At 65.8% G+C, this 55,863-nt stretch carries 56 protein-coding genes, 3 tRNA genes and 1 pseudogene (1 of these 60 cut by a window edge); 19 read left to right on the top strand and 41 right to left on the bottom strand.

What is annotated here, in order from left to right; all coding sequences use genetic code 11:
- Positions 1 to 144: 144 nt before the first annotated feature.
- Positions 145 to 2,670 carry an ATP-dependent Clp protease ATP-binding subunit gene (locus PKE84_RS04445; RefSeq protein ID WP_271176008.1) on the bottom strand — a complete coding sequence of 842 codons (2,526 nt, stop codon included), beginning with the start codon at positions 2,668 to 2,670 and terminating at the stop codon, positions 145 to 147.
- Between the two features lie 117 nt (positions 2,671 to 2,787).
- A complete protein-coding gene (locus PKE84_RS04450) occupies positions 2,788 to 3,237 on the bottom strand; it encodes a hypothetical protein (RefSeq protein ID WP_271176009.1) in 450 nt (149 codons plus the stop codon).
- Positions 3,238 to 3,295: 58 nt separating this feature from the next.
- Between PKE84_RS04450 and PKE84_RS04455 the strand changes: the two genes are divergently transcribed.
- On the top strand, positions 3,296 to 4,276 hold the full coding sequence (locus PKE84_RS04455) for a pirin family protein (RefSeq protein ID WP_271176010.1): 981 nt from the start codon (positions 3,296 to 3,298) through the stop codon (positions 4,274 to 4,276).
- 27 nt (positions 4,277 to 4,303) lie between these two features.
- Here PKE84_RS04455 and cls read toward each other — a convergent pair whose 3' ends face one another.
- Both cls and PKE84_RS04465 read right to left on the bottom strand, forming a co-directional pair.
- Positions 4,304 to 5,767: a cardiolipin synthase gene (cls, locus tag PKE84_RS04460; protein WP_271176011.1), complete on the bottom strand. Its 1,464-nt coding sequence runs from the start codon at positions 5,765 to 5,767 to the stop codon at positions 4,304 to 4,306.
- Between the two features lie 102 nt (positions 5,768 to 5,869).
- Positions 5,870 to 6,043, bottom strand: coding sequence for a hypothetical protein (locus tag PKE84_RS04465; RefSeq protein ID WP_271176012.1), 174 nt, complete (start codon positions 6,041 to 6,043; stop codon positions 5,870 to 5,872).
- A 109-nt stretch (positions 6,044 to 6,152) separates the two neighbouring features.
- On the opposite strand from PKE84_RS04465, the gene PKE84_RS04470 reads away from it, so the two are divergent.
- A complete protein-coding gene (locus PKE84_RS04470; protein ID WP_271176013.1) occupies positions 6,153 to 6,968 on the top strand; it encodes a cytochrome c oxidase assembly protein in 816 nt (271 codons plus the stop codon).
- A gap of 48 nt (positions 6,969 to 7,016) precedes the next feature.
- On the opposite strand, the gene lysS is transcribed toward PKE84_RS04470, so the two are convergent.
- From lysS to tilS, 13 genes are all read right to left on the bottom strand, one after another.
- Entirely contained in the window at positions 7,017 to 8,531 is a 1,515-nt protein-coding gene (lysS, locus tag PKE84_RS04475) for a lysine--tRNA ligase (RefSeq protein ID WP_271176014.1), read from the bottom strand.
- Positions 8,532 to 8,564: 33 nt separating this feature from the next.
- Positions 8,565 to 9,440 carry a pantoate--beta-alanine ligase gene (gene panC, locus PKE84_RS04480; RefSeq protein ID WP_271176015.1) on the bottom strand — a complete coding sequence of 292 codons (876 nt, stop codon included), beginning with the start codon at positions 9,438 to 9,440 and terminating at the stop codon, positions 8,565 to 8,567.
- A 61-nt stretch (positions 9,441 to 9,501) separates the two neighbouring features.
- Positions 9,502 to 10,356: a DUF2520 domain-containing protein gene (locus PKE84_RS04485; protein ID WP_271176016.1), complete on the bottom strand. Its 855-nt coding sequence runs from the start codon at positions 10,354 to 10,356 to the stop codon at positions 9,502 to 9,504.
- On the bottom strand, positions 10,356 to 12,143 hold the full coding sequence (locus PKE84_RS04490) for a PH domain-containing protein (protein ID WP_271176017.1): 1,788 nt from the start codon (positions 12,141 to 12,143) through the stop codon (positions 10,356 to 10,358). Before PKE84_RS04490 ends, PKE84_RS04485 begins: the two co-directional genes overlap by 1 nt.
- Entirely contained in the window at positions 12,140 to 12,625 is a 486-nt protein-coding gene (locus PKE84_RS04495; protein WP_271176018.1) for a PH domain-containing protein, read from the bottom strand. The genes PKE84_RS04490 and PKE84_RS04495 overlap by 4 nt, the downstream gene beginning before the upstream one ends.
- Positions 12,609 to 13,088: a DUF3180 domain-containing protein gene (locus PKE84_RS04500; RefSeq protein ID WP_271176019.1), complete on the bottom strand. Its 480-nt coding sequence runs from the start codon at positions 13,086 to 13,088 to the stop codon at positions 12,609 to 12,611. Before PKE84_RS04500 ends, PKE84_RS04495 begins: the two co-directional genes overlap by 17 nt.
- Positions 13,085 to 13,633 (bottom strand): 2-amino-4-hydroxy-6-hydroxymethyldihydropteridine diphosphokinase, encoded by a 549-nt coding sequence (folK, locus tag PKE84_RS04505; protein WP_271176020.1) that lies wholly within the window; start codon positions 13,631 to 13,633, stop codon positions 13,085 to 13,087. The genes PKE84_RS04500 and folK overlap by 4 nt, the downstream gene beginning before the upstream one ends.
- Entirely contained in the window at positions 13,630 to 14,016 is a 387-nt protein-coding gene (gene folB / locus PKE84_RS04510) for a dihydroneopterin aldolase (protein ID WP_271176021.1), read from the bottom strand. The genes folK and folB overlap by 4 nt, the downstream gene beginning before the upstream one ends.
- Positions 14,009 to 14,812 (bottom strand): dihydropteroate synthase, encoded by an 804-nt coding sequence (folP, locus tag PKE84_RS04515; RefSeq protein WP_271176022.1) that lies wholly within the window; start codon positions 14,810 to 14,812, stop codon positions 14,009 to 14,011. Before folP ends, folB begins: the two co-directional genes overlap by 8 nt.
- On the bottom strand, positions 14,809 to 15,384 hold the full coding sequence (gene folE, locus PKE84_RS04520; protein WP_271176023.1) for a GTP cyclohydrolase I FolE: 576 nt from the start codon (positions 15,382 to 15,384) through the stop codon (positions 14,809 to 14,811). The genes folP and folE overlap by 4 nt, the downstream gene beginning before the upstream one ends.
- A gap of 13 nt (positions 15,385 to 15,397) precedes the next feature.
- Positions 15,398 to 17,404: an ATP-dependent zinc metalloprotease FtsH gene (ftsH, locus tag PKE84_RS04525; RefSeq protein ID WP_271176024.1), complete on the bottom strand. Its 2,007-nt coding sequence runs from the start codon at positions 17,402 to 17,404 to the stop codon at positions 15,398 to 15,400.
- A 108-nt stretch (positions 17,405 to 17,512) separates the two neighbouring features.
- On the bottom strand, positions 17,513 to 18,064 hold the full coding sequence (gene hpt / locus PKE84_RS04530) for a hypoxanthine phosphoribosyltransferase (protein WP_271176025.1): 552 nt from the start codon (positions 18,062 to 18,064) through the stop codon (positions 17,513 to 17,515).
- A 16-nt stretch (positions 18,065 to 18,080) separates the two neighbouring features.
- Positions 18,081 to 19,157, bottom strand: coding sequence for a tRNA lysidine(34) synthetase TilS (gene tilS / locus PKE84_RS04535; protein ID WP_271176026.1), 1,077 nt, complete (start codon positions 19,155 to 19,157; stop codon positions 18,081 to 18,083).
- A 105-nt stretch (positions 19,158 to 19,262) separates the two neighbouring features.
- Here tilS and ppa point away from each other — a divergent pair, with 105 nt between their 5' ends.
- Positions 19,263 to 19,754 carry an inorganic diphosphatase gene (gene ppa, locus PKE84_RS04540; RefSeq protein WP_271176027.1) on the top strand — a complete coding sequence of 164 codons (492 nt, stop codon included), beginning with the start codon at positions 19,263 to 19,265 and terminating at the stop codon, positions 19,752 to 19,754.
- 76 nt (positions 19,755 to 19,830) lie between these two features.
- On the opposite strand, the gene PKE84_RS04545 is transcribed toward ppa, so the two are convergent.
- Genes PKE84_RS04545 through PKE84_RS04555 form a run of 3 tightly spaced genes read right to left on the bottom strand, consistent with a single transcriptional unit; the run spans position 19,831 to position 22,462 of the window.
- A complete protein-coding gene (locus PKE84_RS04545; protein WP_271176028.1) occupies positions 19,831 to 21,186 on the bottom strand; it encodes a C40 family peptidase in 1,356 nt (451 codons plus the stop codon).
- Positions 21,179 to 22,204, bottom strand: coding sequence for a M23 family metallopeptidase (locus PKE84_RS04550; protein WP_271176029.1), 1,026 nt, complete (start codon positions 22,202 to 22,204; stop codon positions 21,179 to 21,181). The genes PKE84_RS04545 and PKE84_RS04550 overlap by 8 nt, the downstream gene beginning before the upstream one ends.
- A 60-nt stretch (positions 22,205 to 22,264) precedes the next feature.
- On the bottom strand, positions 22,265 to 22,462 hold the full coding sequence (locus PKE84_RS04555) for a hypothetical protein (RefSeq protein WP_271176030.1): 198 nt from the start codon (positions 22,460 to 22,462) through the stop codon (positions 22,265 to 22,267).
- Between the two features lie 372 nt (positions 22,463 to 22,834).
- Between PKE84_RS04555 and PKE84_RS04560 the strand changes: the two genes are divergently transcribed.
- The 3 genes from PKE84_RS04560 to PKE84_RS04570 all read left to right on the top strand — a co-directional run bounded on the left by PKE84_RS04560 (position 22,835) and on the right by PKE84_RS04570 (position 23,184).
- Positions 22,835 to 22,907, top strand: a tRNA-Glu gene (locus PKE84_RS04560).
- A 35-nt stretch (positions 22,908 to 22,942) separates the two neighbouring features.
- Positions 22,943 to 23,019: transfer RNA gene (locus PKE84_RS04565), tRNA-Asp, on the top strand.
- A gap of 92 nt (positions 23,020 to 23,111) precedes the next feature.
- Positions 23,112 to 23,184: transfer RNA gene (locus tag PKE84_RS04570), tRNA-Phe, on the top strand.
- A 78-nt stretch (positions 23,185 to 23,262) separates the two neighbouring features.
- Here the strand turns inward: PKE84_RS04570 and PKE84_RS04575 are convergent.
- The 8 genes from PKE84_RS04575 to PKE84_RS04610 all read right to left on the bottom strand — a co-directional run bounded on the left by PKE84_RS04575 (position 23,263) and on the right by PKE84_RS04610 (position 34,368).
- A complete protein-coding gene (locus PKE84_RS04575) occupies positions 23,263 to 24,216 on the bottom strand; it encodes an IS481 family transposase (protein WP_271176031.1) in 954 nt (317 codons plus the stop codon).
- 490 nt (positions 24,217 to 24,706) lie between these two features.
- Positions 24,707 to 27,079, bottom strand: coding sequence for a hypothetical protein (locus PKE84_RS04580; protein WP_271176032.1), 2,373 nt, complete (start codon positions 27,077 to 27,079; stop codon positions 24,707 to 24,709).
- Positions 27,076 to 27,561 (bottom strand): hypothetical protein, encoded by a 486-nt coding sequence (locus PKE84_RS04585; protein WP_271176033.1) that lies wholly within the window; start codon positions 27,559 to 27,561, stop codon positions 27,076 to 27,078. The genes PKE84_RS04580 and PKE84_RS04585 overlap by 4 nt, the downstream gene beginning before the upstream one ends.
- On the bottom strand, positions 27,561 to 28,193 hold the full coding sequence (locus PKE84_RS04590; protein WP_271176034.1) for a hypothetical protein: 633 nt from the start codon (positions 28,191 to 28,193) through the stop codon (positions 27,561 to 27,563). Before PKE84_RS04590 ends, PKE84_RS04585 begins: the two co-directional genes overlap by 1 nt.
- 600 nt (positions 28,194 to 28,793) lie before the next feature.
- A complete protein-coding gene (locus PKE84_RS04595) occupies positions 28,794 to 31,931 on the bottom strand; it encodes a cutinase family protein (RefSeq protein ID WP_271176035.1) in 3,138 nt (1,045 codons plus the stop codon).
- 124 nt (positions 31,932 to 32,055) lie between these two features.
- Positions 32,056 to 32,541 carry a hypothetical protein gene (locus PKE84_RS04600; RefSeq protein WP_271176036.1) on the bottom strand — a complete coding sequence of 162 codons (486 nt, stop codon included), beginning with the start codon at positions 32,539 to 32,541 and terminating at the stop codon, positions 32,056 to 32,058.
- 400 nt (positions 32,542 to 32,941) lie between these two features.
- Complete coding sequence (locus PKE84_RS04605) at positions 32,942 to 34,057, bottom strand: tyrosine-type recombinase/integrase (RefSeq protein WP_271176037.1); 1,116 nt, start codon at positions 34,055 to 34,057, stop codon at positions 32,942 to 32,944.
- A gap of 113 nt (positions 34,058 to 34,170) precedes the next feature.
- Entirely contained in the window at positions 34,171 to 34,368 is a 198-nt protein-coding gene (locus PKE84_RS04610; RefSeq protein ID WP_231429994.1) for a hypothetical protein, read from the bottom strand.
- A 139-nt stretch (positions 34,369 to 34,507) separates the two neighbouring features.
- On the opposite strand from PKE84_RS04610, the gene PKE84_RS04615 reads away from it, so the two are divergent.
- Positions 34,508 to 35,197, top strand: coding sequence for a hypothetical protein (locus PKE84_RS04615; RefSeq protein WP_271176038.1), 690 nt, complete (start codon positions 34,508 to 34,510; stop codon positions 35,195 to 35,197).
- Positions 35,198 to 35,527: 330 nt separating this feature from the next.
- On the opposite strand, the gene PKE84_RS04620 is transcribed toward PKE84_RS04615, so the two are convergent.
- Positions 35,528 to 35,896, bottom strand: coding sequence for a hypothetical protein (locus tag PKE84_RS04620; RefSeq protein ID WP_271176039.1), 369 nt, complete (start codon positions 35,894 to 35,896; stop codon positions 35,528 to 35,530).
- A gap of 461 nt (positions 35,897 to 36,357) precedes the next feature.
- A complete protein-coding gene (locus PKE84_RS04625; RefSeq protein ID WP_271176040.1) occupies positions 36,358 to 37,167 on the bottom strand; it encodes a hypothetical protein in 810 nt (269 codons plus the stop codon).
- Positions 37,168 to 37,657: 490 nt separating this feature from the next.
- On the opposite strand from PKE84_RS04625, the gene PKE84_RS04630 reads away from it, so the two are divergent.
- From PKE84_RS04630 to PKE84_RS04640, 3 genes and pseudogenes are all read left to right on the top strand, one after another.
- On the top strand, positions 37,658 to 38,671 hold the full coding sequence (locus PKE84_RS04630; protein WP_271176041.1) for a DUF6615 family protein: 1,014 nt from the start codon (positions 37,658 to 37,660) through the stop codon (positions 38,669 to 38,671).
- A 324-nt stretch (positions 38,672 to 38,995) separates the two neighbouring features.
- Positions 38,996 to 41,371 (top strand): annotated as a pseudogene (mobF, locus tag PKE84_RS04635) (MobF family relaxase).
- 408 nt (positions 41,372 to 41,779) lie between these two features.
- Positions 41,780 to 42,370, top strand: a complete 591-nt coding sequence (locus PKE84_RS04640) for a hypothetical protein (protein WP_271176042.1) — start codon at positions 41,780 to 41,782, stop codon at positions 42,368 to 42,370.
- Between the two features lie 56 nt (positions 42,371 to 42,426).
- On the opposite strand, the gene PKE84_RS04645 is transcribed toward PKE84_RS04640, so the two are convergent.
- Complete coding sequence (locus PKE84_RS04645; protein WP_271176043.1) at positions 42,427 to 42,768, bottom strand: hypothetical protein; 342 nt, start codon at positions 42,766 to 42,768, stop codon at positions 42,427 to 42,429.
- 120 nt (positions 42,769 to 42,888) lie between these two features.
- On the opposite strand from PKE84_RS04645, the gene PKE84_RS04650 reads away from it, so the two are divergent.
- The 3 genes from PKE84_RS04650 to PKE84_RS04660 all read left to right on the top strand — a co-directional run bounded on the left by PKE84_RS04650 (position 42,889) and on the right by PKE84_RS04660 (position 45,465).
- A complete protein-coding gene (locus tag PKE84_RS04650; protein WP_271176044.1) occupies positions 42,889 to 43,614 on the top strand; it encodes a hypothetical protein in 726 nt (241 codons plus the stop codon).
- Positions 43,615 to 44,491: 877 nt separating this feature from the next.
- Positions 44,492 to 45,016 (top strand): hypothetical protein, encoded by a 525-nt coding sequence (locus PKE84_RS04655; RefSeq protein ID WP_271176045.1) that lies wholly within the window; start codon positions 44,492 to 44,494, stop codon positions 45,014 to 45,016.
- Positions 45,017 to 45,102: 86 nt separating this feature from the next.
- A complete protein-coding gene (locus PKE84_RS04660) occupies positions 45,103 to 45,465 on the top strand; it encodes a cupin domain-containing protein (protein ID WP_271176046.1) in 363 nt (120 codons plus the stop codon).
- A 55-nt stretch (positions 45,466 to 45,520) separates the two neighbouring features.
- Here the strand turns inward: PKE84_RS04660 and PKE84_RS04665 are convergent, their stop codons facing one another.
- The 3 genes from PKE84_RS04665 to PKE84_RS04675 form a co-directional block, all read right to left on the bottom strand.
- On the bottom strand, positions 45,521 to 45,964 hold the full coding sequence (locus tag PKE84_RS04665; RefSeq protein ID WP_271176047.1) for a YdeI/OmpD-associated family protein: 444 nt from the start codon (positions 45,962 to 45,964) through the stop codon (positions 45,521 to 45,523).
- A gap of 26 nt (positions 45,965 to 45,990) precedes the next feature.
- A complete protein-coding gene (locus tag PKE84_RS04670; protein WP_271176048.1) occupies positions 45,991 to 46,236 on the bottom strand; it encodes a hypothetical protein in 246 nt (81 codons plus the stop codon).
- Between the two features lie 107 nt (positions 46,237 to 46,343).
- Positions 46,344 to 46,808, bottom strand: coding sequence for a carboxymuconolactone decarboxylase family protein (locus PKE84_RS04675; protein WP_271176049.1), 465 nt, complete (start codon positions 46,806 to 46,808; stop codon positions 46,344 to 46,346).
- Between the two features lie 140 nt (positions 46,809 to 46,948).
- Between PKE84_RS04675 and PKE84_RS04680 the strand changes: the two genes are divergently transcribed.
- Positions 46,949 to 47,881, top strand: coding sequence for a LysR family transcriptional regulator (locus tag PKE84_RS04680; protein WP_271176050.1), 933 nt, complete (start codon positions 46,949 to 46,951; stop codon positions 47,879 to 47,881).
- Between the two features lie 92 nt (positions 47,882 to 47,973).
- Here PKE84_RS04680 and PKE84_RS04685 read toward each other — a convergent pair whose 3' ends face one another.
- The 4 genes from PKE84_RS04685 to PKE84_RS04700 all read right to left on the bottom strand — a co-directional run bounded on the left by PKE84_RS04685 (position 47,974) and on the right by PKE84_RS04700 (position 50,104).
- A complete protein-coding gene (locus PKE84_RS04685; protein ID WP_271176051.1) occupies positions 47,974 to 48,315 on the bottom strand; it encodes a hypothetical protein in 342 nt (113 codons plus the stop codon).
- A 128-nt stretch (positions 48,316 to 48,443) separates the two neighbouring features.
- Positions 48,444 to 48,755 carry a putative quinol monooxygenase gene (locus PKE84_RS04690; RefSeq protein ID WP_271176052.1) on the bottom strand — a complete coding sequence of 104 codons (312 nt, stop codon included), beginning with the start codon at positions 48,753 to 48,755 and terminating at the stop codon, positions 48,444 to 48,446.
- A gap of 132 nt (positions 48,756 to 48,887) precedes the next feature.
- Positions 48,888 to 49,553 carry a TMEM175 family protein gene (locus tag PKE84_RS04695; RefSeq protein ID WP_271176053.1) on the bottom strand — a complete coding sequence of 222 codons (666 nt, stop codon included), beginning with the start codon at positions 49,551 to 49,553 and terminating at the stop codon, positions 48,888 to 48,890.
- A 62-nt stretch (positions 49,554 to 49,615) separates the two neighbouring features.
- Positions 49,616 to 50,104 carry a hypothetical protein gene (locus tag PKE84_RS04700; RefSeq protein ID WP_271176054.1) on the bottom strand — a complete coding sequence of 163 codons (489 nt, stop codon included), beginning with the start codon at positions 50,102 to 50,104 and terminating at the stop codon, positions 49,616 to 49,618.
- A 251-nt stretch (positions 50,105 to 50,355) separates the two neighbouring features.
- On the opposite strand from PKE84_RS04700, the gene PKE84_RS04705 reads away from it, so the two are divergent.
- Positions 50,356 to 51,087 (top strand): alpha/beta hydrolase, encoded by a 732-nt coding sequence (locus PKE84_RS04705; protein ID WP_271176055.1) that lies wholly within the window; start codon positions 50,356 to 50,358, stop codon positions 51,085 to 51,087.
- A gap of 26 nt (positions 51,088 to 51,113) precedes the next feature.
- Here the strand turns inward: PKE84_RS04705 and PKE84_RS04710 are convergent, their stop codons facing one another.
- Complete coding sequence (locus PKE84_RS04710) at positions 51,114 to 51,530, bottom strand: GNAT family N-acetyltransferase (RefSeq protein WP_271176056.1); 417 nt, start codon at positions 51,528 to 51,530, stop codon at positions 51,114 to 51,116.
- A 334-nt stretch (positions 51,531 to 51,864) separates the two neighbouring features.
- Here PKE84_RS04710 and PKE84_RS04715 point away from each other — a divergent pair, with 334 nt between their 5' ends.
- The 3 genes from PKE84_RS04715 to PKE84_RS04725 all read left to right on the top strand — a co-directional run bounded on the left by PKE84_RS04715 (position 51,865) and on the right by PKE84_RS04725 (position 53,938).
- Positions 51,865 to 52,557 carry a hypothetical protein gene (locus tag PKE84_RS04715; protein ID WP_271176057.1) on the top strand — a complete coding sequence of 231 codons (693 nt, stop codon included), beginning with the start codon at positions 51,865 to 51,867 and terminating at the stop codon, positions 52,555 to 52,557.
- A gap of 101 nt (positions 52,558 to 52,658) precedes the next feature.
- On the top strand, positions 52,659 to 53,309 hold the full coding sequence (locus tag PKE84_RS04720; RefSeq protein WP_271176058.1) for a VOC family protein: 651 nt from the start codon (positions 52,659 to 52,661) through the stop codon (positions 53,307 to 53,309).
- The gene (locus tag PKE84_RS04725; protein ID WP_271176059.1) at positions 53,306 to 53,938 is read left to right on the top strand and encodes an alpha/beta fold hydrolase; all 633 of its coding nucleotides are present in this window, start codon (positions 53,306 to 53,308) and stop codon (positions 53,936 to 53,938) included. Before PKE84_RS04720 ends, PKE84_RS04725 begins: the two co-directional genes overlap by 4 nt.
- Here PKE84_RS04725 and PKE84_RS04730 read toward each other — a convergent pair.
- Positions 53,925 to 54,380, bottom strand: coding sequence for a VOC family protein (locus PKE84_RS04730; RefSeq protein ID WP_271176060.1), 456 nt, complete (start codon positions 54,378 to 54,380; stop codon positions 53,925 to 53,927). The two genes, PKE84_RS04725 and PKE84_RS04730, sit on opposite strands and share 14 nt — an antisense overlap.
- A gap of 58 nt (positions 54,381 to 54,438) precedes the next feature.
- Positions 54,439 to 54,834, bottom strand: coding sequence for a nuclear transport factor 2 family protein (locus PKE84_RS04735; RefSeq protein WP_271176061.1), 396 nt, complete (start codon positions 54,832 to 54,834; stop codon positions 54,439 to 54,441).
- A gap of 318 nt (positions 54,835 to 55,152) precedes the next feature.
- On the opposite strand from PKE84_RS04735, the gene PKE84_RS04740 reads away from it, so the two are divergent.
- Positions 55,153 to 55,863 carry the 5' portion of an acyltransferase family protein gene (locus PKE84_RS04740; protein ID WP_271176062.1) on the top strand. 363 nt of this gene lie beyond the right edge of the window, so 711 of the gene's 1,074 nt are visible here — the first part of the coding sequence; it begins with the start codon at positions 55,153 to 55,155; its stop codon lies beyond the right edge, outside the window.

The raw sequence follows: 55,863 nt of genomic DNA on the forward strand, positions 1-55,863 counted from the left end.
CGCCGCGTAGGCGCGGGCCGCGCGGCGCGCGGCGGGAGCGGCGCGCGGCGGGAGCGGCGCGCCCCGCGAGCATGCCCCGCGGCACGCGAAAGCGGGGCCGCCTCCGAAGAGGCGGCCCCGCTCGTCGTACGACTCGAGCGCCGGTTAGTCGCTCGAGGCGGCCAGGTCGGGCGTCGCTGGGCCGGTGCCGAGGGCGGCCGTGGCGTTGATGCCCGCGCCGACCGGCTCCTTGCGCGATTCGGTGGTGAACACGAACTCGCCGTCCTTGAAGTCGACGTGCACGTGGTCGCCCGCGTTCAGCTCGCCGTGCAGGATGCGCTCGCTCAGGCGGTCCTCGATCTCGTGCTGCACCGCGCGGCGCAGCGGACGAGCTCCGAGCGTCGGGTCGAACCCGACCTCGATGAGGCGCTCCTTGGCGGCCTGCTCCAGCGTGATGGTCATGTCACGGTCGAGCAGTCGAGCCGACAGGCGCTTGATGAACAGGTCGACGATCTGCAGCAGCTCGGGCTTCGACAGCTGCGGGAAGACGATGATCTCGTCGACACGGTTGAGGAACTCCGGCTTGAAGTTCTTCTTCAGCTCTTCGTAGACCTTGCCGCGCATCCGGTCGTAACCGGTCTGCGGGTCGCCCTCGATCTGGAAGCCGACCGGGCCGCCGGAGATGTCCTTCGTACCGAGGTTGGTGGTCATGATGATCACGGTGTTCTTGAAGTCGACCACGCGACCCTGGCCATCCGTCAGGCGTCCCTCCTCCAGAATCTGAAGCAGCGAGTTGAAGATGTCCGGGTGCGCCTTCTCGATCTCGTCGAACAGCACCACGCTGAACGGCTTGCGGCGCACCTTCTCGGTGAGCTGGCCGCCCTCTTCGAAGCCGACGAATCCGGGAGGGGCACCGAACAGTCGCGAGACCGTGTGCTTCTCGCCGTACTCCGACATGTCGAGGGAGATCATGGCCGACTCGTCGTCGAACAGGAACTCGGCGAGCGCCTTGGCCAGCTCGGTCTTACCGACGCCGGTGGGGCCGGCGAAGATGAACGAACCGGAGGGGCGCTTCGGGTCCTTCAGACCGGCACGCGTGCGGCGGATGGTCTTGGAGAGCGCCGAGATGGCCTCCTCCTGACCGATGACGCGCTGGTGCAGTGCCTTCTCCATGAAGACGAGTCGAGCCGACTCCTCCTCGGTGAGCTTGAACACCGGGATGCCCGTGGCCTGAGCCAGCACCTCGGCGATGAGACCCTCATCGACCTCGGCCGTGGTCTTCACGTCACCGGAACGCCACTGCTTCTCGAGGCGCAGGCGCTCTCCGAGGAGGTTCTTCTCCTCGTCGCGCAGCGATGCGGCCTTCTCGAAGTCCTGGTCTTCGATCGCGGCTTCTTTCTGCGAACGAACGGCGGCGATCTTGTCGTCGAACTCGCGCAGCTCCGGCGGAGCCGACAGGATCGACAGACGCAGGCGGGCGCCGGCCTCGTCGATCAGGTCGATGGCCTTGTCGGGCAGGAAGCGGTCCTGGATGTACCGGTCGGCGAGGTTGGCCGCCGAGACGATGGCGCCGTCGGTGATGGACACCTTGTGGTGCGCCTCGTAACGGTCGCGCAGCCCCTTGAGGATGTTGATCGTGTGCGGCAGCGACGGCTCGTTCACCTGGATCGGCTGGAAGCGGCGCTCGAGAGCGGCATCCTTCTCGAAGTGCTTGCGGTACTCGTCGAGCGTGGTCGCGCCGATGGTCTGCAGCTCACCACGGGCGAGCAGCGGCTTCAGGATGCTCGCCGCGTCGATCGCGCCCTCAGCGGCACCAGCACCCACCAGGGTGTGGATCTCGTCGATGAACGTGATGATGTCGCCGCGGGTGCGGATCTCCTTGGTGACCTTCTTCAGGCGCTCCTCGAAGTCACCGCGGTAGCGGGAGCCGGCGATCAGCGAACCGAGGTCGAGAGTGTAGAGCTGCTTGTCCTTCAGCGTCTCCGGAACGTCGCCGCGCACGATCGCCTGGGCGAGGCCTTCGACGACGGCGGTCTTGCCGACGCCGGGCTCGCCGATCAGCACGGGGTTGTTCTTGGAGCGTCGGGACAGGATCTGCATGACCCGCTCGATCTCCTTCTCGCGCCCGATCACGGGGTCGAGCTTGTTGTCCCGCGCCGCCTGCGTGAGGTTGCGGCCGAACTGGTCGAGGATCTGGCTGCCTGCCTGCGCGGTGGCCTGATCGTTGCCTCCGACCTGGACCTGCTCCTTGCCCTGGTATCCGCTCAGGAGCTGGATGACCTGCTGGCGCACGCGGTTGAGGTCGGCGCCGAGCTTCACGAGCACCTGGGCGGCGACGCCCTCGCCCTCGCGGATCAGGCCGAGCAGGATGTGCTCCGTGCCGATGTAGTTGTGGCCGAGCTGCAGGGCCTCGCGAAGCGAAAGCTCCAGCACCTTCTTGGCGCGCGGCGTGAAGGGGATGTGGCCGGTCGGCTGCTGCTGACCCTGGCCGATGATGTCTTGAACCTGCTCGCGCACGGCATCGAGGGAGATGCCGAGCGACTCGAGCGCCTTGGCCGCGACACCCTCACCCTCGTGAATCAGCCCGAGCAGGATGTGCTCAGTGCCGATGTAGTTGTGGTTGAGCATCTTGGCTTCTTCTTGTGCCAAGACGACGACGCGGCGGGCTCTATCGGTGAATCTCTCGAACATGTCTACTCCTCCGGTGCCGTTGCAGGGTTGGCATCGATACAAAGAGAGTAACCACCGATGCGCGCCGATACTGCCCCTGTTCGCCGTGGGCGTGACGAGATCAGCGGATGCGCAGGATCAGCCGGGCAGGCCGGGCAACGTCAGCGTGGAGTCCGGCAGCTTCACCGTCACATCCGAGGTGGTGGTGATGCCGCTCGGGGTGCGGAACACGGTCGTGTAGGGGACGTAGTCGCGGGTGCACACACCGCCCGGCGCCGGAGCGAGGGTCGCCTTCAGCTGGTTGCTCGCGACGGTCGACACCGACGCGATCTTCGGCGGGCAGCTCGAGCTGCCGTAGAGCGTGATGGCGAACTGCTGGCCGTTCTTCATCCACACGGCGTAGGCGGCGCCTCCCGCACTGCTGGCCGGCGCCTCGACGCCTTTCGGCTCCCCCGCGTACTGGTCGATCGGCTTGTTCGACGCGGTCGAGCATCCGGCCAGCGCGAGCGAGACGAGCAGCACTCCCGCGGCCGCGAACGGCAGACGGACCCGGGCGGCGGAACGGGCGGGGGCGGGAGTCGAGATCACGGGACCCATTCTAGAAAGCCAGGCCACCGGGTGCCTGAGTGCGACTTAGGATGCTCGTGTGAGCAACCTGGAGCGCGACCCGGCGGAACTGCTCGTCGACGGCGGAACGCTGACGACCGAGTCGCCTGTGGAGATCCTCGAACCGCGCGATGTGCCGCTCGGCGGCCCCCGCGCCATGAACGTTCGCCGCACGCTCCCCCAGCGACGGCGCTCGCTGATCGGCGGCTGGTGCTTCATCGATCACTACGGCCCCGACGACGTGTCGGCGACCGGCGGGATGCGCGTCCCACCGCATCCGCACACCGGGCTGCAGACGGTGAGCTGGCTCTTCGAGGGCGAGATCGAGCACCGCGACAGCGTGGGAACGCACGAACTCGTGCGACCGGGCGAGCTCAACCTGATGACGGCCGGCCGCGGCATCAGCCACTCGGAGGTGTCGACGCCGGGCACCGCGCGGCTGCACGGCGTGCAGCTGTGGGTGGCGCTCCCGGCGGCGACGCGCGATGTCGCTCCGTTCTTCGAGCATCATGTGCCGCTGGCGACGCGACTCGGCGCGGCCGAGGTGCGCGCCTTCGTCGGCGCGCTCGCCGGCAGCGGGACGGATGCGTCGATGTTCAGCCCGCTGCTGGGTGCGCAACTGACGGTCCCGGCCGGATCGACGGTGGAGGTGCCCCTCGACGGATCGTTCGAGCACGGCATCCTGGTCGATGCCGGCGCCGTGACGGTCGCGGGTGTCGACGTGCCTGTCAACCACCTCGCCTACCTGTGCCCCGGCCGGTCGTCGGTCGAGCTGACCGCCGGCGACACGGATGCCCGGCTCATCCTGCTCGGGGGTGAACCGCTGGGCGAGCAGATCGTGATGTGGTGGAACTTCATCGGCCGCAGCCACGACGACATCGTGCAGTATCGCGCCCAGTGGCAGGCCGACGTGATCGCCGGCGACGATCCGGCCGGCCGGTTCGGCGAGGTGACCGGCTATGACGGGTCGCCCCTCCCGGCGCCCGAGCTGCCGACGGTGCGACTCAAGCCGCGCGGCTGACGCCTCCCGTCGAGGGCGGCAGGTGCCCTACTGGAGGGCTGAGGTGAGCCGCGCGAGGTTGTCGAGCACGGTCGAGCGCAGTGGCTGCTTCATCCACTCGTCGAGCGTGAGCTCCTTGCTGTCGCGGCGGTAGCCGTCTTCGACCGCGCGCATCTCGTCGACGAACGAGCGCCCGCGCACCATCAGCGAGACCTCCATGTTCAGCTGGAACGAGCGCATGTCCATGTTGCTCGAGCCGATCACCGCGACGTCGTCGTCGATCGTGAAGTGCTTCGCGTGCAGGATGTACGGCTTCTTGTACATCCAGATCCGCACGCCGGCGCGCAGCAGGGCCTCGTAGTACGACCGCTGCGCGTGGTACACGAGCGCCTGGTCGCCGATCTCCGACACGAACAGGTCGACCTTGATACCGCGCTGCACGGCGGTCGTGATCGCCATCAGCATCGACTCGTCGGGCACGAAGTACGGCGACGTGATGACGATGCGCTCCTGCGCGTAGTACAGCAGCGCGAGGAACAGCCGCAGGTTGTTCTCGCCGCGGAATCCGGGACCGCTCGGCACCACCTGGGCGTCCAGGGAGTCCGTCGTCAGCTCGGCGGTGATCGGCTCCGTCTCGCGGCGCAGGAGTTCGTCGGTCTCGCTGTACCAGTCGGTGATGAAGATCGCGTTGAGACCGGCGACGATCGGGCCCTCGAGCCGAACGATCAGCTCTTTCCACTTCAGGCCGCGGCGGATGTTCGACTTCTTGTTGTAGCTGCGGTCGATCACGTTCTGCGAGCCCATGAATCCGACGGCGCCGTCGACGATGAGCAGCTTGCGGTGGTTGCGCAGGTCGGGGCGCTGGTACTTGCCCTTGAACGGCTGTACCGGGAGCATGAGCTGCCACTTGGCGCCCATCTCCGTGAGGCGCTTGATCGTGTGCTTGTAGTCACGCGTGCGCAGCGAGGCGATGTGGTCGAGCAGCACACGCACGGTGACGCCCCGCTTGACCGCCGCCTCCAGCGCATCGAAGAACGGCTTGGTGGTCTGGTCGCAGGTCAGGATGTAGAACTCGACGTGCACGTACTTGCGCGCCTTGTTCACTTCGTCGGTCATCGCGTCGAGCGAACCCTGGTAGTCGCCGTTGAGCGTTGCGCTGTTGCCGCCGACGAGCGGCATCGCCCCGAGGTTGCGGTTCAGCTCGACGACCGACTCGAGCCAGGGCGGCCACGGGTGGTCGCGGCTGACCCGCTCGATACCCTCCGTGCTGTCGATGATGAAGCGGTTGATCTCGTCCTGCTTGGTCCGCCGGCTCTTCGGGAGCTTGTAGCTGCCGATCAGCAGGAAGAACAGCACGCCGAGGTACGGGATCAGGAAGATGGCGAGCAGCCAGGCCGTGGCCGAGGTCGGCTTGCGGTTGCGGGGAACGATGATGACGGCGATGACGCGGATCACGAAGTCGACGAGCAACGCCAAGCCCACGATCAACGTCGGGAGGAGTCCAGCGTCCATCGGCGCGAGTCCCCTCTGTCAGCCATTCCGAACGATGTGGCTCACGCCAGGCGCGAACCACACATCGCTACCGTAGCGAAATCGCGGCGCGAACGTGCGCAGCTACGGCTTCTGCGGCAGGCCGCGGCGTGCGCGCTCTTCGGCCTCGAGGCGCGAATACGCCTTGCGCTCGGTGCGGTCGGCTCGAATGATCGCGCGCATGATCACCCAGAAGAGCAGCCCGACGAGAACGGTCGGTGCGAGTGACCACACGATGCCAGCGACGACGTCATTCATAACCTGATAATGGTAACGCCCCCAGCTGTGAACGGAGTTCATCACGCCCCCCATCCAGACCTTCCTGACGACCTGGAGCTTCGACCCCGTCGCCTTCGCCGCGATCATCGTGTCCGGCGGTCTCTATCTCGCGGGCATCCTGTCACTGCGACGGCGGGGCCACCGATGGCCGCTGCGGCCGACCATCCTGTTCTTCGCGCTGGGCCTCGGTTCGTACGCGTGGATCTCGTTCGGCTTCCTCGGTGCATACAGCAGCGAGCTGCGCTGGGCGTTCACGACCCGCATCGCCCTGCTCCTGTTCGCCGTGCCGGGCCTCATCAGCCTCGGCCTGCCGATCGCCCTCGCGCGCACCGCCCTGAGCGGGCGGCCACGGCGGTTCGCAGATTCGGTTCTCGGCTCCCGCCTCGTCCGCCTGTTCGGCAACGCCATCTTCGCGCCGCTGTTCGCCTGCGCCGTCTTCCTCGTCTTCCTGACGCCCGCCGCGGCGATCCTGCGCGACAGCCCGTGGTCGGAATGGACGATCACCCTGCTAGCACCGCTGGCGGGCATCCTGATGGTGCTGCCGATCGCGGCGCACTCGGTGATCCGAACCGGGTTCTTCATCACGATCGAGTTCCTGCTCGCCTTCGTCGAGATGCTGCTCGACGCGGTGCCAGGGCTCCTGCTGCGGCTCAACGACGGCATCCTCGATCACGCTCCCGCGATCATCGGACGGCTGCCGATCTGGTTCCCGACGGCGCAGCACGACCAGCACCTCTCGGGCGACTTCCTGTGGTTCATCGCGGAGATCGCCGACGTTCCCGTGCTGATCTTCCTCTTCGTGCGCTGGATGCGCAGCGATCACCGCGAGAGCAGGAAGATGGACGAGCTCACCGACGAGCAGATGGAGGAGCTGACCCAGGCGCACCTGCGCCAGCACCACTGAAGCCGGTAACTCGGGCCCGGTTGATCGGGGCCGGTTACGTGAGGCCGGTTACTTGACCAGCGGGAACAGGATCGTCTCGCGGATGCCCAGACCGGTCAGCGCCATCAGCAGCCGGTCGATGCCCATGCCCATGCCGCCCGACGGCGGCATGCCGAACTCGAGCGCCCGCAGGAATTCCTCGTCGAGGCGCATGGCCTCGCCGTCGCCGGCCGCGGCGAGCTTGGCCTGCTCGACGAACCGCTCGCGCTGGACGACCGGGTCGACGAGCTCCGAGTATCCGGTCGCCAGTTCGAAGCCGCGGACGTAGAGGTCCCACTTCTCCACGACACCCTCGCGCGAGCGGTGGGCGCGTACGAGCGGGCTCGTGTCCACCGGGAAGTCGAGCACGAACGTCGGCCGCACCAGGTTCCCCTTGACGAAGTGCTCCCACAGCTCCTCGACGTACTTGCCGGGCAGGGGGTGCTCGATCTCGATGCCCTCCTGGGCCGCGATCTCGCGCAGTCGCACCATCGGGGTCTCGGGCGTGATCGGCTCGCCGACGGCATCCGACAGGCTGTCGTACATCCGGATGCGGTCCCATTCGCCGCCCAGGTCGTATTCGGTGCCGTCCGCCCAGGTGACGACGTGCGAGCCGCTGATGGCCTTCGCCGCGTTCTGGATCAGCGTCTGGGTCAGGTCGGCGATCGAGTTGTAGTCGCCGTACGCCTGGTAGGCCTCGAGCATGGCGAACTCCGGCGAGTGCGTGGAGTCCGCGCCCTCGTTGCGGAAGTTGCGGTTGATCTCGAAGACGTGGTCGATGCCGCCGACGACGGCGCGCTTGAGGTACAGCTCCGGCGCGATCCGCAGGAACAGGTCGGTGTCGAAGGCATTGGAGTGCGTGACGAACGGACGCGCCGACGCACCGCCGTGCATGGTCTGCAGCATCGGGGTCTCGACCTCGACGAAGTCGCGCTCGGCGAAGGTGCGGCGCAGGCTGGCGACGGCCTTGGCGCGGTTGAGCACGTTGGCACGCGCCTGTTCGCGGGCGATCAGGTCGAGGTAGCGGTTTCGCACGCGCGTCTCTTCGCTGAGCTCGTTGTGCAGGTTCGGCAGCGGCAGGATCGCCTTGGCGGCGATGGCCCACTCCGCCACCATGATCGAGAGCTCACCACGGCGGCTCGAGATGACCTCGCCGGACGCGAACACGTGGTCGCCGAGGTCGACGAGTTCCTTCCAGGAGTCGAGCGACTCCTGCCCGACGGCCGCGAGCGAGACCATCACCTGGATGCGCGTGCCGTCGCCCGACTGCAGCACCGCGAAGCAGAGCTTGCCGGTGTTGCGCAGGAACACGACGCGCCCGGCCACACCGACGACCTCGCCCGACGTCTCGTCGGCCGCCAGGTGCCCCCACTTCTCACGCACCGCCGGGATGGTCGTCGTCACCGGCACAGAGACCGGGTACGCGCCGCCGGCCGGCGTCGCCGCCTCGTCGATCAGACGCTCGCGCTTGGCCAGGCGAACCGCCTTCTGCTCGCTGATCTCGTCATCAGTGAGTTCAGGCTCGGTGGTCTGCGCGTCGCTCATGTGCGTCTTTCGTTCAGGGAGGCTGGTGGCGGATCAGGGGATGCTGATGCGTTCGTTGTCGATGAGCCTGGTGGTTCCGAAGCGGGCGGCGACGAGCACGACGGCGGGGCCGTGGTGACCGGCGTCGACGGCGAGGAAGGTCTCCGGATCGACGACAACGAGATAGTCCAGCTTAACGGCTGGCTCCGCGTCGATGCGCGCCTGGGCGGCGGCGGCCACGGCGTCGGCGCCCTGTGCGGCGGCGGCCTCAGCGGCGGCGAGCGCCTGCGACAGCACGACGGCGGCGGCCCGGTCGTCGGCGCCCAGGTAGCGGTTGCGGCTCGAGAGCGCGAGACCGTCGGCCTCGCGCACGGTGTCGACGACGGCGATCGTGACCGGGAGGTTCAGGTCGCGCACCATACGGCCGACGAGGTGCACCTGCTGGGCATCCTTCTGCCCGAACACGGCGACGTCGGGCGCGACGATGTTGAGCAGTTTCGCGACGACGGTGAGCATCCCGTCGAAGTGCCCCGGGCGCACAGCGCCCTCGTAGAGTGCCGCGACGGGGCCGGCGGCGACGCGGGTCTCCGACGGGCCGTACGGGTACATCTCGTCCACCGACGGCGCGAAGACGATGTCGGCGAGTCCGTCGAGGGCGGCGACGTCGGCGTCGAGGGTGCGGGGGTAGCGGTCAAGATCCTCACCGGCGCTGAACTGGAGCGGGTTGACGAAGATCGAGACGACGACGATGCCTCCGAGGTCGCGCGCACGTGAGACGAGCTGAAGGTGGCCGTCGTGCAGGGCGCCCATGGTCGGCACGAACACCACACGCGAGGCGGGGGCGTCGGAGCTGCCCTCGCGCACGGCGGACTCACGGGCCGACGCGAGCGTCGAGCGCAGTTCGGCGATGGTGGAAACGACCTGAGGCATCTGCTCCCCTACGATCGCCGCACCCCAGCGGGGCGCTCACGAAGACGACCGGACATCCAGGCTACTCGTCGTCGTCGCGCCCGTCGTCGCGCCCGAGGTCGCGCCCGTCCTCGCGCCCGAGGTTTCCGCCCGTACCGTCATCGCCGTCGTCATCGCCGTCGTCGAACGGCAGCCCGAACGCTCCGAGTCCGCCGCGCGAGCCGTCGAGCACGCTCCCCACGTCGAGCATGCCGGCCGGCGTCGCATGCGTGAGGGCGTTGTCGACGGCCGAACGCACCAGCGAGCTGAGGAAGCCACCGGCGTTCTCCACGCCGATCCCGCGCAGGATGCCCGTCGATTGCTCCACGATGGCGCGCGAGAACGAGGTCGCGGTCGCGATGGCCTCGGCGTAAGCGGCCCGGTCGGCCTCCGCGATCACCACGGGTTCGCCGCCCATCTCGACGACGAGCGCCTGGGCGATCGGCAGCACCGGGCCCGGCGCGGTGACGGCGAAATAGCTCTCTGCGAGTCGGGCGAGGTCGAGGCTGGTGCCGGTGAACTCGAGCGCCGGATGCACGGCCAGTGGGATCGCGCCCGCAGCGGCCGCCGGGGCCAGCACGCCGACGCCGAACCCCGGAGCCGTGTGCAGCACGATCTGCCCGGGCTGCCAGGTTCCCGTCGCGGCGAGGCCCGCGACCAGCGCAGGCAGCTCGTCGTCGGGCACCGCGATGATGACGAGTTCGCTGCGCTCGACGATCGTCGGCACGTCCAGGATCGGCACGGCGGGCAGCAGCGCTCCCGCCCGCTCCCTGCTGGCCTGGGAAACGGCCGAGATGCCGACCACCGCGTGACCGGCGCCGGCGAGGGCGGCTCCCAGGATGGGGCCGACGCGCCCTGCTCCGATGATGCCGAGTCCGAGGCGTCCTGATCGCTCCATCAGCCGAGTTCCTCTCCGGTGGGAGTGCCGCTGGGAGTGCCGCTGGGAGTGCCGCCGGGGGTTGCGGTGGTGGTGCCGGCGTTCGCGCCGGGGTCGACCGCGGGCCGCGGACGGGACGGCGGGAACGCTCCCCAGCGATGGCTGCGGTCGCTCTGCGCCGAGGTGATCGCCGTTGCGGCGACCTGGTCGAAGAGCACGACGCTCTGCTCGCGGTCGATGGCGGGCAGCCGGGGACGCACCGGGCCCGAGACCGTGTGCAGCCGGGTGGACGCGAGGGCGAGCATCCGGTCGATCGGGCCCTGGTAGAGCTCGAGGCTCTGCAGGCGGGCGAGCGGCACGATGGCGAGGCTGCGCCAGACGACGCCGCGCCGCAGCAGCAGCACGCCGCCGATCATGCTGTAGCCGGTGCGCTGCCAGGAGAACGGGCGGATCCACGCCGCCCGCTTCGGGCTGCCGACGAAATCGTCGCGACCGCGTGAAGTCATGCCGGCCGCGATGATCGCGCGATGCTCCTCGATGGCGAACTCGGGGAGGACGAGCGCGAGCACCCGTTCGACGTCCCTGGCGTCGCCGACCGGCAGCATCGTCGTGTTGGGCTGACCGGCGGCACCTTTCTCGCGCGAGTGGCCGGCGGTGTCGATCCGGATCTGCCACCAGCCGAACGGGCGCCAGAGCAGGGGCTGCATGACCTCGACGGCGTGGATGCGGCCGGGCGGGAGCGTCTCGTTGCTGGTGCTCAGGAGCCCGAAACCGAGCCGCACCCCGTCGGGCGTGCCCGCGATCGAGTACCGGAGGGACTTGGTGAACCGGTTGATGTAGAAGCTCGCCGAACCGATCAGGCCGGGCAGCACGACGAACAGCAGCCAGACCCGGCCGGTCGACGCACCGACGACGAGGAGCGCGACGACGATCAGCAGGAACACGGTGAATCCGCTCAGCAGCAGCGAGCCGAACAACCGCAACGGCGGAATCTTCACGACCGACTGCGGAGGCGCGGCGTTCGGGTCGAGTTCGGGCGCCATGAACTCGTTCACCCGGCGGTTGACGAGGTCGGAGACGCCGGCGGTGCGCGCCGCCGGTGCGGGGACGACCGGCTGGCCGTTCGCGTCGAACAGCGCGACGGCCGGCCCTGCCGGGGGCGGCGTGGGCGTGCCGCCGGCAGCCGTGCCGCCGGCAGCTGCGCCGTCGACGGCCGCACCGTCGACACCGCCCGCCGCTTCGGAGCGCTCGGCCTCCCGCACGCCCGAGGCCAGCCGCAGTACGTCACCGCGCAGCCCGTCGGCGAGGGTCGATCCGAGGTACGAGAGCTGCACGTTCGCGTCGTGCCCGGCCACCGAGATGTCCAGCTTCGCCGCACCGAAGATGCGCGCCAGGAACGGCCGCACCACGTTGATGCCCTGGATGCGATCCAGCCGCGCCTTGCGCTGGGTGCGGAAAAGGATGCCGCTGCGCACCTCGACCGCGTCTCCGGTGATGCGGAAGCTGTGCATCCGCCACGACAGGTAGAAGCCGCCGATGCACAGGGTCAGCACGACGACGAGGGCGAGCAGCGCCCAGCCCTCCCAGCCGCGGTTGTAGATCTCGTCGAGCGGGTCGCCGCCGAAGTCAGGGCCGCCGACGAAGAAGGTGACGATGCGCTCGCGCAAATTCGACAGCACGTAGCCGAGCACCGCGATGAACACGATGCCGCCGCGCAGCAACGGCGTGGCCGGATGGAGGCGGTGCCACTCCCCGTCGGTGAACCGCTCGGCGGCCTTCTCGGCGGGGCTGAGCTGGGCGCCGGTCACAGCCCGGCCCGTCTGCTCTCCGCGAGTTCGACGAGGCGGTCGCGCAACTCTGCGGCCACCGGTTCGGGCAGCCCCGGGATGACGACGCCGGTCGACGCCGCGGCCGTCACGAACTTGAGGTCGGCCAGCCCGAGCAGGCGCCCGACCGGTCCGCGGTTGATGTCGATGAGCTGCATGCGGCCGTACGGCACCGAGACGAAGCGCTGGAACATGATGCCGCGGCGGAACAGCAGATCGTCTTCGCGGGTGCGATATCCGATCGACCGCGCACGCCGTGGCGCGATGATCAGGGCGATGATGCTGATCACGACGACGGCCGCGAGCAGGATCCAACCCGCGTTCCAGCCTGCGACGAGCCAGAGGAAGACCGACACCGCGCTGGCGATCAGTCCGGAGATCACCGTGCTGACGATGACCACGACGACGTACTTGGGCGACACCCGGTTCCACTCCCCGACGGAGAGATCAAGGCGATTTTGCATGGGCGTTCTCCGGATCGTCGTCGTTGTCTTCCGGGGGGAGCGTGCACATGTGCTCGGCCACGAGGCCGGCGGCGAGTAGTACGGCGGCGCCGACGGTGGTGGCGACGGCCAGCCACACGGCGGAACCGCCGGGGATCACGGCGCGGCTCAGCAGGAACACCAGCACGCCCGCGCCCGCGCCGGTCAGGAGGGCGCCGCTCAGGCTGCACGCCTTCGCGAGCACGACGATGCGCATGGCCTGGAACGGGTCGATGCGGCGCGAGGTGCGCCCGTGGGTCGCGCGGCGGATCGGGATGGCGAAGGCCACCACGATGATCGCGATGACGACGAGGGTGATCGGCAGGCTCAGCGGCGGGATGAAGACGGCGACTCCGCCGCCGGCGGCCGCGAGCTCGATCAGGAAGCCGATCACCGCCCCGGCGACGCCGAGGCCGATGAGGGACGTCGCCCTGGTGCGTCTCATCGGGCGGTCCCCTTCGCTTCGTACGGGGTCACGACGTCGGCGGAGCCGGCCGCGAGGTCGGCTACGCGTCCGTGACCGGTGAGCACCGCATCCGGATCGATCGCGAGCCACGGAACGAGCACGAAGCCGCGCCCGGCCGCGCGCGGATGCGGCAGGGTGAGACGTTCGTCGTCGGCGGTGCGGCCGTCGTAGTCGACGATGTCGATGTCGATCGTGCGATCACCCCAGCGCTCCTGGCGAACCCGTCCCAGCTCGTCTTCGACCGCATTGACCGTGTCGAGCAGCGCGTGCGGGTCGAGCGTGGTGTGGATGCGGGCGACGGCGTTCAGGTACGCGGGTGCGTCGTGGTCCACTCCGGTGAGCTTGAGTGCCGGCGTCTCGTAGAGCGGCGACACGGCGTCGATCCGGATGCCCGGGGTCGTCTCGAGCGTCGCGAGCGCCGCGCGCAGAGTCGCCTCGCGGTCGCCCAGGTTCGCGCCGAAGGCGAGCACGGCGGGAACCGCCGGACGCAGCCGCTGCGGCTTGGGACGCACGGCGGCGGTCACGACCGCTCCCTCCGGATGCGCACCGCGACATCGCCGAACGGCACCTCGATGGGCGCGTCGGGCTTGTGCACGGTCACCTCGACCGCCAGCACCGGGGGGTGACCGAGCACGACGGCGGCGACGCGTTCGGCGACCGTCTCGATGAGGTCGACGGGATCACGGCGCACGGCGTCGGCCACCTCCACCGCGAGCTCGCCGTAGTGCACCGTGTTCGCGACGTCGTCGCTCGCCGACGCGGGCGAGAGGTCGAGGTGCGCCGTCAGGTCGATCACGAAGTCCTGGCCGTTCTCCCGCTCGAAGTCGTAGACGCCGTGGTTGGCGCGCACGCGCAGACCGGTGAGGATGATCGCGTCGGATCCCCCGGACGAAGCTGGCCTAGTCATCTCTTCCAGCTTGCCATGCCCTGACCACATCCAGTGCGATGCGCGTCGAGGGCACGTCGTGCACGCGCACGGCCCAGACGCCCGCCTCTGCCGCGAGCGCGCTGATGACGGCCGTCGGGGCATCCCGCTCGCTCGCCGGGGCGCCGTCGGGCAGCAGCGCGCCGAGGAACCGCTTGCGCGACGCCCCGATCAGCACCGGATAGCCCAGGGTCTCGAACGCGGCCAGGTCACCGAGGACCTGCCAGTTGTGCTCGCCGGTCTTGGAGAAGCCGAGGCCGGGGTCGACGATGAGCTTCGACGGGTCGACGCCGCGCTGCACGAGGTCGGTCAGCCGCGCCGAAAGCTCCGACCGCACCTCCGACACCGTGTCGGTGTAGCGCGCGAGCGTGTCCATCGAGTCGCTCTGGCCGCGCCAGTGCATCACGACGTACTGCAGGTCGGTGTCGAGCACCGCCTGGGGCATGTCCGGATCCGCCAGGCCGCCCGACACATCGTTGATGATCGCGGCACCGGCGTCGGCCGCCGCGCGTGCCGTCGACGCGTTCATGGTGTCGACGCTGACGGTGATGCCGCGCTCGGCCAGAGCGCGGATCACCGGGATGACACGCGTGCGCTCCTCGGCCGGATCGACCCGCACGGCGCCCGGACGCGTCGACTCGCCACCGACGTCGATGATGTCCGCGCCCTGGGCGACGAGCTGGTGCGCGTGATCGATCGCCGCGTCGGCCTCGAACCACAGGCCGCCGTCGCTGAACGAGTCCGGCGTCACGTTGAGGACGCCCATGATGAGCGTCACGCGACGCCACGTCCGATCAGCGCGATCAGCTCGGCGCGGGCGGCCGGCTCGGTGAACGCCCCGCGCGAGGCGATGGTCACGGTCGTGCTGTCCGTCTGCCGCGCGCCGCGGGTCGTCACGCAGGTGTGCGCGGCGTCGAGGACGACGAGCACTCCGCGCGCGTCGAGACCGCTCTCGATCACGTCGGCGATCTGCTCGGTCAGGCGCTCCTGCACCTGGGGGCGTGCGGCCAGCGTGTCGATGACGCGCGGGATGCGGCCCAGTCCGACAACGCGCTCGCCCGGCAGGTAGGCGACGTGCGCCACACCGAGGAACGGGAGCAGGTGGTGTTCGCACACCGACCGGAACCGGATGTCGCGCAGCAGCACCGTCTCGGCATCCGGGCCCTCGAGCGGGACCGGCTCGCCGAGGTCCTCCAGCGGGTCGGCGCCGATGCCCGAGAAGAACTCCTCGTAGGCGTCGGCCACCCGCTGCGGGGTGGTTTCGAGCCCCGGACGCGCAGGATCCTCGCCGATGGCGGCGAGGATCTCGGCGACGGCCGCCTCGATGCGCGGACGATCGAAACCGGTCATGCGCGCGCCGGCTCTATGCCGTGGCCGGTCGCGGCTTGCGTACGGGGGCGCGCTTGGGCTTCGACGGCGGCTCCGAGTCGATCCCGCCGTCGACGGCACCCGAATCGATGGGGGCCTTCGCCTTGGGGAACTCGATCGGCGGAACGTCCGAGAGGGGACGCTTGTCGCTCGAGAGCCACTGCGGGCGCTCGGGCAGCTGCACGATGTCTTTGAAGATCTCGGCGATCTGGTTGTGGTCGAGCGTCTCGTGCTCGAGGAGCGCAGCCGCGAGCCGGTCGAGGATCGCCCGGTTCTCGTTGATGACCTCCCACGCCTCGTCGTGCGCCTTCTCGATGAGGGCGCGCACCTCGGCGTCGACCCGCTCGGCGATGCGCTCGGAGTAGTCGCGCTGGTGACCCATGTCGCGGCCGAGGAACATCTCGCCGTTGGCCTGACCCAGCTTGACCGAGCCGATGTCGGCGCTCATGCCGTACTCGGTGACCATCTTGCGGGCGATCGAGGTCGCCTTCTCGATGTCGTTCGAGGCGCCCGTGGTGGGGTCGTGGAAGATGATCTCCTCCGCGACGCGTCCGCCCATGGCGTAGGCCAGCTGGTCGAGCAGCTCGTTGCGCGAGACCGAGTAGCGGTCTTCGATCGGCATCACCATGGTGTAGCCGAGCGCGCGTCCACGCGGAAGGATCGTGATCTTCGTCACCGGGTCGGTGTGCCGCATCGCGGCGGCGGCGAGGGCGTGGCCACCCTCGTGGTAGGCCGTGATGAGCTTCTCCTGGTCGCGCATCACTCTGGTGCGCTTCTGGGGGCCGGCAATGACGCGGTCGACGGCCTCGTCGAGGGCGCGGTTGTCGATCAGCTGCGCGTTGGAGCGCGCGGTCAGCAGGGCCGCCTCGTTCAGCACGTTCGCCAGGTCGGCGCCGGTGAAGCCGGGCGTCTTGCGAGCCAGCACTTCGAGGTCGACGGATGCGGCGAGCGGCTTGCCGCGCCCGTGCACCTCGAGGATCTTCTTGCGGCCGAGCATGTCGGGAGCATCCACGCCGATCTGACGGTCGAAACGACCGGGGCGCAGCAGCGCGGGGTCGAGGATGTCGGGACGGTTCGTGGCCGCGATCAGGATGACGTTGGTCTTCGGGTCGAAGCCGTCCATCTCGACCAGCAGCTGGTTGAGCGTCTGCTCGCGCTCGTCGTGCCCGCCGCCGAGCCCGGCGCCGCGGTGACGGCCGACCGCGTCGATCTCGTCGACGAAGATGATGGCCGGAGCGTTCTCCTTGGCCTGCTGGAACAGGTCGCGCACACGGCTCGCACCGACACCGACGAACATCTCGACGAAGTCCGAACCGGAGATGGAGTAGAAGGGGACGCCGGCCTCGCCTGCGACAGCGCGGGCGAGCAGGGTCTTACCCGTTCCGGGAGGGCCGTACAGCAGCACGCCCTTGGGGATGCGGGCGCCGACGGCCTGGAACTTCGCCGGCTCCTTGAGGAAGTCCTTGATCTCCTCGAGCTCTTCGATCGCCTCGTCCGAGCCCGCGACGTCATCGAACGTCACCTTCGGGCTCTCCTTGGTCACGAGCTTTGCGCGCGACTTGCCGAACTGCATGACCTTGTTGCCGCCGCCCTGCATGCCGGAGAGCATGATCCAGAAGAACACGCCGATCAGCAGCACCGGGATGAGGAAGCCGAGCGCCGACAGCAGCCAGTTGGGCTGGGGCACCTCGTCGTCGTATCCCTTGGGCAGGTTCGCGTTGTCGACGGCCTCGACCACATCCGTGCCACGAGGGGTCACGTAATAGAACTGGACCTGGCTGCCCAGCGTCTTGTCAGGCTGCAGCAGCGTCAGGTCGACGCGGTTCTCACCGTCGACGATCTTCGCACTCGCGACCTTGTCGTCTTTGAGGAGCTCGAGACCCTTCTGGGTCGACACCCCCTTGAAACCCGACATCGTGATCAGACTCGAGCCGATCCACACGGCGATGATGGCCAGCACGATGTAGAGAATCGGCCCGCGGAAGATCTTCTTGGCGTTCATGGTGCAGCCAGAGTACCGCCCCGCCGCTGTGCACCGCCTGCGTGTTCGCTCTCGGCGCGCTTAGCGTCGCCGAGTGCCCGCGGGCCTCGCGGTAGACAGGCTGTGCGGCTAGCTGTAGACCGCAGGAGCGAGGATGCCGACGCCCCTCAGGTTGCGGTACTTCTCCGCGTAGTCGAGGCCGTACCCGACGACGAACTGGTTCGGGATCTCGAAGCCGACGTACTTGACGTCGATGTCGACGCGCGCCGCCTCCGGCTTGCGCAGCAGCGTGCAGATCTCAATGGACTCCGGACCGCGCGAACGCAGGTTGGCGAGCAGCCACGACAGCGTGAGCCCCGAGTCGATGATGTCTTCGACGATCAGCACGGTCTTGCCGCTGAGATCGGTGTCGAGGTCTTTGAGGATGCGCACCACGCCGCTCGACGCGGTGCCGGAGCCGTAGGAGCTCACCGCCATCCAGTCCATCGTGATCGGCAGCTTGAGCTCGCGCGCGAGGTCGGCCATGACCATGACCGCGCCCTTCAGCACGCCGATCAGCAGCACATCCTTGCCGGCGTAGTCGCGCTCGATCTCGCGGCACAGCTCGGCGAGGCGAGAGCGGATCTGCTCCTCGGTGATGAGAATCTCGGTCAGGTCGTCGTTAACGTCCGTGAACTCCATGAGGGCGGTGCGGTCCTTAGGTCTGTGAAGAAAAAATGAGCAGCCCGTTCTGCCTGACAACTCTAACGCCTGGCAGGCTGAGTGCTTTCTGGCCGTGCCAGTCGGTGATCAGCTCCGTGACGGCGATGGTGTGCGTGCGGCTGAGCGACACCCCGAACTCCGACGAGACGACCAGACGGATGATCCGCTGACGCAGCGCCGGGGGGTCCGCCGATAGGCCGCGCACGTCCAGGGCGACGTGGCCGTCGTCGGTCTGCGTCACGAGCTCGAGCGCCCACTCGAGCGCGAGCCCGTCGAGCGCCTCGTTGTCTTCGCGGAGCTGCTCGGCCGTGCGGGCGAGCGCCTCCGCGACCCCCGGTCCGAGCTCCCGCTCCAGCACGGGCAGCACGGATGCCCGAACGCGCACCCGTGCGTACGACGGGTCGTCGTTGTGCGGATCGTCCCAGAACGGCAGGCCGCTCTCGGCGCAGAACGCCCTGGTCGTCTCGCGTCGGAGTGCAAGCAGCGGACGCAGCAGCCGGCCGGTGTCGGGCAGCATGCCCTGAAGACTCGTGGGGCCCGAGCCGCGGGCGAGACCGAGCAGCACCGTCTCGGCCTGATCGTCGAGGGTGTGGGCGAGCAGGATGCGCGCCGCTCCGGTCGCAGCCAGGGCCCGGTCGAAGGCCTCGTGGCGGGCGTTGCGGGCGGCGGCCTCCGGGCCCGTCGCCTCGTCGTCGACGCGCACGGTCTCCACGAGCACCGGGTCGAGGCCGAGCTGCTCCGCCTGGGCGGCCGCCGCAGCGGCCACGCGGTCAGAGCCCTCCTGCAGGCCGTGGTCGACGACCACGGCGCCGGCGCGATAGCCGGCCCGAGGCGCCTCGAAGGCAGTCGCTGCCGCTAGGGCGAGGGAGTCGGCGCCTCCACTGAGGCCGACCAGCAGGAGGGCGCCAGACGCGAGCGACTGCGGGCGCGCCGGGCCGTGGTCGTCGTGCGGGTCCGGCGTCGGGAGGGCGGCGGCGGCGGCGAGCGCCTCCCGTACCGCACGGCGCACATCCGCGATCGCCGGCGTGAGCCGTGGCCGGCGCGAGGGGTCCGGGGAGCCGTCTGCGTGCATCCCGTAACGCTATTGCACGAGCCTGTGGTCGCTCGCGGGCGAATCCGGTCGGCAGCGGGTCGCTGTATCGTGATTGCAGACTTTCAAACGAGGAGAGAGCTAGGCATGGCCGAATACGACGTCATCATCGAAATCCCCAAGGGCAGCCGCAACAAGTACGAGGTCGACCACAAGACCGGTCGTGTGTACCTGGACCGCGTGCTCTTCACGAGCTTCGTCTACCCCACCGACTACGGGTTCTTCGAGAACACCCTGGGCCTCGACGGCGACCCCGTCGACGTGCTCGTGCTCCTCGAGTACCCGCTCTTCCCGGGCGTGGGCGTGAAGGTCCGTCCTGTCGGCGTGCTCAACATGAGCGACGAGGCCGGCAGCGATGCCAAGGTCATCGCGGTGCCATACAAGGACCCGCGCTGGAAGCACATCCAGGATGTCAACGACATCCCCGAGGAGACCCGCAACGAGATCCAGCACTTCTTCGAGCGCTACAAAGACCTCGAGCCCGGCAAGTGGGTCAAGGTCGACGCCTGGGGCGACGCCGCCGAGGCGGAGGCGATCGTCGAGGCCGGCTTCAAGAAGCTCGCCGAAGAGGGCCACTGACCCTCTGCGCGGTTGACACAGGGGAAAGGCTCCCGACCATCCGGTCGGGAGCCTTTCTCGTTGCTGTCTGAGATCGTCAGGCGGAGGGGCGCGCCACCTGGTACCAGGGGGAACCCCAGACCGACTGCACCTTGACCACGTCGCCCTCGGTCGGAGCGGCGATCATCATGCCACCGCCGATGTAGATGCCGACATGGTAGAAGCTGCCGGGCCCGCTGCCCCAGAAGATGAGGTCGCCGGCCTGACGCTGGCTCGACGAGACGATCTGGCCGCGGCTCGCCGCCGTGTACCACTGGTCGTTCACCGAGTGGCCGCCGATGTAGATGCCCGCATACGCGTACGCCTTCATCGTCAGGCCGGAGCAGTCGAACGAACCCGGACCCTCGCCACCGAACACGTACGGCTTGCCGAGCTGGGCTCGTGCGTAGGCGATCGCGGTATCGACGGCGTTGCCGTTCGGCGGAGCGACGACGCCGCCCCCACCGCCTCCGGAGGTGTTCCCACCACCGGAGTTGCCGCCTGAGTTGCCGCCGGAATTGCCGCCGCCCGAGTTGCCGCCGCCGTTGTTGTTGTGCTGGGCCTCCTCTTCGGCCTTGCGGCGGGCCTCCTCCTCGGCGGCCTTGCGTGCGGCCTCGGCCGCCGCGGCTTGAGCGGCCTTGACGCGCTCGCCCTGAAGATAGGCCGCCTCGGTCTGGGTGGAGGTGTTCTTCAGCGTTGCCAGCTGCGCCACCAATTCGGTCGACTTCTGCTGCTGAGTCGCCAGCGCCGCCTGAGCCGCACTCTGCGCATCCTGCGCGGCCGCGAGGGCGTCCGACGCCTTCTTCGAGAGCGACTCGCGCGCGGTCTGCGCGACCTTGGCCTGCTGCGTGAGCGACTCGGCCGCGTTCTTGTCCTTGGTCGCCTGGGCGTAGACATCCTGCGACTGCGCGGTGAGCTTGCTCATCGTCCCCAGCTGGTAGAGCAGCTGGTCGGCCTCGGTTCCAGAGCCGCCCCCCTTGAGCATCAGGTCGACGGAGACGTCCCCGGCGCCGGACTTGGCGAGGTGTGACGCGAGCAGGCCGGCGCGCATCTGCGACGTCTTCGCCTTGGCCGCGGCTTCCTCCGCCTGCTTCTGCAGGCCACTCGCCTTGGCCGTCGCCTTCTCGAGCGCGATCTTCGCCTGGAAGTACGCCTCGGCGGCCTTCTCCGACTCGACGCGCGCTGCGTCCACACTGGACTGCAGTCCCGAGATCAACGTGGTGATGTTGGCGACCATTGCCTGCTGGTTGGCGACGTTAGCCTTCGCCTGCTGCACCTCGTTCCACGACGGGTAGTCGTCGGCGAACGCCGGCGGGGTGATCACACCGATGGATGCGGTGACGACGCCCATCACGCCGGCGCCGATGGCGATGCCGGGGCGGACCCGCGAATTCTTGTCGTTCTGGCTAGCCAAGTGGCGCCTGCCTTTCCCTCATGAACGGGATGCCGTCGATCTTCGTACCGTTGATGCGCACCTCGAAGTGGAGGTGGCAGCCGGTGGAGGCTCCCGTTGTTCCGACATGGGCGATCGGCTGACCGGCACCCACGTTCTGGCCGACCCCGACCATGATGCCGCCGTCGCGGATGTGCGCGTAGCCGGTCTCGACACCGTTTCCGTTGTTGACCAGGACGAAGTTTCCGTAGCTGCCGTTGGGTCCCGCGTATTCGACGGTGCCCGCTGCGGCGGCGTAGATGGGGGCATTGCAATAGGCGCCGATGTCGATGCCCATGTGCCAGGTGCTGCCGACGCCGCCGGGCGAAACACGCGGCCCGAAGCCGTCCGTGATCGAGCCCGCCGCGGGAACGGCCCAGCCCTGCGGTCCGACGTATCCGCCTGGCAGCCCGCCCGAGCCGGCGGCCGCCGCGCGGCGCGCAGCCTCAGCGACGCCCTTCTGGTAGCCGGCGACGGTTTTAGCCGTCTTGTCGCGGAAGAACGCGAGCTGCGCGTTCATGACGATGATCTGCTTCTGCTGCGCTGCGAGAGATGTCTCAGCGGCCTTCGCCGCGGCAGCGGCCGCAGCGAGTGCCTGCTGGGCCAGCACGCGGAGCCTCTCGCGCTCGGCCTTGGCCACCTTGGCCTGGTCGCCGAGTGCCTTCGCCGTGTTCTGGGACGACTTGGCGTCCGCATAGACCTTGTTCGACTGCTCGACGAGTTTCGACATACTGCCGAGGTCGGCGAGGAGCTTGTCGGGACTGGTGGCCGAAGCGCCGTTCCCGCTCAGGAAGAGGTTGGCAGTGAGATTGCGCCCGCCGCTGCGGTAGAGCTGGGCGGCCAGCTTGCCCGCCTGCAGGCTGGCGGCATCCGCCTTGGCCTTGCTCTCGTCGGCCTGTTTCTGGATCGTGGCGAGCTTGATGTTCTGGTCATCGAGTTTGGCTTGGGCGGCCTCGAGTTCTTTGCCTCGTTTGACGGCTTCGGCCTTCGTCTGCGCCACCTCGACTTTGAGCTGGGCGATGTAGGCGTTGATCTTGCTGACCTGTGCAGCGGCAGCGGACTAGTTCGCCTTGGCCTTCTGCACGTCCGACCAGCTGGGGTAGTCGGCGTAGGCCGGAGCGGCGACCGATCCGACGATCGCGACCATGCCGACGATGGCGGCAGCGAGCGCAGCGGTGAAGCGCCCGGGGCGCGCGCTCAGACCCCCGTGCTGGCGAGCCGGCCGGGGGTTGTGCGAGACCGTATCTATGCGTTTCATCGTTTCCTCGAACCCGTAGCTCGTGTGCGGCTTCAGTCACATGAGTCACACGGGTCCCGTTGTCAACGTGTGCAACTTTAGCAACACAGCCCCCAGAAGCCCAGGGTCGGTGGGCTCGGAGGGTCGACGGAAGACGGGGGACGACGCGCAGCTGCACGGACGGCCCGGCGGCCGTCGAGTGCGAATGTAACGCGACACGAGCGCTTAATGGTGGCGATTCGCGGCTGGTCGCGGTCTCGTCCGGAATCCGGTTTCGCACGCGCAACGGCCTGACCCGCCCGGGATTCTGGCTCGATTGGAAATTGCCGCCGGGATTCCGTATGCTTATGCGTCGGTGGTCATGCGGATCGCGGAAGCGGCCCGAGGCTGTCCGGCCCCATCGTTTAGTGGCCTAGGACGCCGCCCTTTCACGGCGGTAGCACGGGTTCGAATCCCGTTGGGGTCACTGGCAACACATATAATCGAATAGCTTCACATCGAGGCCCTGTAGCGCAGTTGGTTAGCGTGCCGCCCTGTCACGGCGGAGGTCGCGGGTTCAAGTCCCGTCAGGGTCGCCACGGCGAGAAGCCCTTCCGAAAGCGGTTCACCGCTTGGAGAAGGGCTTCCGTCTAGAGGCCGACACAGTTTCGCTCGAGACTGACCCGGCTTCGGCTCTGTAGCTCAGTTGGTAGAGCGTTCGACTGAAAATCGAAAGGTCACCGGATCGATGCCGGTCGGAGCCACTGCCCCGTTTCCAGGCTTCTACTGGGAGCGGGGCTTTTTTGCGCCCTGCGCGCGGTAGCTGTGCAACTGACGGAGGCCTATGACAGCGGGTCCTGTGCTTTCTGCTTGAGCCGTTCGTAGGGTGTGCTGCCTGCGAGGGCTCCGTGTGGTCGATCGTAGTTGTAGTAGTCCTCCCATTGTTGGAGGCGGTCGTTGAAGAGGTTGACGTCGTCGATGACCTGGCCCTCGAGTAGCCGGTAGAACTCCTCGGCGTCGATCCGGTGCGAGCGCTCGACCTTGCCATTCAGGCGTGGCGTGGCCGGTCTGATGCGGATGTGGTCGATGCCCTTGTCGAGCAGGTGCCAGTGGAAGGACTGGCCGAACTCGGTGCCGTTGTCGGTCTGGACTTTCTCGACCTTGAACGGCAGCTTGGAGAGCACGTGATCGATGAACCGGATTGCGGTCTTCTGATCGTGGGTCGGGTAGGCCTTCAGCACCCGCAGCCGGGTGCAGTCATCGATGGCGGTGTATTGGTAGTAGCGCTTCTTCTTGCCCGTCTGGCCCAGCGGTTCGATGAACTTCACATCCACCTGCAAGGCGTGGCCGGGGCGTTGCTTCTCGTAGCGTTTCCACCGGATCTCCCTGCGCTTGTAACGCTGCGAGGCCGGCAGCCGGTTCAGGCCGACCTTCTTCAAGATCCGCCAAACCCCCGAGACGCTGATCGTGACGTCGTGATACCGCTTCAAATACATCGCGATCTTCTCCGGCCCGAAGTGATACTGCTGACGCAGCCAAAGGATTTTCTCCACCACCTCCGCATCGGTCGCAGTCGGCGAGTAGTGCGGGGCGCTGGAGCGATCTCTCAGACCGTCGAAGCCCTCGGCCTCGTAGCGCTTGAGCCAGTGGTAATAGGCCTGGCGGCTGATGCCGTAATACCGGCAGGTCGCTGCGACGTTACCGCTGACTTCCTCAACGTGCCGCAACACCGCGAGCTTGTGATTCGCCCGCCGCTCGAGCTCCCGCTCGGCCGACGCAGAGAGTGTTGATGTCATGAAGTCTTCCTCCCAAATGGAAGACCCGAGTGTCAACAACCTCCGTCAGTTTTATACCTGCGCGCGGTAGCCGGAATCGGCGTTTGACTACATTTTGACTACAACTGAATGAGACGCCCCGTCGTTCAAAGCGGCGGCAACAGCATCCAGGTCATCGTCCGAAGAGATCCGCGTAAACGTCCAAGGTCATCGCGGCGGACGCTCCCTCATAGGCCAATGCATCGGTCGCGCCGAGATAGACCATCCATTCTCGGCAGAGCTCAATTGCCTCTTCGTCCGATACGCCGAACGGCCTAGGGGCTGGTTCTTGATACGTCACGACCCAAGTGTCCATCAGACTGCTGACCACACGGTCACCAGTCTCGCGGTCCGGCTTCGTCCGAGTGTGGGCGCACCCGTGGCTCGATAAGGTACTCGGCCATAGGTGTGACGTCCTGGTCACAGGGTGCGGAGCCGAAACGTGGTTCGCCGCCAACCGACGACGTTCGGCCTAGCTGTTTAAGCGATCGGCCCCAATCACAAGCCGAGCAGCGCTACTCAAGATTCGTGGTGTCTCCGCTTCCGCCATTGCGCGGACAGTTGGCTCTAGAGGCGAGAGGGCTCCTTTCAACCCGTACCGTTGGAGCGCGTGAATGGTTCTGAGGGGCACACTAATGCCGTCAGCGGTCAGCAATGACTTCAAGCGATCAATTAGTTGCGCGGGCGTATCCGTCTCGTGTTCGGCCAGCACGCGCGCAATCGCGTGCGCAGTCTCGGCCCGAACGTCCACGTTCTCGTCGTACGACAACTGGAGCAGCAAGTAGTACGCCCACGTTGCATCACGCACCGCCGAGACCGCGCTCGGAACTGATCTGGCCGCCTCGAATCGAGACCCATCATCACCGGACGACCAGAGCATTAGCTGGTCGAGGATCGCATCGTCACTGACGATCTTTAGGGCCGCTCCCGCTCGCAACGCCTCCGGAAACCCATCGGCGACTTTGGCACGAGCGAACGACATTCGCGAGGGCGAACTCGCAATTGCCTGCCAATTGTTGGCGAGGGACCTACGAACTAAGTCCGGAACATCTGACGGGAAGTTGCTTATGCGCTCCAACGAACGGGCCTTCAAGACAGCATCGATCGCGGGGCTTGTGAGGAGATCCACAACATCGGCCCAAACCTCCCTCGAGTCGAAACGTATGGCGAACGCAACCGCGATGTCCCCCGCGTCGCCGCCGCCGAAGGAAAGAACTCCTCTCGCAGCTTGCTCCTTTTCAGCGGCCAGCGCTGCCCGCACAATCCCTTGTGCCTCATCTCTCTGCGCGATAGACGGTTCGTGATCGTGATCGTCCAAGACCCTTGCGACCCCAAGTAGATCTCGAAGTTCGCCAGTGCGCTTTAGCTCGAGCTTCTCGCGAACGGTTTCACGTAGCTCTGTGTCGTCGTCACTTTCGAGGTACCAATCGCGCCACCTATTCCGAATAGGCTCAGCGACCAGTGCCCAATCAATACCCTCGAGAACCCGACCAAGTGTGGAAACAATAGGCTCGTCAACGCCCTCGACCGCAACCCTGAAAGCCTTCTCCGCGATCTCGCTCTCCGCGCCGCTTCCCGGGACGAGGCTCCTAAGTGTTCGCCACATACGGTCATTAGCGGACCAACCAGCGGGGCCATTTAGTTGCTCAACCTCGGTCAAGCGTTCGGCCAATTGAATACCGCGATGTAGTTCGTCTGGATCAAGCAAGTCCGATGCGAAATCTAGGACTAACAAGTCAGTCTCTGTCACCCTGTCGACGGACGGTGAGCGATCGAGAACGGTTCGGGCTTCGCGATACAGCGCGTCGCTCGGGCCCTCTGCTCGGATAAACCGCAATGCCGTTTGAAGCGGTCCAGTGCTGTCCGCCTGGCGAAGCAACCGGATTCCTTCGCGGGTGTCGAAAATCGCATTGCCACCGGTTAGAAGCCGAAGCCTTCCGAGCACTTCGCGCGCTCTGGACATGAGCGATGTTGAACCTGAAAGCTCCGCTATGAGGTACGCAGCGTAGGCAAGTTCCGAGACCGGCGTTCGACCCATAACGATCTTCCCTGAGTTGGACTCGTACCGAGCTTCCCACTCATCAAGGAGCACCCGCGAGTCGCGCTCCTCAAAAACTCCGGCAACTCGGTAGTCGATCCAAGTTGCCTTGCTCCGAACAGCTTCGGTCCAGCTGTCGTCTCGCATGAACTGAAGGTGTCCCCACTCGCCCAGCGCTCTACGACGAAGGGTTTCGAGAATGTCGATCTGTACCTGGTCGGATCCCCAGCTGATCCCTTCGGTCACGTCAAAGGGTTCGAACGTGCTCCTGTCTATTGTCTCGAGAATCGCCAGACACTCGGTACAAGCCTCACGAGCCAGGTCGAACTGTCTCGCGTCTTGGAGGCGTGCGGTCAGAAGCAAAAGCAAATAGGCCTGGATCAAATTGTGGCTGTCGGCGAAGCCACGAGGATCAAGGCCACGGCCGGTCCTCTCAAGGCGTGTCAAGGCATCGGCTGCATCTTCCGGCCTATCAAGCTCGAACAAGCCGAGCGCGCCAAAAGCGGCCGACGCAGCTCGTTCACCAAACGACAAGCGTTTGTCATTGGCACGCATGAACAGGCCCTCAGTGGCCTTCTCCTGAAGCTCCCACGAAAGTGATGAAGCAGCCAGAAGCGGGGTGCCATAGCCCTCACCAGACGCGAGTGCGTCAGAGACAAGCTCCTCATCGGAGTCGTAATGGCGTCGCTCAACCACGAGCGCGAGCCTTGTCGCGTCGGATTTGATGGGGGCCGTGAAATTGGGGTGGATGGAGACCGTCCATGGTGCAACTACGGCTGCAAGCCACTCGACACCGGTTGTCGTCACAAGTCGTCTCCTCTGATGGTGAGATGCTCTTTTTTCGCCACGCTCCTGCCCGAAAGGTCTTTCTGTCGGACATACGTCGCTAAGAGTTGCTTCAAGCTGTATCCAAGCTCCGGTACTGTATTAGCCCTGTACGCGGATGTGAGCGGGACTTGGGCCGGCACCTGTGCAGCGAGCAGTTGCCGTACGGGACCAATGGAAAGATCTGGCGCGCACCTGTCACATGCCACGAGAACGACGGCCTCTAAGCTGCCCAACGGATAGCCGAGTACCCATTCCGCGACCTTTCGTCCATTCACGACAAGCTGATGATCAGCAGCGCGATACGCGACCACCAAAACGCCGACCGGCTCTCCGCGCTCCGCAAAGCGCACGTCGTAGTCCTGTTGTAATTCCCCCACGACGTCCATCAGGCTGGCTCGCCAGGCAATATCTCCTAGGTGAACCGCTTCCACCCAGCCAATGGTCGCTCCGACACCGGCCATCAACGATCGATCACCAGATACCGGCGATCGATGAACAAGCCAGTCATGGACCCGCGACCGCCACCTTCGCAGGCAGTCGAATCAATATCAACAAGCAACGTCGGTGAATCCCCCTCGACGTCTGAAGCAGCGACTCGAACCACCGTTAACCGATCGATTCTTGGGCAAGTCTTCTGAGCCCCGTCGAGACCGGCACCTGTCAAGCGCGCGGAATACGACCCAAGGTTTGCAACGAATGCGAACGTCAACGCGACGCAGACGGCAGCTGCCGCAAGTCCAGCTAGCCATTTTCCCCACCGGAGATAAGACTTGATCCGCTTGAGGACCGCCTCCCCATGTTGGCTCAGCCTCCGCTGCTTCTCTTCGTCCGTCTCGTCAGGCGCGGGCTTGCTGTCGGCGAAGTAGATGGCGCCAGCGCCGAAGGCAATGGTCGCAAACACAAGCAGCACGAAGCTGCCGATCCCGACAAGTAAGGCCCAAGATCCTTGCTGCTGCCCCTGTTGTACAAAAAGAGCAGCAGCCAATACGCCCGCGGCCGCGCCGCAAAGTGTGGCCATGCTGGCGCAACGAGCTCGATAGGTCGCGTTTCGCTCGGCAGCCGCCCGAAGGTCCTCCGCCAAGCTTTCCACCATGAGTGCACACTACAATTTGTTTGCGACCTAGACGCGCTTTTGACCGGAGCGCCATCCGTGTCGAGAGCAGGGGCGCTGACAGATACCGGGACAGCGAGGAGCAATATCCGTCGCTGGAATCAGTGCGACGACGCCTGCCGGCAGGGTTTTTGGAAGAGCCGAAGCCCACTTTTGGGGCGTGATGCGAATGAGCCAAATCCCAAAGCGTTGAGTAAACGATGAGTTTGGCCAAAAACCATTGACCGGGTACTCGGGCTGCAGCCCTCTTTCCCAGTGTTTTACTGGGATTCCGGGCCGCGCGAGTGTAGTTCAATGGTAGAACTTCAGCTTCTCGGAACGTGGGAAACTCACGTCGATGGCCAAGGCTAAGACCTCCATGTAGACCGACAGCTGCCAGGCGCGGTTCGCTGTGCGGCGGCTCGCACGACTGAGGCGTGAGGGTATCTATGTACCCGTCGCGCGCTGGCTACCGAAACCTAGCTCCATCAAAACTCCGCGTACGAATCGAAGCTCTGTCGGGGCAGCTTGGTTAGTTGGTCCTGACAGCATCGGGGAAGTGGCTTCCCAGTTTCGTTACGAAAGCGGATCCCTAACCCACATTCAGTTCATTCCGGGAGTGTCGAGATGCGTGTGATTAATCGTTACCGCGCCCGAAATGCTCATGCAGCCGGCTTCAGCCTCGCCCCTGAACGATGCCGGTCCGGCAATCGTCAATTTTCCTATTGAGAAGAGCTTTGCCGTGATCTTGGAGTCGATGGTCGTGGACGGAGGAAGCGCGATGCTCCTTCCGTTTGAGCAGTCTTTTTGCGTGCCCGGGACCAAAAGTTGAAGAGAATGCGACCGTGCATCGGCGCTAACGACGTTAAATCCCTGAAGCGCCTGAAAACTATCAGCGACAATTGTGAGGTTAGCGCTTAGGTTCAGCGTCATTCCCTGGAGAGTCACGGACGCGCAGTTGCTTGCCGACTTCCGGAGGTCAAGGAATGAATCGGAGATGATGGTTGCGGTGACCCCTCCCACACTGTCGGGGGCGGAGCTCATGGTGCAGCCCGGACTCGCAGTACGCGCTTTGGACCATGCGGGCGCATTGTTGCGCGCGGCGGTGTCATTCATCCACGCTCGCCACGTCAGCGGGTTGTACCCCGGCCATTGTTGGCTATCGACAGTGAGTGTGTGCATCGGAATCGCTGCGGGTGACGTAATCGGAGAATTGTCGGTAATCGCACCTCCTACATTTCCGCTCTCTCGAAGCTGGGCTATCGACTTGCCATCAAGCGATGTGAATGTTCCGGCAGACATGATCGACCCGTCTACATGAGCCGTTGATTGATATTTAACCGTTCCGGTCGTCGTGATGGAGCCGCCCACGATTGGGCTGCCGTCGACGACGATGTTTCCGCCGGCAAACACGTCTCCATCTATGCGGCAGCTGCTTGTGAGATGAGCCGAGCCCGTCGCTACGACGTTGCCATGCACGTGGGCCGATACATCACAAACAAAGTCGCCGTTCGCATACACGTTGGACCCGGCGGACGGCAGATCAAGCTGGTTTGTAAGGTTCAATGAACCACCAGAAAAGAGCGCGGATGTAGGCTGGCCGCTTTCGCTGGGGGTAACTGCAACGGGCGCACTAGGTGTGCTCGTGCCCTCGCTGTTGGCAACTGACAACGTGAGGCGGGCAGTCAGCCCATTGGTGAGCCCGAATACGGGCCAGGCAACTTTGACCGCGTTTGAGGCGGATCGGGACGCAATGCCGCTTGGCAATGTCCCCAGATCCGGTCTGAATGCGGAGAGCACGTTTCCTTCCTGGTCGCGGATGATGTACACGTTTCGCGGATCCGTGCTCGTCGCTGTGAAGGAGACGGTCGCCATGTTGTTTCCGGGAATCGCAAACAGGTCTGGCGCGCTATCGGGGACCACGATCCCTGGGAGAACGGTAATCGCAGTCTTGGTGTCCGATACCAGACCACTGGCACTGCGCGCGCGCAAGCTGACCTCAAAGGTTCCTGGGGAAAGAAATTCGGTTGATGCCCTCGCATCCCCGGTGAGCTTGACGCCCACGGGTACCGGGTCGTCCGAGCTCACGGAATCGATCAAGTCCCCTGCGGTCTGCTGACGCATCAGCGTGGCGCCGCCGCCTTGGTCGTCTCCCGTGCCGTTCTCGAACTGCCATCCGTATTGCTGAACACCGTCAGCAGGATCGCCCGGCTCCGATCCTCCTGCGCTAAACAAACTCTTCTCACCTTGTGTTACGGAGAGCGGGACAGTGAGCGCGGAGGTGGGCGCAGAGATGCCCCGGCGTACTGCCTCAGCAACAATGTCCCCACTTGCTTCGAATGTGCGTTGCGGGAATCCCTGCCCGTAGTAGGTGAGGATGTCCTGCCACCATTCGACATCGCTCCGGTCCGTCGAGATAACGGACTGGACGCGGATGCCTTTGTCTTCGATTTTCTGGCCAACCTGGCGTAGGTAAAGTCCTGACCCGAGCTCCGGTCCACAATCGTCTGAGCAAGCTTCCTGGCCCTGATCCCCCTGACTGGGTCCGTTATGGATTTTCGTTCCTGTCACCGTAACGATGAGCTTTCGAGCGTCGGGCCTCCAGGGAAGGTCCAAAGCCGTGGTCACACCGGTCAGGCCACTCGCCGTCGGGCTTTGCCAAGGCAAGACGGCGTTTCCTCCGCCAACCGGTATCGCTTCTATCCCGCCGACAATCGCCTGCGTGCTGGTGGTGAAAGGAACATCCACTTTGGACACATACGCGTCGTTTGCGCCCTTGAAATCGACGACCGCAATTCTGTAGTCAGCGGTGCGCCCTGCGACCGCGGAGACTAGTTTTTGCGCTTCTGCCTGAATGGCCGGCAGGCGCCAACTCATCGCATCCGAAGAATCGAAAACGTAAGCAACATCAACGGGATCTGCCGTGATGGGCGCGGGTGAGACACCAAGCGCCTGCGCTACGCGACGCGACGCACGGCGGGTAGAGCCATCGTCGACGTAGCTCTCGTGTTCCGCGAATAGGCCCTCGCCCTTGAGACCGGTGATTTGAGTGAGATGCGCCGCGTCCACGACGTCAGTCGCCGGAAGGTTTGGGAACTCCGCATGGTATTGCGCCCCGCAGATTGGGTCGCCGTTGTGGCAATACGAAAAGACTGGTGCATCGAGTAAGTCTTTCCACTTATCGCGAGTCCCGAGAGCGCCGTTGTAAGGAAGTCCGAAGTTACTTAGGTCCGCATCCGAATCGGCCTGGTTGAAGTACGGGTCTCCGAATACTGCAACAGCCGAAACTGCCTGCCTGACTTCGGGGGAAAGCTCTGTAATCGCCCGCCCAATGACCTCGGCGCCCTGCGAGTAACCGGCGAGAATGAACTTCGTTGTTGAGCAGTTGTTATGTGCGTCCACCAGCCGCATCACGGTCGCGTTCACTCCACCCTGGACCGAGTCATCGTAAGGTCCACGGGCGTGCATGAACGCCAGCAGGCCGAAAAGAGTGTCGGGGAACCCATCGATGCCGACCGCATTGTAATGAACCGCTTCGCCCTCAATGGAAACAGATGCCTTGAGGTTCGTGTAGAAATCGAACACAGGACGGCCCATCCCCTGAAATTGCCCCGAATAGTCGGCGCTTTCACCCGACCCGCGTGCACCGAGCAGCAAGTAGTCGGGCCCACAGGCCTCTTGCCCCTGCGCCATGGTCGCTGGACCAACGCACGCACTGATCGCCAACACCAGCGTGGTCAAAACCGCAAAGACTGATCGACGCATTCTTCCCCCATTTGCATCGTGAGAACCTGTACACATGCTGGCCGTGCAATACACGCCGGGACAGACACCAAATCGGGGGGGTGCCGTGTGAGCAAGTCAGTCAGCGGGTGAGAGTGACGACCACACCATCGCTGTGAACCACAACGGAATGGTCGTCGGGATCCGTGAACGACTGTCCCGCGGAAAGTTCGTCTGCCGTCGCCAAAGGCTCTCCAGGACCACCCAGCCGAGTCCACGCATTCCCGGAAACATGTCGGTATCCAGCCTTCTCGAGCGCAGAAACCAGCCGATCGTACGCATCCGGGCCACCTATGAACGCTTCGTAAGTCGTCGGGCCGGCGAGGCCGCCGCCGTAGCGGTACTCGTGATCGATCGGGCCAATCGCATGAAGATGCAGCTCGTCAGCAAGCACGTTCACCTTCGCGAATTTCGCCTGATCGTTCCCAACAATGGCAACCGCAATCCCGCCCGCGACCACGAGCGCAAGCGCGACAATCAACGTCCACCAGAACGCACGTCGATTCTTCGACTTCGGCCAAGGGAACCCTCCCCGCTTGACTGAAAGTTCTGCGCGTTGTTCTTCCATCTGCTAGACGCCGTCCCAACAGCTCGTGTTCGTCGTTCGAGGGGCTCGGACCAACCGGGCGGGCTGCTAATTGACTGCCTCACCCATTCCAGACGGTACTAAATGATGGCATCCATTGGCGCCCCCACGAACGGGGCCCAGCAACCGAGGCGGGGCGCACTGAGCCTTCGGTTGGGGTCCTCGCTTCGCTGCCGTTTGACTACATTCTGACTACAAACGAGTGATATCCAAATGGATCTAGCGTTATCACAGGGCAACTATTTCCCCGATAAATCAACGATCTGTCATCGTATGAGACCTTACGACACCCCCTGACTTCGACTGAAAATCGAAAGGTCACCGGATCGATGCCGGTCGGAGCCACCATCAAAACCCCCGGGTAACCGGGGGTTTTCTTGTTTCAACGGGCGATTCCGCCGGGGCGTTCGCGAGCCTGTGCCATTAATGTGCCATTAAGGTCGGCGGGGGCCCGCCGTCTGGTTCGTTTCGGTGGTTCGCCGGCTGTGCTCTTGAGTGCATCGTTCAGTGCTGCGCCCGCTCGGAGCGCGACGCCCTCGCGGGCCTGCGAGTAGCGCTCGGTGACCTGCAGGCTCGAGTGCCCGAGCGTCGCCTGCACGTCGGGCGCGCTCGCTCCGGCGTCGAACAAAATCGTCGCGAACGTGTGCCGAAGGTCGTGGATGCGCAGATCGGGTCGGCCAATCGCCTCGCGCAGCGTCTCCCAGTCGGCACCGCGGCGTGCGTTGTGGTTGGTGAGCCGGCCGCCGTCTGGACCGGCGAAGAGCAGGTCGCTCCCCTGCTTGCCGCGGGCCGCCGTCTCGGCGTAGGGACGGAGCGCGTCGATCAATGGAACGTCTCGGGACTTGTGGCTCTTCGGCGACTGCTCGATCAGCTCGCCGCGCTGGCCAGGGCTCAGCGATCGACTGACCCGGATGATGCCGCGCTCGAAGTCGACGTCGCCGACGCGCAGCGCGGTCGCCTCCCCCGCTCGCATGCCGGTGTAGACGAGCGCCGCGAGGTAGCCGCGGTAGGCGCCCTCGGGAAAGAGATTGAGCAAGGTCTGAATCTGCTCGAGCGTGAGCGCCCGCGAGACCGGCGAGATCGAGTCGCGCATGCTCGGCCGCTTGACCTCGCGCGCCGGGTTGTAGTCGATGAACCGCGAGCGGCGGGCACCGTCGAGCAAGCGCGAGAGCACCGCGAGCGCGCCGTTCTTCGCGGATGCTCCGCCCGACCACCCCACCATCGCCGACTCGATCATCGGCGAGGTGATGTCTTCAAGCCGGTGCCGGCCCAGGCTCGGCTTCACCCGCAGCCGCCAAGCCACACCATAGCTACGCCCGGTCGCCGGCCGGATGGACGACGCGATCGCCGGCCAGTACTTCTCGTGCCATTGCTCGAGGGTCATCGACCCGTTCGGGTTGCGGCCGGCGACGGCCTTCGCGAGCTCGCGCTTGGCCTCGGCGAGGGTGAGGAAGGTGCGCGACCGTTCGGCCGCTCCCCCGTCGACGCTCGGGCCCACGACGCGGATCTGCTAGCGCTGCCGATCGGCACGCCACCGGATGCCCTCGGGCAGCGGGCGACCCGTGCGCGGGTCGACCCGCGACGGGGTGTCCTTCGTCGGCCGCCCGGCCATCAGTGTTCCGTTCCACCTCGCGCGAGCAGCTCGTCGATCGTGTCGGCGCTCCAGAGCAGGTGCTTGCCCATCCGAGCATCGGGCTCGGGGATGAGTCCGTCGTGGCGCAGCTTGTCGAAGCTCGAGACCGGGATGCGGCATCGCTCGGCCGCCTCGACTCTGCTCAGGTACTCGACCCTCAGCGCGACGTCGACCATGGTGCACCCCTTCGGCTAATCACCGCAGTGTTGGCATCTCGTGCATGCCAGCGCAAGCGTGGCTATTTGCAAGTACCTGAGAATATCATGATCGTGCAGATTTCGGCAAGTACCTGAGTTGAGTGGTTAGACTCGACGCATGCCCGCCTCGACTCCCCGCCCTGGTGACCAGTCGTACGACGGCCTGCTCGTCGCCGACGACCTGCCCGAGGGGTGGTACCTGCCCGGCCGATTCCCCGGCGAGCGCGAGGACGACGCGAGCGAGCAGATCGATCAGGTACTCGGCTACGACGATCAGGGCTCGCCGGCCGACTCCGACCAGAACGAGACCACCGGCGGACGCTGGCGCTACCTCGAGCACACGGCAACGCATACGCGAGTGATGATCCGGCTGCAGCGTCAGCTCTTTGCTGTACCGGAAGAGGTGCGCATCACGGGCGTGATCTACCTACCATGGCGACCCGGCGACCCGATCACGAGCCAACTCCTGCGCGAACTGCCCACTGCCCGCATCGAGGCCGCGATCAACAAGCGCCTCTTCGCGATGAAGCGCACCGAGACGATCACCGGCGGGAAGATCGTGCTGCCATCAGGGCGGAAGGTCAGCGAGCGCGACCTGCTGAAGCCGCTGGGCGACCCGAAGAAGGTGGCGGACTTCTACGAGCTGGTCGCGCTGCAGCATGGCCGGCTCACTCAACAGGGTGACGCCAACCCAAGCGCGACGATGGCGCAGATCAATCGCGTGGCGCTGTCGACGGCACAGGGGTGGATCACGAAGGCCCGCGAGCGCGGGCTCCTGCCACCCGGTCGCCGGGGGCGGGCGGGTTAACCATGCGACGGGTCGGAGGCCTGCACATTCAGCGGCAGCTCCGAGACAAGGTAAATCGGATTAGCGCCTGGAGACCCACCTGATCGCTGCTACCGGACGGGCCCATCGTTCCAGTTGGCGCTCCTTTAGGGCCATCTTCACCGGGCGAGGTAAGCGAAACGAGACTTCGCACGATCGAGGTGGGTGCGGTCGAGATCAACCGTCCGGCGGCTAAGGACCGGCACTCGTACGCGGTCGACTGTCGCTCGAGCAGCGATCGACGCCGAGCAGGGAACGACGCCCGCCCGCGCCGAGGGACTTTGCCTATCGGGGACCCTGCCTAGTGCCGGCTCAGTCGAGACCAGCTACGCCCTCGGTTTCCGGGACACGCCTGACGACTCCCTTGACGAGGGTCTTCCGCGGTCGCCAGTCGATGCCGCTCCCGCGCCAGAACTGGTCGAATTCCGCCTCTATGTCGGTCTTCAGCTCTTCCAGCTTGGCGTAGAACACCAGATCCGTCTGAGTCAGCTTTGGACCCTCGCCCTTCATACGGTTTCTCAGTGCGTCGAGCTCATCGTCCACGCGGCGCAGAGTTATGCCCGCAGCACTGGTGAACCCTTGTCGGTGGGCGTTGTCCCGGATTTCGGCTTTCGCCTGCCGCGCCCCCTCCTGCAAGGCGTCTCCAACGAACTCGCCTACACGTCGAATGTGCTCATCCATCCGTGGCCGCCTTTGCTCTCGAGAAGGTGTCAACGTCCACCGTAGCTCCGCTTATCAGCGCTTCCCACTCTCGAGGGGCGGACACCGGCTCGCCTGCCCCACCGCCCCGAGTTGCGTCGGGTACCGGCTTCCGGTCTTCGTGCTGCTGTGAGTTGAGCCACCGAGCGTTGTGCTTTCGAGGTTGCCTTTGCGACTGAGTTTGGAGGGTGATGGGCTGCCTGCACAGGCTGGAAGGTCACCTGCACAGCGTTCGTTGTGGAACGCTCGATGCTCGCAGTTGGAGCCTGCCCTAGAGCCACCGCATGGCCTTCATCACCGCGCCACCTAGTTCTGCGAACCGCGGCTCAACACCGAGGTCCGGCATCGCCCTCCGGGCACGGCGCTGACGAAGCCGCTGAGGAGGCGACCGCCTTGAGCAGCTGACCACAGCTCGTGCCAGGTGGATTGCCCGCGGGTGGTCGTCAGCGTCGCTTCGTGCGCCTGCGGGCCGAGTTCGACGTCGAGGACCTGGTCGTTGGCGGGTCACCAGAATCCAATTGCGCCCCCACTTCGGTCGCCTTCTGGATGAACGCGTCGCGAATGCCGGAATCGAGTCCCCAGGTCCCCATCAGGCGACTGGTGCCGATGAGCGTCGCTCCCCATACGGTGGCGCTGTACTTGCCGAGGTTGTCGCTCGGCAGCACGATAACCGGCGTCCGGACAGCGGCGAGCCCTGGGAGCTCGGTCAGCGATTCGGTGAAGACCGATTCGCCATGCGAGACGCCGGAGAGATGTGAATACACGGCACGGAAGTCGCGTGGTGCCACTCCCGATTGCTGAAGGAAGTTCGTCACGAGACTGGTCGGCCCCGGCACCGATTCCGACGGCTCGATCGGTGGGATCTCATCGCGAGCTCGGCTCGCTCGCGCGATCGCGTCGGAGATGCTCTCTGCCGACAACATTTGGATGCCCCGTCGGTCGCCGGCCTCGAGCTCGGCGACAATCATCGCCCGGGCGCGATACTCGGCCGCTAGTGCGGTGTGAGCACCGAGTATCCACCAGATTCGGCCCCAAGTCTCCAGGAGGCTCCGTTCAACCGCGGCTACCGAAGGTCCGTGCGATCCGGGGAGGTTGAGCAGACCCGCAAACGCCGCCAGATGGTCTGTCGCCACCGCATGGTGAAGCTGGACCAACCGAGACGCTTCGTTGATCCGCCGTGACTCGTCGCGTTCGAGGATCCCTGACGGCGCCGTCGCACCAAGGGCGTCGCTGACCGCGATACTGACGGGCACCAACCGCCGCAGGGACTGGGCTACGGCGCGCCGCTCAGGTCGATTCGAACTATATGTCGGCACGATTGATTCCCTTTAGCTGGCTGGTGTCCTTCCGGAAGCCTATGGCCCTGGCCGACGAGCGACTTTCGCGCAGCGGTCGTCGCACGATGCGTGGCTCCCGGACGTTTCCGACGGTCCCGAACGTCTCCGACGGTCCCGAACGAGGACACCAGGCCGGCTGTGCGGATTTTCGCGCCGAATGCTCTACCGCTGAGGGTCCATGCTTCGGACGCGAGCCCTTTCCTCGACTGCCGCCGGCCAGGTCGGCCCACGTGGCGCTCACCCACGAAGCAGGGTGAGTGGTTGCCACGTCGCAATGGCCGCGAGACACCCACGGTGGGCACTCGACGGACAAGCGGCGAACGACCTCGTCCTCAGCTCTCACCCCCTCTAGATTCTCGGCGGGGTGCGCAATCTCCGACCGGGTGTTTTCTGACAAGCTGGCGACGTGACCGAACTCCAGTTCTTCGAACGCATGCAGAAAGCGATGACTACGCAGGCCGAGGACGTCTGGGACATGGTGCACCATTCGCGCACGCTGGGATATCGGCTGCGGCTGGGCGAGGTCACTGCGACCGAGCACAGCTTCTTTCGACTTCGCGAGTTCTGGACGAAACGTGTCTACATAGTGACCAACGAGCCCGATGAGCTGGCCACAGGAGCGGACTGGGAGTGGCTTATCGGCCACCAGGACGATTGGGTTCAGATTCGCGTGCAGGCCAAGATTCTCAACAGGAACGGACGCTTCGCTGAGCTCGGCCATCCACACAGCACTGGGCAACAGCTGGAGCGTCTCATAAATCCAGACCCCGCCGACGTCCTTTGCCGATGGTTGCCGCTCTACGTCTTCTACGCGGCCGAGCCAGCTGCTGGAATTGCAGTAGCTCGGAACGCGGGTTGCAGCGCGCAGCTCGCGACTCACGTCCGCGATAGGTATGGGAAGCCTCCAGCGGGCCGCGCCACGCTAAAGGCCGACGCTCACCTCCCAGGGAGCATCCCTTGGGCAAGCGTCTTCGACGGCCTCGTCTCCCAACTTCGAGCTGGAAAGTCACTGGCCGAGATCGTGGCAGCTCTCGCGAACCGTCCCCTTCCGGCAGTGATTAATCGCATCGACGACTTCTGGGACGTGAACATCTCCGACGGCACCTGCGACAGAGGGCTGCCATCCTACGTGCGCCAGATCGTTCGACGGGAAGGCGACGATTTCGATGACGCGCCGGTTGCCCGGCTCGAGGTGAACACCACCGCACGCGGCCGCGACAGAGCGCCCAATGACCGGGTCACTCGCCCTGTAGGCAATGAGATGAGGCTCGCTCGAAGCTTTGACGAGGATGACTCGTATGCGCCCCTGCCGTCTCGATCAGTCGTGCTTGAACCGTCTGATCATGATCGCGCCCAGATTTCGCTTCCGAGTTTCGTCTCAGTCATCGACATTGACCGCGTGGACTCGTTCTCAGATTGAGGAAGGGAATTGGCTCCCGCAGACCATTCTTGTGGAACGGTTGGGGTCGTCAGAGCGACGCGCCCGGCGCCAACCGCTACCGACAAAATCAGCGGTACACGGAGCCCTCCGGCCGCGCGCATTGCCTGGTTTGAGATCCGTCAACGACTCAATGGCGATCCTCGCATGCCGCTGAGAAGTAGAACCCGGCACCGTGAGTAGCCGCCTTTTCGGACGGCTTCGAAGCTGCGGCATCTCGACACCCTGCGTCACCGCATTTCCGCGTGAATGCACATATGCTACCGTAGATAGTTGCAAGAACCTGAGGCAGCTCGGAGGAAGGCGATGCGAGGTGGAGTGATCCTGTACCGGGGTTCCGGGTCCGACGCGCGCCGGTACCTCGAGTCCGATCGCTCCCGCGCCGACGACTACTACCTCGAGGGCGGCACGGCGCTGGCCGAGTTCTCAGTCGTCGATGGCAACGGAAGCCTGATCGGCGAGGGCGCGCTCACGCCAGACCAGTACGCGCAATGGGTCGACTGGATCAACCCGTTCACCGGCGAGTCGATGGGCACGCCACGCCATGCCGGCGACGCTCGCCATGGATCGCCGAGGTTCGCCGAGATGGTCGTGAACGCGCCGAAGTCGCTGTCGATCGCCGCGGCGCTGCACCCCGCGGTATCCGAAGCCCTCGATGCGGCGCAGCGCGACGCGGTCGCCGAGATCCGCGTCTGGCTCGGCCAACACTCGGTCACGCGAGTCGGTCCGCGCGGCGCCCAGCGGGTGGTGCCGGTCGAGCAGCTCGAGACGGTCGCGGTCTCCCACAAGACCTCGCGGGCCGGCGACCCGCACCGGCACATCCACTTCCCGATCGGCACACGCGTGTGGGCGGATGCCGCGTGGCGGGGTCTCGACACGGCGGCACTGTTCCGGCAGCAAGGTGCGATCCGCGCGCTTGGCACGGCCGTGATCGCAGCGCACCCGCAGCTCGCGGCCGCGCTCGATGCGCACGGCCTCACGCTCGATCCGGTGACAGCCGAGGTCACCGAACTGCAGCCGTTCAACGCGGCGATGAGCAAGCGTGCCGAGCAGGTTGCGCGCAACCTGACGCATTTCGAGGAGGACTGGCGCGCGGCGCATCCGGACCAGGAACCCGGGCCCGCCGCAATGTCGCGACTGACTGCGATGGCGTGGGATCACGAACGGCCGCACAAGCAGCCGACCCGGCTCGGCAGCGAGGAAGCGTGGCGGTGCGAGCTCGAGGCATCCGGCTATCGACCTGATCTCGACCGCGTGCCGACGCAACGGGCCGTCGCGCTCGATGAGCTGAGCGTGCAGGATGTCGCGTCCCGCGCGCTCGATCGTTGCGGGGCCGCCGCGTCGACGTGGACGGTGCATGACATCCAGGAGCACGTGTCGCACCTCGTGACCGAGGCCGGCGTGCGTGCCGACCCGACGCCGCTGCGCGAGTTCGTCGCGCACGCCACGCAACTCGCGGAGGAGAACTACCTATCGGTGCTACCCCCAGATGGGCCGCGCCCCGAGCACGTCGCGCACCTGACGAGCGTGCACGTCATCGCCGTCGAGACCCGGCTGCGCGATCTGCTCACGGCGCGTGCCGAGCGGCCGCAGGTACGCACGCCGGACCTGTCGCGCATCGCGCAGCGACTCCTGCTCGACCCTGCACAGGCGCGCGCGGCTGCGGCCGTGGCATCCGCTCAATCGCTCGTCGTCGTGGAGGGCGCGGCCGGCGCGGGCAAGACGACGATGCTCGCCGCCGCGATCAAGGCAGCGGCAAGGCAGGGTCGCAAGAGCCGGGTGGTCACGCCGACGAAAAAGGCGGCCGACGTTGCGCACCAGGAGCTCGGGGTTGCAGCCGACAGCGTCGCCAAGCTCGTGTACGAGCACGGGTGGCGGTGGAATCGCGACGGCGTGTAGACGCGGCTCGCCGTCGGCGACCACGACCCTGACACGGATGCCGCGTACGCCGGCCCCGCGGCATCCGCTCGGCTCACTCTCGGCGAGCGAATCGTCGTCGACGAGGCGGGCATGCTCGACCAGGACACCGCGCTCGCGCTCCTGACCGTTGCCGACGAGCACGTCGCCAGCGTCGCCCTCGTCGCCGACCGCGCTCAGCTTTCCGCGGTCGGGCGCGGCGTCGTTCTCGACATGACCGCGCAGCTACTCCCCCGCATGCATCGCATGACGGCCGTGCACCGATTCGTCGACCCGGAGTACGCGGCGGTCACCGTGCAGATGCGGCGCGGGGAGCATCCGGAGGCTGTCTTCGACCGGCTGTGCGCGCTCGGTCTCGTTGCGATTCATGAGAGCCCGGATGCGCAGCTCGAGGCGCTTGCGCGCGAGTGGCGCGAGGACTGCGCGATGACCGTTGCGACGAACGACGAGGCGCGAGAGTTGAATGCGCGGATACGCGAGGAGCGGGTGCGCGCTAGTGATGTCGATGCCAACCGCACTGTGATTGGAAGCGATGGTCTGAGCATCGGGTGCGGCGATTTGATCCAGACTCGGCGGAACGACTCGGCGTGCGGGTGGCGAATCGGCAGACGTGGGTCGTCCGACGCGTGGGCGAGGATGGCGCGGTCTGGGCTGCCGAGAATGCCAGCGGGCGGCGGAAACGCACGGTACGGCTGCCTGCCGAGTACGTCGCCGAGCACGCGCATCTCGCGTATGCCGCGACCGCCCACGGCGTGCAGGGCATGACGGTGGCCGAGTCGCACACGCTGGTCGGTTATGCGACGGGGACAGCAAGTGTCTACGTGGGATTGACACGCGGGCGGAACTCCAACCGGTTGCACCTCGTCGCGGCTGACGTAGATGATGCGCGGGAGCAGTTCGTGCTCGCAGCTCGACGCGACCGAGCCGATCGCGGTCTCGCGAATGCGGCGGCGGCGGCACGCGAGTCGGTACGTGGGCTCGCAAGCAGCACGGAAACTCGCCGCCGCACTATGTACCCATGGACGAGACCAGCTTCAGTCGAAGACTCCGCGTCGAGTAGGAAGCCCGAAGCTGGGCTGAGACGATGAGAAGGCCGTTCAACGCTCACTTGTCCTCGTGGCAGGAGGCGCACGAATTGGGACCAGAGGCGGATCCTGCCGCTATTTTCTGTTCATGACGCCTGGTGTCCCCGAACCGCTGCAGTCTTTCAATCCTGACGGTGAAGATGTGATTCGATCGCTCGCCGTTTCCTGGGCAGGCGCGGTTCGCGAGCAGCTCCACAACGTCAAGGAGAGAGTCAGGCATTTCCATAACGTCGACAACATGTACGGGCGCATGGATGGCGACGTCACGATGGATGAGCTCGCGGCCTCATGGCAGGCCGCGTGGACGGCTGAAGCGCTGCTCGTGATCAGCGCCGACAATCTCGAGCGCTGGATCAAGCGGCTGTACACCGAACGCGGCCGTCAGCCACGCCCCCCTCACCCGCAGCTTCGCGCTCTCCGCAACACCATCGAGCACATGGACGAGTCCGAGTTCGACAACGAAGAGTGGGTCGCCCGACCGGGCAGGCCTCAAGGGCGCGGCCTGGGAGCGCTGCCTGACCCGAGCCTGTCCATCTCAGTGGGTGACCGCGAGAACGTATTCGGACTCATCAGCCACGACGAGTTGCAGGCCATCGTCAGCGCGTTGATTGACGAGCTCGAACGAGAGTTGAGCGACTACGCGGAAGCCCGGATCGCCTTCTTTCGCGAGGACCGTTAGGGCGTGCCTGGCTCGTAGATGCATCCTCTTGCGCGCAAAGGGGCCGGCCCACGCGGTCAGGTGGGGAGCACCAGCGCAATGGTTGCCACAGCCAACGAAGCGGCAGCCACGATCAGCGATCCAAGCGCAATACGCGCAGACGTCCGTTGCGAGACACGCGACGCGTCTGCTTCCTCCCTCGCAACGAGGGCCTGCAGGTGTGACGTCTCGGCTTGCTGCTGTGCCGCCTCTGCTTGACGCGAGGCGGCGACCGCCTGTTGTTCGAGTGAGTCGGACTGCGCTTTCGAAGTCTCCGCCTGTTGGACAAGAACTTCAACGAGCGCCGTCAGCGCCTCGGTCTGCACCTCGCCATGCTTCTCCATCCGCAACTTGTGCACGAGGTCCCAAGGGCCCGCCATGCGACGACTCTAGTCGCGCGTTGCGGCGACGATCCTCGAGGGGCTCGGGCAGGTCTGGTTCAGGTGTCGCGTATTTGCGCAGCGGACCCCGCCTTCGCGTGTTGCTTCAAATGTCGCAGCATGTCCCTCCAGACTTGGGACGCGCGCCTTCTCGCGCAGGAAGCGACTGGGTCCATGCCTCTGCCCGAGCCAACACGAACCGAAGCCATCGAGTACGCGCGCAGCGACCTCCCGGGAGACTTGACGTGGCACCGCGAGTACTTCGACTTCATCGATGATGAGGAATTGAGGAGTCGGCTGGGACAGGAGTTCTACGCCGCGCGGTATCTATACAAGCTGTGGGAAGGGCTCCGTATCGAGGAGGATTGGGCGATTCAAGCCCAGATCCAACTGCAGGTGCAGCAGTATGCGTCAATCTACGAGGCGTGCATCCACCATCTCCTCTTTGTGGAGGCAGCGCACGAGCCAGAAGTTGAGCAGCTGTTCACCTTCGAGGCACTCGTGGAGCGCCCGCTACCTGGATACATCCAGAACAAGATTCGAGCACTTCCGTCAAGCGACGCCGACGACATCGTAGGCGCGGTTCGAGCAGTGCGCAAGACTCAACAGTCGAAGATTAGATTCGACAGCAAGGTTGCCGCGGCTGTCCGGCTCGGGATCGTTGACCAGAAGCTTGGGACTGAGATCGCGGGCTACTACACCGCCCGGAACTACATTCACATTCATGCTGAGTTGCGGCAGAAGGACCTTGACTGGCAACTCTCATTCGCCCGCGAAGCGTATCGGCGTCTCGAGCCATTCAAGACCCAAGTTGTAGCTTGGCGATCCTCGCGCGTGAGCTCGTGAGTGTGAGGCTTGGGCAACGATCCCTCAGCGCGACCGCGCCCGCCCGTGGGCTGGTTGACCTTCGGCCGTCTGGTTCACCGATGGCACCCGGCCGTGATGTACCAGGTCGCATGCGTTTCGCATTTTCTTATGGGTCGCCCTGCAAGATGCGTGATGACGGGGCGACGGCAACATCGGTTCGGGGTGAGAATTCCGCGCATGTCCACCGTCCAACTCGGATCTGGCGCCAACTATCCGGGTCCGCGCACGATAGTTCGTGTGTTGATCAACCAGCATGGACCGTCCAGTTGGTTGAACACTCCCTGTGGCACGTGGGGATCCAGAACGAGGGGAGTCGCACGAGCCAGGTCACAATCCGTGACGCGATCGAGCGGTTGCAGCATAGCCGACCCGACGAGCAGAACATCCGACTGATCGGCTCCCGACCGATGACTCGACGAGCAACCTGAACATTGTCGCCCACCCGCGTGGGCTGACCTCCACGTGAAGCATCCGTCATTATCTGGTCAGCCGAATCACTCTCCTGGAGCCCGACAGACGGCCCGATCTTGTGCCATTAATGTGCCATAAACGCGCGAAAACGAACTGAAACCAACTGAGACCATTCAGAAGAATCCCTGATCAGGGCGATATCACGCCCATAAGAAATGAGCGAAAACCGCCCAGGCTCACTGAAAATCGAAAGGTCACCGGATCGATGCCGGTCGGAGCCACTGGAACCCTCGCCTAGCTTCTGCATGGCGGGGGTTTCTTCTTTCTGGCAGTCGGCCACTCCGCATAAACCCCGCAGATTCAAATCAGGCCGTCGAGCCGTTGATCCATGACGACGAACCTCGTTGCGACGGAGACCATCGGTGATCCTGGATAGCCTTGACACGTGAAGCCCACCGACGGAACCGAGACGACGCCCCTCCGTCTTCAGGTCGGAGGCCCGACCCGCGCCGAGCTCCGAGCGGCGCTCCGTTCGGGCGGCGTCCTGCTCAACGCATACGCCGAGACCCTGCTGGATCACGCGATCTTCGACTTACGAGACCGCGAAGAGATCAGCGTCGTTGAGTGCGCGCTGGCCGATCTGCATCTGAGCACCGGCGCGACTCTCCCAGAGGTATTCTCGGCGGCACAGTCCCACGGGTTCGAGCTGGCGCCGCCCGACACCGGCCCCTACTTACGGCTCGCGATGGCTTCCCAGGCGAACGCTCCGGATTCCGTGCTGTCGGCCGGCACGTCCCCCGCGGGCGCTCTCACGGTCGCTTCGGCACCGCTGACTGACGACGCGAGTTTCCCTAAAGGGTTCTACCTGCGGGTCATTGAGGGAGAACAGTGGCTGCGCGGGTTCCGCTGCGACGACGAGTACCGATTCTCGCCCGACGACAGGTTTGCGTTCCAGGTGCCCGGCCGCTGAGCGGTCTCACGTTGCGGCCACCTACGAGCGCCGGCGATGTCAGGCGCAGCCCACCCCGTCGGGGGGCCTGTTGAAAGAATAGGCCCATGATCGAATCGACCAACAGCCAGTCCGCAGACCATTACACCTGGGGCGAGGTCTCGGACGGTTGGCGACTCGTCGACGAACCAGGCCTCTCGGTCATCGAGGAGCGCGTTCCACCAGGGGCAGGCGAAGAATGGCACCTTCACCAGACCGCCGCACAGTTCTTCTACCTGCTCGAAGGATCGGCGCGGATGAACACCCGTGACGGCGCGGTCGATCTCGAACCGCGCAATGGCGTCCAGGTGCCGCCCGGCATACCGCACCAGCTCGTGTATCCCGGGACAGCGGACGCTCGATTCCTCGTGATCAGCGCTCCAAACACCCGCGGGGACCGTCGCGCTGCATCTGACGGCACCACCCCATAGCAAGCGCGGCCCTTCGGCTACGACCCACCTCGTCGTCGGGTCTCGCTCGCGTCCGCTATCCGCGGAGGGTTTCTACGAGCTTGACGATGCGTCGGGCACGCGTCTCCGAGGTCTTCGCCTGGTCGATCAGGCGGATCTGCTGCTTTCGTTGGCTGGTGGTGAGCGCGTCGAATCGAGCCTGAGCGGAGGGTTCGGCCTGCAGCGCGTCCGTGACGTCGGTCGGCGTTTCGTCGACTTCGGGCGATTCGTCCACGTCGACGTCGATCACGACCTCGTCGCCGACCTCGGTGGCCGTCGCTGCGCGGTTGGCGTTGCTGAAGCCGATGAGGTGGCGCCCTCGCATGATGGCGAGTCGAGTGTGCCAGGTGTGGCCGTTGATGGTCACGGTGATGCGTGGGCGCTTGGCTCCGCTGGCCTGCTCGAGGTTCTCGACAACCGTGGACGGCACCACCAACCCACGCATCGGTTCGTTCGGTTCGACGACAGAGTTGAATTTCATTGTGCTCCTCCTTCGATCAGGGTGACCTAGCGTTCGTCCAGGATCTCTCCGTCGATGATCGTGTGGTCCGTGGTCAAGGACAGCGTGGCACCGACCAACGGGAAGCCCGCCGCGGCCTGCGCCGCAATCTGCATGTCCTCGGCGGAGTCCCAGCGCCAGATGTCGAGGTAAGAGCCGTCTTCCAGCCGGATCAGCGTCGCAGCGGCGAAAGCCGGGTTTGCCGAACGGATGCCGTTGATCAGGTTCGTGCGGTGCTCGAGCATCGCGGCCAAGTTGCCGGTCTCGACCGTGTATCGGTGCGTTCGTACTGTAGTCATCGTGGTGCCTTTCGTCTTTGTTCGTGCGGGAGTGGTCGTTGTTGGTCGTTGCTCGGGACCGGCTAGTTCCAGGAGCCGCCGGCGAGTTGACGCGTGGTCGCGTTGAGCCGGTTGAACAGGTTCGTCGTCGCGATGTAGAGGACGAGGGCGGCCAGTTGCCGCTCGTCGAAGAAGCTCGCCGCCTCGTCCCACACCTCGTCCGAAACGGCGTCCGACCGGTCTGCCAGCCGGGTGGCGCTCTCCGCCAGAGCGAGCGCGGCGCGCTCCTCGTCGGTGAAGTACGGCATCTCGCGCCAGGCCACCACCGCGTGCAGGCGCTCGTCGGTTTCGCCTGCCTGCTTCGCGCTCTTCACGCCGGAATCCACGCACGGGCTGCATCCGTTGATCTGGCTGACCCGCAGATGCACGAGCTCGAGCGTCGAGTGCGCCAGGTCCGTCTGCCGGGCGGCTTTCATCAGCCCGAAGATCGCCCCCGAAGCGCCGTCGAGGATAGCGACCGGGTTGGACATCCGGGGTGCAGTGGTCATGGTCGAAGTCATTTCATTTCTCCTTGCCTGGGTGGCTGTTCGGAATGTCTGAAAGCCTCGTGGACCAGCAGATTCCGAACAATGTCCGGTCACGAAAGGAGCATTGCGCCCGGAGTTAACGATCGAGGAGAATGACGCGGGTGGAGCTGCGTGATATCGAGATCTTCCTGACCCTCGCCGAGGAACTGCATTTCGGTCGCACGGCCGAGAAGCTGTACATCTCAGCGCCCCGGGTGAGTCAGTCGATCGCTCAGCAGGAGAAGCGGATCGGCGCTCCACTGTTCGAGCGCACCAGCCGCAAAGTGACCTTGACACCGCTCGGCGTCCAGCTGCGCGACGACCTCGAAGCGGGCTACCGACGCATCCTCAAAGGCGTCGAGGATGCCAGGAACACCGCGCACCATGGTCCGGAAACCCTGACGTTCGGCGTGATGGGCCCGATGTGGCAGGATTTGGCGCCGATGACCGCCGTCTTCCGAAGCCGCTTCCCGCAGGTCGACTTCCGCCTCCGCGAAATCCGCATCGACGACCCGTTCACACCGATCCGGAACGGCGACATCGACGTCGCGCTCCTCTGGTTACCGGTCGAAGAGCCCGACCTTCACGTCGGGCCGACGGCTTTCACCGAGCCGATCGTGCTGATGGTCGGACCTGCTCACGAACTCGCCGGCCGCGCCTCGGTTTCTCTCGAAGAGCTCGCTGCCTACGACATCCTCCCGTCCGGCCTGCCGGTCCCGGACTACTGGGAGGCGGCTGTCTTTCCAACGGCACGCCGGGTGACCGAGAGCGACGCGCCGACACCCACCCGCGAGGAGGTGCTCTGGTCCATCACCAACGACAGTGAGTCGGTGGCGTTCGCCTGCGGCCAGGGGCTCAAGTACTACGACCGGGGCACTGCCGTGTACATCCCGATCGACGAAACGCCGACGCTGAGCTGGGGCATGGTCCATCGCACCGGCCAGATCGGCCGCTGGGCTCGCGAGCTCGTCGGCATCGCCACGGAACTCGGCCCGATCGATCTCGAATTCGAGTTCGACCCGGGACGACTGCACCGCCTCCATCTGGCCGGGTGAGAACCGCGCGAAGCCTCGCCAGCTGAGGGCCCGCACACGGCGATCATGCCGAGCCCCTCACCGATGGCCGCCCCCGCCCCGAGCCGGCCGGATCAGCTCGACCGCAGCAGCCGCGCCAGCGCCAGCCCGGCCGCTGACACCAGCGGAGCCGCGGCGATGACCAGCGCGACCGGATTCGGGCGGAACGTCGGCCCATGGGGCCCGCCGATGTAGGCGCCGATCGGTATCGCGTAGCCGCCGCCACCGCCGCCGCTTCCCTCGCCGCGCTTGGCGCCATCCGGATCGTCACCAGACCCCTCGCCGCCTCCGAAGCCGAAGACGACGATCGCGACGGGGAGGATGTCGTGTCCGTCGAGCGTGGTCTTCTCGCCGTACGCGAGCCGCGCACCCCAGGAGGGCACGGAGTCAGCCAGTCTCTCGATGAGGTTCGTCATGGAACGACGGTACGCGCGTCCGAGGCCCGCGACCAGAGGCAGTGCCCATCGGCGCCGACGGGGCTCGGATTCAACTCCGGGAGCCATGCGGCGCCGAAGCCCTGTCGTGTGAGGTCCCAGCGCTGGGCTCAGTCGCCTTTTTCGTGCTTGACGGCGAGCAGGTCGATGGTGTTGAGCTCAGGGTCCTTCGCCAGCAGGTTCGGACCCACCTCGCCGAGCGCCTTGGGGATGGCGCCGTTCAGGTGCGCTTGCCGCGCATCCTCGTCGGCGAACGTGTCGAAGATGCCGAAATGCGTATCGTCGATCTGGAAGGCGTACCAGGTGCGGGTCCCCGGTTCGAGGTCGACCAGGGCTTTACCTCCGATCAGGAATTCCTTCAGGTCTCCTGCTTTGTCGGGCTTCGCTTCGAGTAGTGCCAGTACACCGAGCTTCAGTTCCATGAGTTTCTCCCTAGCGGGTCGCGACGCCCCGTCATGCAAATTCCGGAGGCGTCAGCGCGGACGGTACCCCTCGACCGGACGGTCTACTATTCGCCGCCGGCACATCGGCAGCCCAGACCGATCCGCGAGTCGTCAACCATCCTCGTCGGACTTCTTCCTCCCGAAGCGGCGGAGGAAGGCCGGCCTCTGGTCGAATCCGTGACTGGTGAGGCCGTAGAAGACCGGCAGGATGATGAAGATCACCGACGCGACGAGCGGGTGGATGAGGAAACCCAACGCCCCCGCCGCCAGGTACAGCACGACCCCGGCAAATGCCCGCGGGCGCTCGTGGGCGAAGTACGAATCGTCCACATGCTCCTCGGTGAGCTCGGGATGCCGCGCCAGGTGCGAGAAGAACACCAGCCAGGCGAGGCACAGCGCGGCCCCGACGATCGCGTACAGCGCGACGGCGACCCGCTCGTCCGTCAGATTGCCCGTCTTGGCCCTGTCGATGATCACAGCTGTCGGCCAAGGCAACAGCGCCAGTGTCGCGAGGATCCCCAAGTTCGCCCATTGCAGGCCGACGTCCATTTCCCGGATCCGGTTGAAGGCGGCCTTGTGGTTCATCCAGATCACAGCCAGATAGATGTAGGAGGCCGCGTACGCCAGATACGTCGGCCACTGACCCAGCAGCCCGGCCAGCAGGTCGCCGGGAGGGGTCTTCGGCGGCGTGAGCTCGAGCACCAGGAGCGTGATGACGATCGCGATGACGGCGTCGCTGAACGCCTCCGCACGGCGGGTGTCCGTACGCGTCCCCATACTTCGACTATTGGACATGTGACGGCCCTCCTCCCTGGGTGCAGCACGTGCTCCACGGGGCCTCAGGCACCCGACTGTACGCCGGTCGGCGCGGCTGTCTCCCCTGTCATCGAGGCGTCACGCGTCGGCGTCCGGTCTCGTTTCCCGATCATCGCCACGCCGAACACCAACAGGCCGAAGGCGAGAGAGGCGAGTTGCAGCAGGAACGGCGCACCGATGCGGCTGTCCCCTCCGTCCGCGGCCACGAGGGCAGTCAGAACGTCCACGAGCCACTGAACGCTCGCTGCCGCAGCCACGAGGGCGAGCACTCCGAACCCGAGAGCACCGTAGATGCGCCGCGCGTCGTGGCTCGCCACAAGCACCACCACCGCGATGACAGCGCACACGAGTGCCGGCACCAGGGAAAGCCAGAACGCCGTGATCGAACTCTGGAACTCATCGGCACGACCTCCGCCGATCCAGTGCACGGGCACGGTCGCGGGCACACCTCCCCACGACAACTTCGCAGCGACCAGTACGACCGCCGGCACCCACGTCAACGCCGTTGCCATCGCATACCCGACGCGGATTCCCATCCCCCTGCTCACCGTTCCCCTGCCTCCTCGCGAGACCGACAGTCGTCGTCATGACAAACTTATCCACCGAGGGGGCGATGAACTTGCTAGCCTTCTCGGTGGCCGTACAACTGAGCGAGGAGGTGATACCCATGAACGTATCGACGTGGGTGCTCCTTCTTGAGGTCACGGTCGGGCGATAGGTCGTCCGGGAGCGCCATTCAGCGCATTTCCCGAAAGGCACGACCATGCAATTCACCTCTGAACCGCGTCTCAACGACGGCGTCGTAGAACGCGACTTCCTTCTCGGTGAGATTCCGGGCATCCTCTGGACGCCCGAACCCACCTCCACGCCCGCCCCGCTGATCCTGCTCGGACACCCCGGTGGACTGGCCAGGATGCGGCCGCGGTTGGCCGCCCGAGCTCGGCTCGCCGCGGCAGACGGTTTCGCCGCAGCCACCATCGAGCTCCCCGGCGCCGGCGATCGGCCCAAGCTGACCGCCGTCGACGCAGCCCGTGCCGACCTGCGCCGGGCACTCGAAGCAGGCGAGCGGGTCGACGACGACATCATCGACCGGCTCGTGCTGCCACTGGTCGAACAGGCGGTCCCGGAGTGGCGGGCTGCACTGGATGGTCTCCTCTCGCTGCCGGAGATCGAGGGGCCGGTCGGCTACTCGGGCGGGGTGATCTCCATCGGCGTCCGGCTGGCAACCGTTGAGCCGCGCATCACCGCAGCGGGGTTGTTCGCCGGGAGCTTCATACCTCGCGCCATCCTCGAGGAGGCCCGCCTCGTCACGATTCCGCTGCATGTTCTGCTGCAATGGGACGACGAGGGGAACGACCGGCAGGCGGCCCTGGAACTGTTCGACGCATTCGGTTCTCCGGAGAAGAGCTTGCATGCGAACATGGGCGGCCACACCGGGGTCCCGGCATACGCGGGTGAAGACGCGGCCGCGTTTTTCACGCGGCACCTGGGATAGCGACATGACCCGGCGTGGTCGGCACCTCACCGGAGCTTGAGGAGCCCTCCGTTCGTCGGCATGAAACCGCACGCGTCGAAGTAGAAGGTCTTCAGATGATCTTCGAAGTCGACATGGAGCCATTCGCAGCCGGCCTCGACGGAATGCTCACGTGCGATCTCGATCAGCCGAACTCCGATGCGTTGCCGTCGGACACGTGCCGCAACAGCGGTGTCTTCCACGAAGGCGTGCGTCGATCCATCCCAGATGATGTTGACGAATCCGACGAGGCCGGCGTCGTCGCGGGCGGTGACCCACCCGAGGCTCAGGCGACCGAGTTGGTCGTTCCAGTCGTCCTCGGACGGTTCATGGCCGAATGCTTCGGCGTGCAGCGCATTGATCTCCTCGTCGGCGAATGGTCCTCGCCACTCGAATCGGGTGGGGTCGAGATCTGTCTTCAACATGATGGTGTGGCTCCTTGGACGGAGGCCACGCGTTCGTGGCCTCTAACGAGTGCGGTCGGAACGGCGAGACACAACCATCAGCCGCTCCTTCCTGCGCTTGGCAACGAGTCGATCACCACGGTGACGCGAGCGTAGCACCCGGCCCGCGGTGCGTTGATCAGCAATCCGGCAGTGCAGCCGCACACATTGGTAGTGTCAAGCCATGATTCGTCGGGGGGTTGGTCGCGTCACCGCGGCCGTGGTCGCAGCATGCGTCGTGGGGCTGATGTCGGGATGCGCGCTGCTCGCTCCTCCGACCCGAACGACCCCGCGATCAGAAACGACGTCGCGAGCCGTGCCGATCGCGCAGCCGCTCCCGAACCTTCTCGTCGCCGGCCAGACGATCGGCACGGGCGAACTTCGTGTCATCGAGCATGAGCCGATCTCGGATCCCGTTGCCGAGCATCCGCTGACGGGGGCCGTGCGCATCGTGGTCAGGCCGGACCGAGGCATCGAAGTGCGCATCCGCCCGGACGACCCGGCTCACGCCAGCCTGACCGGAATCGATCTGATGATGACCGGTAAGCGGCACGACGGCCTCCCGGAGAACATTCAAGACGAGGACCGTTTCGCCCTGAACTCGGATGCGAGCACCACCGCGTCGGATGGCGAACTCGTCATGCCCCTGCTCGTCGACCTCGCCTCATTCGGCGACCCGACGTTCCTGCACTCGATTGAGGAGACTCCCGCCGGAGACGCGCGGGTGATCGCAGCCGCGGCGATCACGTGGACGCTCCCCTCGGCATTCCCGGGCCTGAAGGCCGTCGACAGCGGCTCCGCGACGAACGCCCGCGGACGGACGGTCAGCGACAACGGAACGCTCGCCTATTACATCCCGAGCCCCTACGACACGATCTACCAGGTGACCCGGCGCTTCGGCCTCACCGAGACCCAGCTGCTCTGGCTGAACCCTGAACTGCTCGCGAACACTCCCGACCCCGAGTTGAAGAGCGGAATCGGCGTCAACCTCGACCCGGGCCGCCGCTGACCACCTCGAGCCACACATCAGAAGTTGGCGCTTGAGCCGGTGCGATCTGCGGATTAGGTTTGCCACGCGGGGCGCTCGCCTCGGGATGGCGGGGTGGGTCGATGCCTGAGTGGATCAGTTCCCGGCGGTTTCATGACGAGCCGGGCACGAGCGGCTGGCACGTTTTGTACGGCGGTGCGCAGACCGTGTACCCCACTGGGTCGTTCGCAACCGGCGTGGAGTTCATCCGCCGCATCGCAGCGGTGACCGCAGAAGTGGGCCGGGAGCCCGACATCGACCTCCGACCGGAGGCAGTCGTCGTTCGCACTGCGGCAACGCCGGGCGGACGACTGGATATCGTCGATGCTGACCTCGTGCGGCGCATCTCGGCCATTGCCCAGGAACTGGGGCTCGAGCCCGATCCGTCCCGGCTGCACACGATCCAGATCGCGATCGCCGAGGCAGAAGGTGTGCATACCGGCGACTTCTGGGTCGCCGCCCTCGGATACGAGGCGGTCGGCGGACTTCTCGTGGACCCGTTGCGGCGGGGGCCGCGGATGTGGTTCGACGAGATCAGCACGCCGGGTCGGGGCAGGACGCACATCGACGTGGCCGTCCCGAACGACCGGGCGGAAGCCCGGGTCGCCGCCGTCCAGGGTGCTGGCGGACGCCTGGCCGATGGCTCGAACGCCCCCGCATGGTGGACCCTGGCCTCGGCCGACAACCACGGCATCGATATCGCCGCGTGGGGCGACGTCGACGACGACGCGTGACCCAGGTGCTCCTCGTCCATGGTGGTCTCTGGGACGACATGGATGCGAACCGGTTCTGGAAGCGATCGGGAGTCGTCGACGGCTTGCGGGGCCGCGGATTCACCGTCATCGCACCCGACCGAGCGCCGCGCGCGCCCAGCTGGAAAGCCGAGTCGGCGCACCTGCAGTCGTGGCTTCCGGGCGAAGGGGCGACCGTCGTGGCCGGCTCGAACGGCTGTTCGGCGGCCCTCCGGTTAGCTCTCTCCGAACCTGACCGCGTTCATCGGTTGCTGCTGGCGTGGCCGGCGACGCCGCGGGACGAGCGCGACCGTCTTCTCGGGCAGGGCGCGCCACCGGACGTCGCAGACGCACTGCTTCGCGGCGAGACCGTACGTGGCGTGACCGATGAGGAGATCGCCGCGTTTCGCATCCCCGTGGCGGTGCTGCCGTCGGTCCCCGAGAATCCGGCACATCAACGCACCACCGTCGATCGCCTGCTTCAGCTCCTGCCCGCGCCTCAGGAACTGCCTGGTTGTCCGGAGCCACCCCACCCGCTCTTCGCGACGCACGTCGAGGAGTTCGTGAACTCGGTGACCCGTTTCGTCGACGACCGAGAGGAGCCGGGGCGTTTGGCCGTCAGTTCTTCTTGAGCTCTTCGGTCTTCTTGAGCTCTTCGGCGAACATCACGATGATGCCGCTCGGACCGCGCACGTACGACAGCTTGTAGATGTCCTCGTAGGTGGCCACTCCGCGAAGCGGGAAGCAGCCGTGCTTCGCCGCGATCTCGAGGGCGTCGTCGATGTCGTCGACGGAGAAGGCGACGCGGTGCATGCCGATCTCGTTGGGGAGGGTGGGTTCCGTCTCGATGGCCTCGGGATGGATGTACTCGAAGAGCTCGAGGCGGCCGTTGCCGTCTGGCGTCTGGAGCATGGCGATGTTCGCGTGGTTTCCATCGAGGCCAACCGCGGTGTCCGTCCACTCGCCGCTGACCGTGTCGCGGCCGAGGACGCTCAGGCCGAGGTCGGTGAAGAAGGAGATCGCTGCTTCGAGGTCGCGAACTGCGATGCCGACGTTCTCAAGTTTGATGTTCACGCGCTGCATCCTACCGAGAGTCGCTCACGAGGGGCCGGGTCGAGAAGTCGGTCGGGACCTACGCGCGCTCGATCGTGCGGCCCGGCATCGCCTCGGCGAGCGCGATGCGCGATTCGGGCGCGCCGAAGGTACTGGCGAAGTACTGCGTCTCGTGCGCGACGGCGCCGTCGGCGAACTCCATCACCGAAACCGAATAGCTCGGCGCACCGTCGTAGGTGATGATGACTTCGCTCACCCAGAGGTCACCGCTGCCGACGATCCGCAGCACGCTGAACCGCCGATCGGCCGGATGGCCGCCCCGCTGCGCCGCGATGGTCGACCGGCCGCGGTAACGCTCACCCGATTGCGGATAGTCGAGGATCGCGTCCTCCGCATAGATCGCGTGCTCGATGTCGGTGTCGCCGGCTTCCGATGCCCGCCAGTGTTCTTCGACCGCCGCTCTGATCGCATCCATGGCGCCAGTCTCCTCCGTGACCGGGACCCGAGCGACCTCGTGCACAGCCGGGACCGATTCAGATGGGGAGAACCGGCCCCGGAAGACGGCGCTGATTCCCGACACAACGACGCCCGACTGCATGGGGAGCAGGCGATCGACCCGGAGCGCCCGCTTCCTCATCGAACGTTAGGCGCCCCACTCAGCGCGACAACACGTCTGTCCTCCGCTGCGCGCCGGCACCCTTCGACCCCCAGGTGATGGCCTGGCTTCTACGTGCTCCGCGACCGCCGAATGGGGGTGAGCCAAGGACGGGCATGGAGAGTAACCTTGCGCTTTATGAGTATCTCTCAGATTCGGGGGACGATCGAGGAGACGTTCGAACCCAAGCGCAACGCACTCAATGCTGTACGGCTGGCGCTTGCGCTGAGTGTCATCGTCTGGCACTCCTTCCCGCTCACCGGAACGCCGTCGCCCTCGCACCCGGTCACGCAGCTGCTCGGCGAGACCGGGGTCGACGGGTTCTTCGCGATCTCCGGCTTCCTGATCGTCTCCAGCTGGATCCGCCGGCCCGCCTGGTGGCCATATCTGAAGGCCCGCTTCCTGCGCATCCTTCCCGCGTTCTGGGCCTGCCTCATCCTGACCGCGCTCGTCATCGCGCCCATCGGAATCCTGCTCGCGGGCAACGGCTTCCCCGACGGATACGCGGCGAGCGCGATCGGCTACGTCCTTCACAACGCGGGGCTGGAGATGACGCAGTACGGCATCGCGGGCACCCCGGCCGGCGTGCCGTATCCGGATGTCTGGAACGGCTCGCTGTGGACGCTCTACTGGGAGTTCCTCTGCTACCTGGTCGTGCTCGCCCTCGGCCTCGCCAACCTCTTCCGCTTCAAGATCGTGGTCCCGGCGCTCTTCGTGCTCTGCCTCGCCGGTCTCATCGTGACGACGACGGGACTGAGCCACAACGTCGATCTCACGAACGGCTCCCGGTTCGGCCTGATGTTCGCCGCCGGTGCCCTCATCTACCAGTGGCGCACGGTCATCCCTGCA

Source organism: Leifsonia poae (genome assembly GCF_027921845.1).
GTDB classification, from domain to species: domain Bacteria; phylum Actinomycetota; class Actinomycetes; order Actinomycetales; family Microbacteriaceae; genus Leifsonia; species Leifsonia poae.

Excerpts from the sequence above, each read along its gene's own strand:
- PKE84_RS04445 (WP_271176008.1), bottom strand. The coding sequence starts at position 2,670 with ATGTTCGAGAGATTCACCGATAGAGCCCGCCGCGTCGTCGTCTTGGCA.
- cls (WP_271176011.1), bottom strand. The coding sequence starts at position 5,767 with ATGGACGCTGGACTCCTCCCGACGTTGATCGTGGGCTTGGCGTTGCTC.
- PKE84_RS04465 (WP_271176012.1), bottom strand. The coding sequence starts at position 6,043 with ATGAATGACGTCGTCGCTGGCATCGTGTGGTCACTCGCACCGACCGTT.
- lysS (WP_271176014.1), bottom strand. The coding sequence starts at position 8,531 with ATGAGCGACGCGCAGACCACCGAGCCTGAACTCACTGATGACGAGATC.
- panC (WP_271176015.1), bottom strand. The coding sequence starts at position 9,440 with ATGCCTCAGGTCGTTTCCACCATCGCCGAACTGCGCTCGACGCTCGCG.
- PKE84_RS04485 (WP_271176016.1), bottom strand. The coding sequence starts at position 10,356 with ATGGAGCGATCAGGACGCCTCGGACTCGGCATCATCGGAGCAGGGCGC.
- PKE84_RS04495 (WP_271176018.1), bottom strand. The coding sequence starts at position 12,625 with ATGCAAAATCGCCTTGATCTCTCCGTCGGGGAGTGGAACCGGGTGTCG.
- PKE84_RS04500 (WP_271176019.1), bottom strand. The coding sequence starts at position 13,088 with ATGAGACGCACCAGGGCGACGTCCCTCATCGGCCTCGGCGTCGCCGGG.
- folB (WP_271176021.1), bottom strand. The coding sequence starts at position 14,016 with ATGACTAGGCCAGCTTCGTCCGGGGGATCCGACGCGATCATCCTCACC.
- folE (WP_271176023.1), bottom strand. The coding sequence starts at position 15,384 with ATGACCGGTTTCGATCGTCCGCGCATCGAGGCGGCCGTCGCCGAGATC.
- ftsH (WP_271176024.1), bottom strand. The coding sequence starts at position 17,404 with ATGAACGCCAAGAAGATCTTCCGCGGGCCGATTCTCTACATCGTGCTG.
- hpt (WP_271176025.1), bottom strand. The coding sequence starts at position 18,064 with ATGGAGTTCACGGACGTTAACGACGACCTGACCGAGATTCTCATCACC.
- tilS (WP_271176026.1), bottom strand. The coding sequence starts at position 19,157 with ATGCACGCAGACGGCTCCCCGGACCCCTCGCGCCGGCCACGGCTCACG.
- ppa (WP_271176027.1), top strand. The coding sequence starts at position 19,263 with ATGGCCGAATACGACGTCATCATCGAAATCCCCAAGGGCAGCCGCAAC.
- PKE84_RS04555 (WP_271176030.1), bottom strand. The coding sequence starts at position 22,462 with ATGAAACGCATAGATACGGTCTCGCACAACCCCCGGCCGGCTCGCCAG.
- PKE84_RS04575 (WP_271176031.1), bottom strand. The coding sequence starts at position 24,216 with ATGACATCAACACTCTCTGCGTCGGCCGAGCGGGAGCTCGAGCGGCGG.
- PKE84_RS04585 (WP_271176033.1), bottom strand. The coding sequence starts at position 27,561 with ATGGCCGGTGTCGGAGCGACCATTGGCTGGGTGGAAGCGGTTCACCTA.
- PKE84_RS04590 (WP_271176034.1), bottom strand. The coding sequence starts at position 28,193 with ATGGTGGAAAGCTTGGCGGAGGACCTTCGGGCGGCTGCCGAGCGAAAC.
- PKE84_RS04600 (WP_271176036.1), bottom strand. The coding sequence starts at position 32,541 with ATGGAAGAACAACGCGCAGAACTTTCAGTCAAGCGGGGAGGGTTCCCT.
- PKE84_RS04610 (WP_231429994.1), bottom strand. The coding sequence starts at position 34,368 with ATGGTCGACGTCGCGCTGAGGGTCGAGTACCTGAGCAGAGTCGAGGCG.
- PKE84_RS04615 (WP_271176038.1), top strand. The coding sequence starts at position 34,508 with ATGCCCGCCTCGACTCCCCGCCCTGGTGACCAGTCGTACGACGGCCTG.
- PKE84_RS04620 (WP_271176039.1), bottom strand. The coding sequence starts at position 35,896 with ATGGATGAGCACATTCGACGTGTAGGCGAGTTCGTTGGAGACGCCTTG.
- PKE84_RS04640 (WP_271176042.1), top strand. The coding sequence starts at position 41,780 with ATGACGCCTGGTGTCCCCGAACCGCTGCAGTCTTTCAATCCTGACGGT.
- PKE84_RS04645 (WP_271176043.1), bottom strand. The coding sequence starts at position 42,768 with ATGGCGGGCCCTTGGGACCTCGTGCACAAGTTGCGGATGGAGAAGCAT.
- PKE84_RS04650 (WP_271176044.1), top strand. The coding sequence starts at position 42,889 with ATGTCCCTCCAGACTTGGGACGCGCGCCTTCTCGCGCAGGAAGCGACT.
- PKE84_RS04660 (WP_271176046.1), top strand. The coding sequence starts at position 45,103 with ATGATCGAATCGACCAACAGCCAGTCCGCAGACCATTACACCTGGGGC.
- PKE84_RS04665 (WP_271176047.1), bottom strand. The coding sequence starts at position 45,964 with ATGAAATTCAACTCTGTCGTCGAACCGAACGAACCGATGCGTGGGTTG.
- PKE84_RS04675 (WP_271176049.1), bottom strand. The coding sequence starts at position 46,808 with ATGACCACTGCACCCCGGATGTCCAACCCGGTCGCTATCCTCGACGGC.
- PKE84_RS04685 (WP_271176051.1), bottom strand. The coding sequence starts at position 48,315 with ATGACGAACCTCATCGAGAGACTGGCTGACTCCGTGCCCTCCTGGGGT.
- PKE84_RS04690 (WP_271176052.1), bottom strand. The coding sequence starts at position 48,755 with ATGGAACTGAAGCTCGGTGTACTGGCACTACTCGAAGCGAAGCCCGAC.
- PKE84_RS04695 (WP_271176053.1), bottom strand. The coding sequence starts at position 49,553 with ATGGGGACGCGTACGGACACCCGCCGTGCGGAGGCGTTCAGCGACGCC.
- PKE84_RS04700 (WP_271176054.1), bottom strand. The coding sequence starts at position 50,104 with ATGGCAACGGCGTTGACGTGGGTGCCGGCGGTCGTACTGGTCGCTGCG.
- PKE84_RS04705 (WP_271176055.1), top strand. The coding sequence starts at position 50,356 with ATGCAATTCACCTCTGAACCGCGTCTCAACGACGGCGTCGTAGAACGC.
- PKE84_RS04710 (WP_271176056.1), bottom strand. The coding sequence starts at position 51,530 with ATGTTGAAGACAGATCTCGACCCCACCCGATTCGAGTGGCGAGGACCA.
- PKE84_RS04720 (WP_271176058.1), top strand. The coding sequence starts at position 52,659 with ATGCCTGAGTGGATCAGTTCCCGGCGGTTTCATGACGAGCCGGGCACG.
- PKE84_RS04735 (WP_271176061.1), bottom strand. The coding sequence starts at position 54,834 with ATGGATGCGATCAGAGCGGCGGTCGAAGAACACTGGCGGGCATCGGAA.